This window comes from Desulfosporosinus sp. OT (assembly GCF_000224515.1).
Lineage (GTDB): Bacteria > Bacillota > Desulfitobacteriia > Desulfitobacteriales > Desulfitobacteriaceae > Desulfosporosinus.
Genome location: NZ_AGAF01000026.1, coordinates 1 through 57,671 on the forward strand (window position 1 = coordinate 1; position 57,671 = coordinate 57,671).

Annotated in this window: 40 protein-coding genes, 2 pseudogenes and 1 riboswitch (1 of these 43 running past the window's edge); of the genes and pseudogenes, 7 read left to right on the plus strand and 35 right to left on the minus strand. The window is 41.8% G+C overall.

Annotation, left to right across the window (positions count from 1 at the left end; genetic code table 11):
* Positions 1-557 precede the first annotated feature (557 nt).
* The 4 genes from DOT_RS02115 to DOT_RS02130 all read left to right on the plus strand — a co-directional run bounded on the left by DOT_RS02115 (position 558) and on the right by DOT_RS02130 (position 6,317).
* A complete protein-coding gene (locus tag DOT_RS02115; RefSeq protein WP_009613549.1) occupies positions 558-1,220 on the plus strand; it encodes a response regulator transcription factor in 663 nt (220 codons plus the stop codon).
* 91 nt (positions 1,221-1,311) lie between these two features.
* Positions 1,312-2,919 (plus strand): hypothetical protein, encoded by a 1,608-nt coding sequence (locus tag DOT_RS27635; protein ID WP_050809804.1) that lies wholly within the window; start codon positions 1,312-1,314, stop codon positions 2,917-2,919.
* Between the two features lie 123 nt (positions 2,920-3,042).
* On the plus strand, positions 3,043-3,648 hold the full coding sequence (locus DOT_RS02125; protein WP_009613553.1) for a TetR/AcrR family transcriptional regulator: 606 nt from the start codon (positions 3,043-3,045) through the stop codon (positions 3,646-3,648).
* A gap of 35 nt (positions 3,649-3,683) precedes the next feature.
* Positions 3,684-6,317 (plus strand): PEP/pyruvate-binding domain-containing protein, encoded by a 2,634-nt coding sequence (locus DOT_RS02130; protein ID WP_009613555.1) that lies wholly within the window; start codon positions 3,684-3,686, stop codon positions 6,315-6,317.
* A gap of 1,248 nt (positions 6,318-7,565) precedes the next feature.
* Here DOT_RS02130 and DOT_RS02135 read toward each other — a convergent pair.
* The 15 genes from DOT_RS02135 to DOT_RS02205 all read right to left on the minus strand — a co-directional run bounded on the left by DOT_RS02135 (position 7,566) and on the right by DOT_RS02205 (position 24,384).
* On the minus strand, positions 7,566-8,765 hold the full coding sequence (locus DOT_RS02135) for an ABC transporter permease (RefSeq protein ID WP_009613559.1): 1,200 nt from the start codon (positions 8,763-8,765) through the stop codon (positions 7,566-7,568).
* Positions 8,766-8,770: 5 nt separating this feature from the next.
* Positions 8,771-9,928 (minus strand): ABC transporter permease, encoded by a 1,158-nt coding sequence (locus DOT_RS02140; RefSeq protein ID WP_040411000.1) that lies wholly within the window; start codon positions 9,926-9,928, stop codon positions 8,771-8,773.
* Positions 9,921-10,628, minus strand: coding sequence for an ABC transporter ATP-binding protein (locus DOT_RS02145; RefSeq protein ID WP_009613562.1), 708 nt, complete (start codon positions 10,626-10,628; stop codon positions 9,921-9,923). Before DOT_RS02145 ends, DOT_RS02140 begins: the two co-directional genes overlap by 8 nt.
* Before the next feature lie 2 nt (positions 10,629-10,630).
* Entirely contained in the window at positions 10,631-11,698 is a 1,068-nt protein-coding gene (locus DOT_RS02150; protein ID WP_009613564.1) for an HlyD family efflux transporter periplasmic adaptor subunit, read from the minus strand.
* A gap of 3 nt (positions 11,699-11,701) precedes the next feature.
* Entirely contained in the window at positions 11,702-12,364 is a 663-nt protein-coding gene (locus DOT_RS02155; protein ID WP_009613566.1) for a TetR/AcrR family transcriptional regulator, read from the minus strand.
* A 1,328-nt stretch (positions 12,365-13,692) separates the two neighbouring features.
* Entirely contained in the window at positions 13,693-14,925 is a 1,233-nt protein-coding gene (locus DOT_RS02160; RefSeq protein WP_009613574.1) for an aldo/keto reductase, read from the minus strand.
* A gap of 58 nt (positions 14,926-14,983) precedes the next feature.
* Positions 14,984-15,592 carry a CDP-alcohol phosphatidyltransferase family protein gene (locus DOT_RS02165; RefSeq protein ID WP_009613576.1) on the minus strand — a complete coding sequence of 203 codons (609 nt, stop codon included), beginning with the start codon at positions 15,590-15,592 and terminating at the stop codon, positions 14,984-14,986.
* Positions 15,589-16,842: a hypothetical protein gene (locus tag DOT_RS02170; protein WP_139024096.1), complete on the minus strand. Its 1,254-nt coding sequence runs from the start codon at positions 16,840-16,842 to the stop codon at positions 15,589-15,591. Before DOT_RS02170 ends, DOT_RS02165 begins: the two co-directional genes overlap by 4 nt.
* A gap of 19 nt (positions 16,843-16,861) precedes the next feature.
* The gene (locus DOT_RS02175) at positions 16,862-17,710 is read right to left on the minus strand and encodes a phosphatidate cytidylyltransferase (protein WP_009613580.1); all 849 of its coding nucleotides are present in this window, start codon (positions 17,708-17,710) and stop codon (positions 16,862-16,864) included.
* 19 nt (positions 17,711-17,729) lie between these two features.
* A complete protein-coding gene (locus DOT_RS02180) occupies positions 17,730-18,842 on the minus strand; it encodes an acyl-CoA dehydratase activase-related protein (protein WP_009613582.1) in 1,113 nt (370 codons plus the stop codon).
* On the minus strand, positions 18,832-19,818 hold the full coding sequence (locus DOT_RS02185; RefSeq protein ID WP_009613584.1) for an acyl-CoA dehydratase activase-related protein: 987 nt from the start codon (positions 19,816-19,818) through the stop codon (positions 18,832-18,834). Before DOT_RS02185 ends, DOT_RS02180 begins: the two co-directional genes overlap by 11 nt.
* Positions 19,799-20,761 carry an acyl-CoA dehydratase activase gene (locus DOT_RS02190; protein WP_009613586.1) on the minus strand — a complete coding sequence of 321 codons (963 nt, stop codon included), beginning with the start codon at positions 20,759-20,761 and terminating at the stop codon, positions 19,799-19,801. Before DOT_RS02190 ends, DOT_RS02185 begins: the two co-directional genes overlap by 20 nt.
* Positions 20,762-20,788: 27 nt before the next feature.
* Positions 20,789-21,478, minus strand: coding sequence for a lysophospholipid acyltransferase family protein (locus DOT_RS02195; RefSeq protein WP_009613588.1), 690 nt, complete (start codon positions 21,476-21,478; stop codon positions 20,789-20,791).
* A gap of 83 nt (positions 21,479-21,561) precedes the next feature.
* Positions 21,562-21,792, minus strand: coding sequence for a DUF2442 domain-containing protein (locus DOT_RS02200; protein WP_009613591.1), 231 nt, complete (start codon positions 21,790-21,792; stop codon positions 21,562-21,564).
* 105 nt (positions 21,793-21,897) lie between these two features.
* A complete protein-coding gene (locus tag DOT_RS02205; protein WP_009613593.1) occupies positions 21,898-24,384 on the minus strand; it encodes a LuxR C-terminal-related transcriptional regulator in 2,487 nt (828 codons plus the stop codon).
* Between the two features lie 311 nt (positions 24,385-24,695).
* Between DOT_RS02205 and DOT_RS28235 the strand changes: the two genes are divergently transcribed.
* Complete coding sequence (locus tag DOT_RS28235) at positions 24,696-24,857, plus strand: DUF255 domain-containing protein (RefSeq protein ID WP_009613595.1); 162 nt, start codon at positions 24,696-24,698, stop codon at positions 24,855-24,857.
* A gap of 371 nt (positions 24,858-25,228) precedes the next feature.
* On the opposite strand, the gene DOT_RS02215 is transcribed toward DOT_RS28235, so the two are convergent.
* The 4 genes and pseudogenes from DOT_RS02215 to DOT_RS02230 all read right to left on the minus strand — a co-directional run bounded on the left by DOT_RS02215 (position 25,229) and on the right by DOT_RS02230 (position 29,493).
* A complete protein-coding gene (locus tag DOT_RS02215) occupies positions 25,229-26,302 on the minus strand; it encodes a uroporphyrinogen decarboxylase family protein (RefSeq protein WP_009613597.1) in 1,074 nt (357 codons plus the stop codon).
* Between the two features lie 592 nt (positions 26,303-26,894).
* Complete coding sequence (locus DOT_RS02220; protein ID WP_009613599.1) at positions 26,895-27,716, minus strand: MetQ/NlpA family ABC transporter substrate-binding protein; 822 nt, start codon at positions 27,714-27,716, stop codon at positions 26,895-26,897.
* 155 nt (positions 27,717-27,871) lie between these two features.
* Positions 27,872-28,504, minus strand: coding sequence for a methionine ABC transporter permease (locus tag DOT_RS02225; protein ID WP_040411020.1), 633 nt, complete (start codon positions 28,502-28,504; stop codon positions 27,872-27,874).
* A gap of 27 nt (positions 28,505-28,531) precedes the next feature.
* Positions 28,532-29,493 (minus strand): annotated as a pseudogene (locus tag DOT_RS02230) (methionine ABC transporter ATP-binding protein).
* A gap of 942 nt (positions 29,494-30,435) precedes the next feature.
* On the opposite strand from DOT_RS02230, the gene DOT_RS02235 reads away from it, so the two are divergent.
* The gene (locus DOT_RS02235) at positions 30,436-31,398 is read left to right on the plus strand and encodes a DUF4405 domain-containing protein (RefSeq protein WP_009613609.1); all 963 of its coding nucleotides are present in this window, start codon (positions 30,436-30,438) and stop codon (positions 31,396-31,398) included.
* 354 nt (positions 31,399-31,752) lie between these two features.
* A pseudogene (locus DOT_RS02240) lies at positions 31,753-33,912 on the plus strand (thioredoxin domain-containing protein).
* Positions 33,913-33,993: 81 nt separating this feature from the next.
* Here the strand turns inward: DOT_RS02240 and DOT_RS02245 are convergent.
* The 16 genes from DOT_RS02245 to DOT_RS02320 all read right to left on the minus strand — a co-directional run.
* Entirely contained in the window at positions 33,994-35,061 is a 1,068-nt protein-coding gene (locus tag DOT_RS02245; RefSeq protein WP_009613613.1) for an HD-GYP domain-containing protein, read from the minus strand.
* Positions 35,062-35,282: 221 nt separating this feature from the next.
* A complete protein-coding gene (locus tag DOT_RS02250) occupies positions 35,283-36,638 on the minus strand; it encodes a sodium-dependent transporter (protein ID WP_242833748.1) in 1,356 nt (451 codons plus the stop codon).
* Positions 36,639-36,694: 56 nt separating this feature from the next.
* Positions 36,695-38,026: a 5'-deoxyadenosine deaminase gene (locus DOT_RS02255; protein ID WP_009613615.1), complete on the minus strand. Its 1,332-nt coding sequence runs from the start codon at positions 38,024-38,026 to the stop codon at positions 36,695-36,697.
* A gap of 86 nt (positions 38,027-38,112) precedes the next feature.
* A riboswitch (purine riboswitch) is annotated at positions 38,113-38,213 on the minus strand.
* A gap of 105 nt (positions 38,214-38,318) precedes the next feature.
* Entirely contained in the window at positions 38,319-39,164 is an 846-nt protein-coding gene (gene yqeB / locus DOT_RS02260; RefSeq protein WP_009613616.1) for a selenium-dependent molybdenum cofactor biosynthesis protein YqeB, read from the minus strand.
* Between the two features lie 279 nt (positions 39,165-39,443).
* Complete coding sequence (locus DOT_RS02265; protein WP_009613617.1) at positions 39,444-40,127, minus strand: NTP transferase domain-containing protein; 684 nt, start codon at positions 40,125-40,127, stop codon at positions 39,444-39,446.
* On the minus strand, positions 40,109-40,963 hold the full coding sequence (locus DOT_RS02270; RefSeq protein ID WP_009613625.1) for a hypothetical protein: 855 nt from the start codon (positions 40,961-40,963) through the stop codon (positions 40,109-40,111). The genes DOT_RS02265 and DOT_RS02270 overlap by 19 nt, the downstream gene beginning before the upstream one ends.
* Before the next feature lie 75 nt (positions 40,964-41,038).
* Positions 41,039-43,591, minus strand: coding sequence for a selenium-dependent xanthine dehydrogenase (gene xdh, locus DOT_RS02275; protein WP_009613627.1), 2,553 nt, complete (start codon positions 43,589-43,591; stop codon positions 41,039-41,041).
* Positions 43,584-44,987: a dihydropyrimidinase gene (hydA, locus tag DOT_RS02280; RefSeq protein WP_009613629.1), complete on the minus strand. Its 1,404-nt coding sequence runs from the start codon at positions 44,985-44,987 to the stop codon at positions 43,584-43,586. Before hydA ends, xdh begins: the two co-directional genes overlap by 8 nt.
* Before the next feature lie 260 nt (positions 44,988-45,247).
* On the minus strand, positions 45,248-46,183 hold the full coding sequence (gene arcC / locus DOT_RS02285; protein WP_009613631.1) for a carbamate kinase: 936 nt from the start codon (positions 46,181-46,183) through the stop codon (positions 45,248-45,250).
* Positions 46,184-46,223: 40 nt separating this feature from the next.
* Complete coding sequence (gene ygeW, locus DOT_RS02290; protein WP_009613633.1) at positions 46,224-47,417, minus strand: knotted carbamoyltransferase YgeW; 1,194 nt, start codon at positions 47,415-47,417, stop codon at positions 46,224-46,226.
* Positions 47,418-47,620: 203 nt separating this feature from the next.
* Positions 47,621-48,874 (minus strand): YgeY family selenium metabolism-linked hydrolase, encoded by a 1,254-nt coding sequence (locus DOT_RS02295; protein ID WP_009613635.1) that lies wholly within the window; start codon positions 48,872-48,874, stop codon positions 47,621-47,623.
* 306 nt (positions 48,875-49,180) lie between these two features.
* Positions 49,181-50,926, minus strand: coding sequence for a sigma-54-dependent Fis family transcriptional regulator (locus DOT_RS02300; protein ID WP_009613637.1), 1,746 nt, complete (start codon positions 50,924-50,926; stop codon positions 49,181-49,183).
* A 376-nt stretch (positions 50,927-51,302) separates the two neighbouring features.
* The gene (gene dpaL / locus DOT_RS02305; RefSeq protein WP_009613638.1) at positions 51,303-52,526 is read right to left on the minus strand and encodes a diaminopropionate ammonia-lyase; all 1,224 of its coding nucleotides are present in this window, start codon (positions 52,524-52,526) and stop codon (positions 51,303-51,305) included.
* A 313-nt stretch (positions 52,527-52,839) separates the two neighbouring features.
* A complete protein-coding gene (locus DOT_RS02310) occupies positions 52,840-53,790 on the minus strand; it encodes a 2-dehydropantoate 2-reductase (protein WP_009613639.1) in 951 nt (316 codons plus the stop codon).
* Between the two features lie 504 nt (positions 53,791-54,294).
* The gene (locus DOT_RS02315) at positions 54,295-56,358 is read right to left on the minus strand and encodes an HD domain-containing phosphohydrolase (protein ID WP_009613644.1); all 2,064 of its coding nucleotides are present in this window, start codon (positions 56,356-56,358) and stop codon (positions 54,295-54,297) included.
* A 477-nt stretch (positions 56,359-56,835) separates the two neighbouring features.
* Positions 56,836-57,671, minus strand: the 3' portion of a protein-coding gene (locus DOT_RS02320) for a pyridoxal-phosphate dependent enzyme (protein ID WP_040411005.1). The gene runs 652 nt beyond the window's last position; the window shows 836 of its 1,488 coding nt (coding positions 653-1,488); the start codon falls outside the window, past its right edge; the stop codon is at positions 56,836-56,838.

The following is a 57,671-nucleotide window of genomic DNA, read 5'->3' on the forward strand; positions in this document are numbered from 1 at the left end:
GACTTTCAATAGACTGCTTAACAATAGCTAACGGCACACACAATATATAATACAATTGGAATCTAGAATTGCCTTATATCCCCATAGTTGAAACTAGGGGCTTTACGGCAACAAGTGGTAAGAAGTCAACTGTCATTACCCTAAAGGGATAGTGGCTTGTGACTAACCAGTAGTACGAACGATTAATTAAATCTCCTACCTTTTCAGCACCTTTTCAGGCGTGTTGTCACATTGCAGGATGGCTGACAGCATCCTAACTATTCAAGGAACTTGCTTAACTAGCTCTGCGTGAACGTACTCTATTCCGAACAGGCAGTTTTGATTGTTAAGGTAGTTCGTTACTCAATACTTTTTACCGAGAACAGGTTTGTGTTCTCGAACTCCCTAAGTATTCTTAATTCAAAGACAAGACCCTAGAGAGTGCCTTGCGGACGTTGAAAACATCCCAACAGTTATCTCTCTACGTCTATATTATACTATAAGATGTTACAAACGAAAGGAGGTTGGCGATTCCTCCATTAGCCTGAAGGCGTAGTGGTTTCCTCGCCAAACGCATTATGAAGAAGATCAAAATTCTGATTGTTGATGATCAGCCCATTGTCTGCGAAGGCTTAAACACTATTTTTCAGTTTGAAGAGGATTTTGAAGTTGTGGGTGTTTGTCACAATGGACAAGAGGCGTTAGATTTTTGTGAGCGAAATATTACCGATATTGTATTAATGGATGCGCGTATGCCTGTGATGAACGGTATCCAGGCTACGGAAAAAATCACCTTGCTCTTTCCGGATACCAAAGTGCTAATTCTAACAACTTTTAATGAGGAGATGCTGATTTTCGAAGGACTACAAAACGGTGCCAGAGGTTTTTTGCTAAAAGATATCCACCCCGAGGAACTGTATAAGATCATTCGAGTGGTTCATGACGGCGGAGTCTGCCTACATCCTGATGTGACCCAAAAAGTTCTTGCCAGGATATCAGACCAAGATAAGAAGGCTACCGTGGATAATCCACCTGAAAGAAATCATTCTCGACTGACCAACCGGGAGGAGGAAGTCCTAAGATTAATCGGCAAGGGTTTTTCCAATATTGAAATATCTTCTGCGCTGTTTATTGTCCAAGGGACAGTAAAGAACCATGTAAGCAGTCTGTTGGCCAAACTCGGGGCTAGGGACAGAACCCAACTGGCGATACTTGCTCAAAAAACCTATGACTTAAGATAGAGAAAAACCATGTCTGGGGTATGATGTGTAATGACTCCCTCATCTTTTATTATAAAGGTGAGGGAGTTTATTATTATTTTTGGAGGTTGAAATGCATCATACAAAAACAATTCTCGGCGTTTTAGTGTTTACTCTATTTTTGGTCATTTTTGGATTTGTTACTGTATTTCATGTCCAGAATCAAATAACCGATTTGTTTCGAATGAACAAAGAACTTCAGGAAGAGGGCTATTATATGGCCGAATTTGAGTTCAAGATGATGGGAATGGCATACTGGCTGGATCACGGCCATTACTACACAGCATTATCACGGCTCAATCAACTGCACCAGCAGTTAAAAACAAGGACAGGATTAATCAAAGTGCCGAAGTTTACCAATAAGGAAGAAGAATTAGATTTTTACTTAAGTCTTCAAAACTCCAAAACAGGAGCCTTTATGAATAATTCTTATCCATATTGCACTTATAACGAACCTACGGAAAATGTATTATCTCATCTTGGTGCGCTAGCCGAAGAAACAGGACAGCCATTACGATTGAAGTATCCTTTGAAATACTTGGACGAAATTAATACGCCTGAAAAGTTGAAAGCGTTTCTTGAGGATGTATCCAATGTCGGTTGGATTGGTTCCAAGTTTCCACAAACCACTTTTGTATTCGCCAGAAGCTTATTGAGTTATTACAACGGAGAAGGTTTTATTGGCGAACACAATCTATATAATTTCTCTCTCCAGTGGAAACAAGCTTTGCTTCAATGGTTTTATGCGAATCAAGACCCGCAAACGGGGTTTTGGGGACCAAAATCAAGAACAAGTGGCCAATTGTTAAAAAGGGATTTAACCAACACGGCCTCCATTATTAAAACATTCATTGACAGCAGTGGCCATGACATTCATGAATCGTTTCCTTTACGATATAAGAAAGAGATGTTCAAAACTGCTCTTGAGGTTATATCCGAACCCCTACCTGCTGAGGGTGATTTGGATGAATGGCATGAATGGTCGTTAAAAATGGGAAAAGGCACAATCATGCTGACAAGATATTTATGGAAAGACGCTTTGGAGGACGATAGAGCTAGGGCGAAAGCATTGATTGAGAATTATGTCAAAACCATCTTTGAAAAATATTACGTTTCAGATGAAGGAGCATTCAGCTATTACCCTAATGCAGAGCACGCTACTTTGGACGGTACGGGCGGAAGAATTAATGAGTTTGTCAGCATTGGCTTCTTTTCGGCAGAAAAGCAAAGATATTTGTGGGGAAATCCTGAAGAAAGTATCATTGATCTTGGTGTGCGCAACATTTCAACACTGACACAAAACGATCTTGCGTTGATCACTAATCATCCTGAAGTAAATTCACTTCGTTTTTATGATACTAGTCTTGATTTTGGCGATCTGACATCCGGAGTTTTCGCTGTTGCCTATCCCCAAAAAACTCCCGTTCGGGATATAATGGATTTTACGCCCAAAGTGCAACATTGGCTTAACACCACTTCGCAAAACATGGGAAATTGGGTCTCTAAAGAGGAAACTGTGCAAAGCGTGAACACCTTAGATGTTGAAGAAGGTGTTATTTATGAAAATGGAATTCCATTGAAAACTGCCAATGAGCTTCTGCAAAAGAATCACCGAATTATTGTGCTTGGTTTTGATGTTTTACAAGTTCCCAGATATAAGATTATTATCAATCACTCTTAAATTGGTTCTGTCTCCCCAGACAAGAACAATCAGGTATTTACTGAATGGTAAAAAAGTGCTATTATTCAAGCATAGAATTATATTCTATGCTTGAATAATGCTTCTAAGGAGGTGCGCACTACTATGCCCTATCGAACACCAAAATGGGTTCAAGAAAAAAAAGATGCCAAACGAGCTCAGATATTAGAGGTTGCCCTGCATCTGTTTGCGGAAAAAGGTTTTCCAAATACTTCTATTCAGGACATCTGCGAAGCAGCAAAAGTATCCGTTGGATCTATATATTTTTACTTTGCTAATAAGGAAAGTATTTATGAAGCGGTATATCAGATGATAAACGAAGAATACGAAAACAAGATGGTAAACGCCCTACGAGGTCTTTCGGATATCAGAGACATTATACGAAAATTAATTGAAGTAACTGTTAGACATTCTTTACCGGATGTCTCCAGATCTCAATTTTTCATAATGAATCGTTCGCTAAGTGATTTAAAATCCAAAAGAGATACTTCGCTAAAAGCTTCAGTTCCCTTTGTGCAAGACTTGCTCGATAAGGCCCTAATTAAAGGTGAGATTGCCCCTATTAATACAAAAATGGCAGCAGTGAGCTTTATCTATGGTACTTATCAGGTACTCCGATATTGGAACATGTATGAAAATGCCATTTCAGGCGATGAAATGATTGAATTTCTCTATAATTATCACGTGCCTGGACTTGGCTTGGTTAAGTGAACAAATGGTGATATATCCAAGAAGGGGGTAGACGGGTGTTTATTAAGAGCTTTTCGGAAATTTCACTTAAGGATACTCCAACCGTAGGAGGAAAAGGATCTAATTTAGGAGAGATGACTCAGGTAGGTCTACCCATTCCGCCTGGTTTCTGCATCACGTCTAAAGCATACCAATACTTTATTAATAGCACAGAGATCAATAACCTCATTGAACAACTCCAAAACCTTTCGCCAAATGACTTAGCCAATGTCAGTGTTATTTCCAAACAGCTTACAGAACTTATCCAAAAAAGAGAGATACCCCAGGATTTGAAAGCCGCAATAAATGATGCTTTTATTCGCTACATGTCCCAAGATCAATATGTCTCGGTTAGATCATCTGCGACCGCCGAGGATTTACCCGAGTCTTCCTTTGCCGGTCAACAGGAGTCTTTCTTATTTGTACCCAAGAATCACTTGTTTACCTACATAAAAAGATGTTGGGCCTCATTGTGGATTGAGAGAGCTATTCATTACCGCAAAAACCACGGATACGATAATCGCCAAATTTCTTTGGCAATCGTTATTCAAAAGTTGATTCCTTCAGAGATATCAGGCGTTGCCTTTAGTATTAATCCGCTTAACCAGCGAGACACGGAAATTATTATTGAATCAGTGTGGGGTTTAGGTGAAGGAATTGTCTCCGGACAAGTATCTCCAGACCGTTATATTATAGATAAGATCGAAGAGGTGATCCACGAGAAGGACTTGGCCGATAAAATCCATAGGGTTATTTATAATGTAGCAGGCGAAGGAACAAATCTAGTCCCGACACCGGAACAGCTACGAACCTTATATTCACTGACCGACCAACAAGTGCTCGAACTTACGCGCTTGGTTAAACAGATTGAAAGGCATTATCAATCACCACAAGATATTGAATGGGCCTATGCCGATAATCAATTCTATATTCTTCAGTCTCGCCCCATTACAACGCTAAACAAAACGCCGGACCCACTTAAAACAGAACCTGAACTATTTAGCTTTGACCCGGAAATTGAATGGACAAATTTAGGGGGTCTTAAAGAACGTTACCATAATCCCCTGTCCACATTCGGTTGGTCAATTCTTGAATCTTGTCAGAACGAGGGCATTTATTACTCTATAAAAATGGTTAGTAAGAATAAACAATTATCTACGCAAAAGTTCGTAACTAACATTTATGGTTATCTTTATATGAATTTTTCAATTCTCAAGGGAATACAGCCACTCTCAATGCTTAAACCATATTTGGATGAAGACAAAACCGGCGAATTACGGCCCAAACGAAGTAAAATTACGGATTTATACATAACTTTTAACTCTTACACAGCTGGAATAAAAATGATACGGTCTTTAGATAAGGTGTTTTATAATACTCTTCCTAATTATCTGGCTGAACTAAATAAACTAAACCGATGCACTCTGGAGACTCTCAGCGAAAAAGAATTGTTATCATTTATCAAACAAAACTTGGAGTTGGCCAAATCCTACTTTAGATATCAAACAGCCAGCTTAACAGTTGCCGAAGGGCTATACAATATGCTTACAGGATTTTTGACAAAATCGTTTAAAGCTGATCTGTCATTATGCTCGAAATTGGTTTCGGGACTCCCCAACAATCTTACAATAGAAACCAATAATGATGTCTGGCAACTCGCTAAGCTTGTAAGGGAGTCCAAAGAGCTGGGCACGCTCCTTGAAAACTCCCCTTCTGAACTCTTTCTTCAAAAAGCAACTATTTTCCCCGCTGCCCAAACCTTTTTATCAAAGCTAGATGAGTTACTTGCCAAGCATGGTCATTTAAATATTGACATGGATATCGCCAATGATTTTTGGTGGGAAAACCCGGATATCGTCCTATCAATGGTGAAAGGTTTTTTAACGAATGATGACAACTTCGATCCGGCAAAAAGAGAAGCCCTCAAACAAAAAGAAAGAACGGACGCGGAGGGTTTCGTTCGTTCCCGCCTCAATCCTGTGCAAAGGGTATTTTTCAATAAACTGTTAGTCGCAACCCAATCCTATATGCTCCTAAGAGATAACCGTCATTATTATGTAACTATGCCTTTTTCTTCGATGAAAAAAGGCATCAAGCAACTGGCAATCAAACTTACTAAGAAGGATTACATTCAGGATGAGAGGGACATTTATTGTTTAACGCTTAATGAGATTGAACAATCAATCCAAGGTATTCTTAAGCAGGACCAACTAAGCGAGATAATTATTCGCAGAAAAGGGGCTAAAAGAATTAACCTAAACGAACTGCCACCATTCATAAAGGGATGGCCAAAATTAGAAGAGTCATACGTTCAGGTTGCTGGCACCAACAGCATGGAGCTAAAAGGTATGGGCAGTAGTCCGGGCACTGCTCAAGGACGGGTGAAGATTGTCCGTACACCGGCTGACTTCTCCAGCTTCCGACAGGGTGATATTTTGGTCGCTGCGAGCACTGATCCCGCATGGACTCCCCTCTTTGCCATTGCCAAAGCGGTTATCACGGAACATGGCGGCATGTTAAGTCATGGCGCAATCGTTGCTAGAGAATATAATATTCCTGCGGTGTTGAATGTGAAAAACGCAACAATTTTACTTAAAGAAGGACAAAATGTAACGGTAAATGGAAATAATGGGCTAATAATAATTCATTAAACCCTTAATATTTCAATACTTTGACATAATTTCCTTAGAAGAGTTTAAGAGAAGCAAAATGGCCTACCGAAAACGCAAATGCACGGTAGGCCGTAAATGATGAATCAATTGTTGCACTGCCTGCTTGTTTCGCCACCTTTAGCTGTTTTGGTTTTGGTATAATCTCTATTCACTTCACCCGAAGCAGATCCATTTTCGAAGGTGAATAAGCCATTTTATTAGTAAGCGTCAATTGCCACCCACATATCAAGCACCTCCTGAATATTAGACAATGCTCCTAAAACCAGGTTGTCAGATTGCTAGCTGAAGAAAACGATTATTTTGGCAAGATCGCATTGAAGCTTATCGTGCCAGTAACTAGTCATTACTTTTGGGCTATGGAGTCAGCATATGCTTTTAAGTCATATAACTGCCCGGAATTTTCGCCGCCAAATCCACCTACTTGTTGACTACTTGCATCGGTAGATTTTTCATTACTAACAGCTGTAGAAGCCGTATCAGTTGTTTTGGTCGTAGCGTTTGCTTAAGATTAATATAAGCTCTTTCTTTAAAAACTTCAGTTCCAATAACAACATTGTGTTGAATTCCTTAGTAAAATAAACCTATTAGTCATGTAAGGGCACCACAAAACGAGACTGAAAGCAAATCACTTTCAGCCTCGTTTGAATTAAAATACTTATCCCTGGATTTCTGGACATTAGAGATAGGCTCAGTAGTATTTTGCATGTCGCCTGTGATTTGGCACCCATTGAATACAGGCATTAGAGAAAAAACAGAAGATTAATGATTGCAAAAAAAATCCCCTCGTAGCGAGAGGAAAGAGAAGGAGGAAAGGAATGAGAAAAGTAAGCTATATGTCAACCGCTAAAGTAGCGAGTAATCGTCTATTCTTATCTTGGATAAATTCCCAAACTCAATCGTCAATCCTTGTCGACATGTGCTCCATAATTAAACAATAACAAGACTGCCATTATGGTTATATAGAGAATTACCCATACCATTTGTGTTCCACCTTCCAATTTAGATTAATCTTGTTTTTTTAGACAATATCATTATGCAATAGTAGTCTGAATTTATATTGAAAATCAACTGAATGTTTACTGAAAACATAAGGAATGCCCAAAAAACCCTCCCATCAATTAAGGCAGGGGGGCTTTCGATAGCTCTATAAAAGTATTGTTCATGCGCCGGAGCGTTCAGGAGCATTATTTATATACCTGTCCTCGACTTGCCCTGCAAATTAGCGATTTAAAAGTTCTTATTGGGATAATCAAGAGCGCTATTGACGACCGGTCCAATTTGAGCCGGTGGTTTCCTACGCTTAGAGAAAGTCAAGGCGAAGAAAGTCGTTGCCGCTGCCATGAGGATCAAAACCATAATTTTATCAGCTATATATTCAAAACCCAGGTTCTTTACGGTGAGCAAGCGGAACGCTTCGGCCATCCAGGTATAAGGCATCGTTCGAAGCAGGGTATTAATCACTGCCGGGATATGAGTACTCGGCCAGGAATAGCCCGAAGCCACAAAAATCGGAACCGAAATCAACATGAAATAACGGGTTACCAACAAAGAATTCGGAAAATATACCGAAACGATAAACCCTACCGAAACAATAATAAGGTCAAAAAGCAAACCCAGCAAAAGGATTAAACCTACCGAACCTTCGATCTTAACGTTCACAAAACGTGCAGCAATCCACAATAATAAACCGAAGTTAAAGAAATTAGCGATAAAATAAGGCAAAGCTTTACCTATGAAGATCTTCCACTGAGGGACCGCCGCACAAAGAAACTGAAGCCAGGAATTCTCTTCCTTCTCCCGAGTCACTGTCAGACCGACTCCCAAAAGCCCAATCTGCTGAAGGGTCATAAGAACTAAACCTATATAAATGAAGGTAGCGTAGCTGAAGGTTGGATTATACCATACCTGCATGCTATAGGAAACCGTATCCATGACGTTGACAATTTCTTGCTTCGTCATTCCCAGTCCACTTAAGTAAGCAGCCGTATGTTCAGCGCTGAAGGTATTGAGCACTTGCTGAAAATATTTGCGCGTATTGAAGCCATAAATCAGATTTGAGCCATCATAGACGGTCAAAATCTGAGTCAGCTGATGCTGCGCCAATTTCTGAGAATAGTCTGCCGGAATGACAACACCCGCTCGAACCAGGCCATTTTTCATACCGGCTTCCAAGTCAGCGTAGGTACTTACTTGCGGGATCACCTGGAAATTTGGGGTGTTCTCAAAAGCTGAAACCACAGCACGACTTTCCTGAGAATGATCGAGATCAACAATCCCGAGCGGCACATGCTGCAGAATAGCTGAAACATAAACCAAGCCAAACATCGAGGCATAAAGGAGCGGGACAATAAATAGTATCGCCAAAAGAACCCGCTCCCGAAAAATACGCATGATTTCATAATGTGCAATGTTTAAGATTTGCTTCACATCAATCACCCCTTATGCGGAAAATCGCTGACCATCAAACGCAAGGCAGCCACACTATAGAAAAGAACAGCCATGAGACTCAAGGCCAAAAAATAGTGACTCACAAATCCCCAACCCGGGTTTTTAAAGGTCAGAAAACTTACACCCTGAAAAAACCAAGTCTGGGGCAAAATCCAGACAACATGCTGAAGCCACTGGGGCATGGCTTGAAGCGGCCAAGTGAAACCGGACAGCAAAAACGAAGGCAGAGCTATAATCATTCCGTAACGTGAAGCATTGACGGCATTGGGGGAAAGACTTGACATCATCGTACCTAAACCATGCAAAGCAAGGATAAAAATTAAGGTAAACAAAAGAAAACTCGACCAGCCGCAGGCCAGAGGAAGTTTAAAGACCACAAAAGCGAGAAAATAGACGGGTAAGACAGTCAGCAGCAAAATGCCAATATGCACAAAAGATTTACAGAAAAAAAGCTTAAACAATGATATCCCCGAAGTCCTAATCTGATACCAGCTGCGCCGCCCATTCTCACCAATTATCGTCATACAGGAAGCCAGAGTACAGCACTGCTGCCATACGTTCAACGCAAAGGCTAAGACCAGGAAATAAGCGTAATTGGCCGTGGGATTAAACCAGGCTTCTTCAGGAAAGGCAACGGACTGATAGGCTTCTTGAGCCTGATTTGGTTGAATTCCCTTAGCAATTAAGGTTCGAATACCGACCTGAGCCCCCAAAGTTCGAGTAACTGTCAGCACAGCACTGGAAGCGTTGGTCGCATAAATTATGTTCATACCATCAATCAATACCGCAACCTTAGTCTGACGCTGCAAAGCAATATCTTTGCCATAGTTCTCGGGAATTACCACCCCAACAATTACTTCACCTCGTTTAATCGACTCCTCCAACTGACTAAAGGTATCGAAATAGGCAACGACCTGCAAGTTTTGGCTGTTTTTTAAATCCGTAGTCACTTGGCGGCTGGCACTGCTTTTATCTAAGTCCACAATGGCCGTTGAAATATTTCCAATCCGCTGAGAACTATAAACGCCGGCCATAAGCAAAAGCCCCAACAATGGCCCGACGAGCAAAATATTGCGCAGACTTTTGTCCCGCCACATGTAAAATAATTCACGCTGCATAATAACCCAACACTGTCTAATCATCATAGCGACCACTCTGCTCTGCGTAATATTTTACCTGCCTGTTCCATTCCGCCTGAGCACCTTCCGGATCATAAATGGTCATCTCTCCACCCTCCAGCCAGGCTACTTTACTAAACGATTGTGAAAAGACAAAATTGCTAAAGGTGCTGACACAAGTTCCGCCTGCAGCTAAAAATTGCTCTAGCTCCTGCAATATAAGATTACGGGAAAAGAGATCAATATCCTTAATAATTTCATCAAGAATTAACAACTTTGGCTGATTGAGCAGAGCACAAGCCAAAGAAACTCGCTGCAAAACACCGATATCTAGAGAAGTTACCGGCTTCGTCAAAAACTCCTGAAGTTGGAAACTCTCAATCATCTCACGCACAGCGGCCCGAGAGGCTTTTTTTAAAGCGGCAATAAAGTCGAGATTTTCCACCACCGTCATGTCCCGGAACAAACTACTCTCTTGAGTCACAAGCCCCAGACTCCGCTTGAACTTTTCTGTTTTTTTTATATTAAACCCCAAGATTGCAACCTGACCCGATTTAAAGCGATCGATTCCCGCTAAAATATGCACTAAGGACGTCTTCCCTGCTCCCCGAGTACCAAATATGCCAAAGCATTCTCCAGGCTGAACTTCAAAAGAGATTCCCTGAAAAAGCAGTTTGTGGCCTATTTTCTGCGCAAGATTAGTAACCCTAATTACAGGCTCCATAGTTACTTAGCCCCCTCTAGGATTTTGACTTGGGCAGTCATCCCTGTCTTAAGCACTAAATCTTGATTAGGTATATCAATCTTGACCTGGAAGCTCCGAATATCATGTTCATACTGTTCATTGATCGCTTTCTTGACGGCAAATTCACCGGCCCCATTAATTAAGACGACCTTACCCTTAAATACCTTGCCAGGAAAAGCATCCACGGTAATTTCCGCTTCTTGATTCAGCTGAACACGTCCGATCTTTGCTTCGCTGATGTAAACGTTCACATACGGGTGTGTCAAATCCGTAATCTCATAGACCGGAGTACCGGCATTCAACATTTCACCTGCCTCAAGGTACTTCTGAGTAATGAACCCGGACATCGGAGAAAGCAAATGGGTATTACTAAGATAAGCATTGGCTTTTTGGACAGCCCCATCGGCTTGTTTAACTGTTCCTTGAGCTGCCTGTGACTGAGCCTCGGCAATGGTCACGTTCGCCCGAGCCGATGTAGCCTGTTCAAGAGCAGCCTGAGCTTCCTGAAGCTTGCTCTGCGCCAAATTATAAGCATTCGTGGCATCATCCAACGTCTTTTGCGGTGCAGCACCACTCTTAACTAATTCCGTGGCACGGTCAAAGGACATCTTGGCATCTTTAACCCCTATTTCCGCCTGGGCAACTTTGGCTTGAGTCTGAGCTATCGTACTTTCCACCTGCTGACTCGTCAAAGGAACCGCATCAGCCGCTCGCAGGGCATTCCCTATCGCTGCATTAAACGCTCCCTGAGCAGATACAAGATCAGAGCTTATTTCCTGATCTTCCAAAGAGGCTATTTCCTGACCGGCTTGCACTTGGCTCCCCTCGTCAACAAGCGTCTTCTCTAATTTGCCGGGAACCTTGAAAGAAGCCATCACATTCGTAGCTTCAATAGTCCCCGTTGCCGAAAGACCTTGCTCCACATCGGATAAAGCTACCTCATGCCGATAGAAGTAGCGGTTAAAAATAAACAGACTGGCGATAATAATTCCCATAAAAACGATAAAAGTCCCTATTTTCTTTACGTTAATCTTGGCTAGGGCATCCATTCTCTATTCCTCCTTATGACAAACGATACCATTAAAAATAAGTGCCAGAATATGCTGCAATCGTGCTTCAAGCATCTTCTCAGAAAGCAGATCTTCCTGCCAAAGAGGCTGAACAATTTCACGCCGATTAAAGTAGGCCAGACATAAAGCCTGAACACTAAGAATGACCTGTCGGAAATCCATGTCCGGCCGAATGTACTTGCGCTTAATCCCATCCTTAATAATGTCGCCGAATTCTAACTCTACTAAATCAAAAAATTGAGGAATCACCTTGCCTGCATAACGACCTCTATTGAGTGCTTCCCAACTGATAAGCCGGACAAAAGAGTCATTCTCTGCTAAAAAGTAAAAGTACGTCCTGATTGCCCTAGTCACATTCTCTTTGGGATCATACCCTAAATTAAAAGCGTTTTTGCCTAACGCATAGATTTTGTGGTAATTGTAACGCAAAACTTCCACATAGAGGTCTTCTTTGCTGCCATAATAATGATAGAGCATCCTTTTATTGATACCCGCATCCTCAGCAATCTCATCAATCCGTGAACCATCCAGTCCTTTCTCGGCAAAGATCTTCGTCGCAGAATTTAGAATCCGCGCGCGGCTTTCTTCGGAGCGTTGTTCCCGACCATCCCCCTTTTTAGGCATCGATTTTTCGGTATTACTCATTGGATACCTCCCACTCTGAAGTATGTAACTAGTTAGTTACTTTGTTTTGATTATATTCTAATGCATTCGACCTTAGTACGCAAGAGATACTTTTCAGGAGTTTCAAGGGGATAAGGTATTGTTGCAGGGTTTCTGGTCAAATACCGAGCTCATTTATTAATCTCTTGAATGTATCGTAAGCCGGCTTTGGCGAATAATCATCCCGCATAATCCCATATTGATGGAAAAGATCTTCTTTGGAACTATCTGCATCCCGGAGGCCAAAGAGCTCATAGTGGGAAATATTTAGAGCCAGTCGCAAATTGTAAATCGTTCGTATCACTATCTCAAGAACGTTCACTTGATGCCCGTAGGGTCTTTCTATAGGAAGAGGAAATTAGGTATAATTTTTCAAGGGATTTTAGAAATTAATTTAATAGCACCGCTCCAGTGGTTACCAGATAGCGAATGCTATTATGCAAAAGATTTCTCAACAGTTGTTCTATTGCCAATTGGTTACAGTCTACCCGTAAGTCTCTCTCCAAGTCATAATTAGCGTGACTTGATTTTGCTCTGCTAATTCCCCGTATTCACTATTTACACTTTGCAGTAAGGGTCCCAAGGGAATTGCTTGTTCTATCTCCATTTTCAATCCACTGTAATTATTTATGTGAGCGCAGTTTCAGCTTACATCATTCCTATAAAAGCATTTAATAGTATTGAAGAAAAAAACAGCTTCATTAACTTAGCAAAGACCTATGTCTAAAAAAATAGTAAAAAGAATTTTATTGTAAGGCTTAGCAAGACGCATCTATCACATAGAATGGGTTTTCCAGCACATGCTTTGGGGCGTCAATTTATATTTTTGTCAGGGTAATAAATATTGAGCTTTTCCAGGTTCGTTAAACTCCGAACTATAGAAATTGGTAACTGCGTAGGTACAGAAAGGTATTACCGGATGATGGAGTTTGATCCTAAATATGTACCCAAATGCAACATTGTGAGTGTTTGAAGCCTGAATCAAAAAATGCTTTCCTGAACAAAAGACCTTTAGGCATCAGCATGGAATATGTAGCTACTTGCTCCATCATCGGATATTTCATATGGAGGATCAATTAGAATAAAAATAACGAATATGATCATTTCATTAAATACTAGGTATTTGGGTTGGTGAACATGAAAGTGCAAAACTCTGGCTCGGGGTATATAAGATCGACAGAGAAAAAGCCAGTGATAAAAATCATTTACTGCTCGTATTCGTTGTTGTCTCACCTTTTCCGTTGGGATTTCCCCTAAGTTTGGTCTTGATTCCTAGCCACAGGATGAGTCCTACTATGATACAGGAAATTTTAAAAATCAACAGAAGAACCCTTCCTCTTCTTCAAGAAAGTAAATCCCCTGATACCCCATCGAACAAGCCAAATCAACTGCTTCATGGCCGGGTACTGCATCGTCCTTACAACGTCCTTCAAGTACCTCCTAATCTCTAGATGCTGCGGGCAAACTTTTTCACACTTCCCACATCCGATACATAGCGAGGCATAGGCAGGTACACCGCCGACTAAACCACTTGTCATGAGAAAATAATGAATTTTGGTCCGTTTGGTATGAAAAAGATGCTTATCATTATAAATACCCAGACAGTTGGGAATATCGACGCCTGCCGGGCAGGGCATACAGTATCTGCAGCCTGTGCAGCCTATCTTTAGCAGTTTTTGATAAACCTCCTTAACCCTGTCCACGATAGCCAATTCTTCCTTTGGCAAAGAGTTTGAATAAGCCCCCCCTGCTATTTGGATATTTTCACTGATATGTGCTTCTTCGTTCATCCCTGACAAGAGCATCGTTACCTCAGGATGGTCCCAAACCCAGCGCAGTGCCCATTCAGCAGGTGTCCTTTGTGTTTTGGCCCTATGCCAGATATTTTCGACCTCTGCAGGTATCCTGCCCACTAATCTTCCCCCCCGAAGCGGTTCCATGACCACGACTCCCAGGCCTTTTGAAGCCGCGTACTTAAGGCCTTCAGTCCCTGCCTGATAATATTCGTCAAGATAATTGTACTGGATTTGGCACATGTCCCAGTCATAGTCATCGACAATCAGCTTGAAATTTTCCCTGTCACCGTGAAATGAAAAACCTGTATGAATAATCTTGCCGTCCCTCTTAGCCTTCTGCAGAAAATCCAGAATACCAAGGCTTTTCATCGTTTCCCAGGAAGCAAAATCCGTAAGCATATGCAGGAGATAATAGTCAATCCGATCTGTCTTAAGTCTTTTCAACTGAGTTTCCAGAACCTCTTCCATCCCTCTCCTGGACTGGATCATATAAGTTGGCAGCTTGGTGGCGATTTTTACTTTATTCCTTATCTCCTTTGCAAGAACTTCACCCAGAAAGCTTTCACTTTTCCCGCCATGATAGACATACGCCGTATCCAAATAATTAACGCCACTGTCTATCGCCTGAAGCAGCTGCCTCTCAGTTCGCTGGACATCGATTCTCCCGTTAATTTCCTGAAAACGCATGCAGCCAAAACCAAGAATTGAAACCTTGTCACCTGTTTTACCCATTTCTCTATAAAGCATACTTTTTTTCCTGTCCTCCCATCACCCTTTGCATCGTCCGCTTGACACGAATGTTTTGCTAAAATACCCATAAACTAATGACTGCTGCCGGAATCAACAGATATAAGGACTTGACGAGCAGTCCATTTTTATTGCACTTCAAAGGGGCAACCATCAAAACGGAAAAGGCGATAAAAAATAGTAACATAACAGCGTGAAAATGCAGTGGATCGAATAGTTCCAGCAAGGAAACGATCATCAAAAAGCAGCTCGCTGCAAGGGTAGTAGGAATGCCTGAAAAGAACTTTTGCCCGTTAATTTCTTCCATCCCATCCAGATTGAAATGGGCCAGCCTGCTTACACCCGAAAGGATATAGGCGATCAGAATCAGAACCGACACTACAGAGTTCAACCCCATGAAATATGCGATAATCACTGGCACGATGCAAAAATTGAAAAAATCCGCCAAACTGTCTAGTTCTTTACCAAAGTCTGTTTCCATCCCGAATTTCCGGGCGGCAATCCCATCAAGTCGGTCCAGTAATAGGGTGAATGCGTAGAGGGTTAAGGCAATCTTAAGCTCTTGCTTGAATATTAGCGTCAAGGTGATAAAGCCAATAGCCAGAGAGCATCCGGTCATGGCATTGGGGATATTCAGATACTTCAGATACACGAATTTTTTATTCAAAGGCCAACCGCTCCTTTTTCTTTGAAAGATTTATTTTTGACGGTAATTAGATACAAAGTCAACAAGGACAGAACAAAAATACCTAATATCATACCTAGCATTAACTTACTGAAATCCAGTGCTTGAGTTTTTACTAACAGCGATACCTGAAGCGTTAGTAGGTAGCCCGCCAACGAGGCATAGTTGGGCAGGTTGTTGTAAACCGAGATTAATCCCGTATTTTCAAAAGCGCTGCTGGCATAATTTCGGGTACAGAAAAGGAATATACCGTAGGAAATCCCGGCAAAGGAACACAAGCAGAGAAGAACGGAAAAGGAGCTGGAAATCTTCAGGTAAAAGACCAGCGTCATCAATATCAACACCAAAATAGCAATACCGTTTGGTCTAGCAGAAAATTCCTGATAGGCCTTAGTGTTGTTTTTCATCTTGATTTGAGGCTTTGCTAAAACACCGAACATTAATACAGTGATCACAGCAAAGGCACTGATCACTCCAATAATAGCTCCGCCTTTTGCTGCTGGGTTGCTAAAGTGATAGTAGTCTTTCAGAATATAGATCATCATGGAAATCAGCATGGTTACTGCAGTTAAGATTAATGCCGAATAGGCAACAAATAACTGATGATAAAGATTAAGCTTTCCTTTCGGAAACGACCGGACGTTCTCTCTATAATTAGGACTGATTTTTGTTACATCTGTAATAATAAAAATTGTACTCAATGTGGCAATCACCCATATTAAGACAATACTCTGTGTTATGTTGGTAGTGAAGAATGAAAAATAAAGCGGTGCAACCATGATACCCAGCAGTTGAAAAAAAAGATTGGACTGGACATGGATTTTCAACTGTTCCCTGTCTGACCCTGCTACAAAAAGGCGGTCAATACAGTTATAGAATAAATTCGAAATAAATTTCATCAGTATAAAGCAGGCAAAATAGAGACTTAAACTTTTCACCCAAAAAAGTCCGGAAAAAGTTGCTGCCATCGTAAAAATACAGCAAATAGTCAGCAGGTTTCTTCGGCGCGCAGAAGCGATCATAAAGAAATAGAACTTATTGTTCTGGGAGGTAAGAATTCCCGCTATGGAAGCCAAAGTTCCCAACAGAAAAAATAAGCTCAGGAAGGTATTCTTATGTTCCGGGTAATTGGACATAAAATAAACTTGAGGTAACACACTTAATGTCGCTGTCCAAATAAACGAAGTAAAGAAGTAGATGGTATTTCTTTTGTACATTAATGCACTCTTCACGTTGTAAGCAGGCCTCCCTCTATTTCATGCAGTATAAAAACATGAACAACAGCGGTGAGACTGTTAAAGAGCTGTCAAATCTGTCAAGAATACCGCCATGACCTGGCAGTAAGTTGCTGAAGTCCTTTATTTTCACACTTCGTTTAATCTTGGAAAACAATAAATCTCCGGCATTCCCAAATATAAAAATGGAAGTGAGCAGAATGAAGTTCTGTAATAGTGAAGTTCCGGCTAAAACAGGGATGATGGTATGGAACAAAATGAGGCCTGCAAGTAACCCTCCCAAGCCTCCAATATAACCTTCAAGCGTTTTCTTGGGGCTCAGAATTTTAAATATCCGGATTTTACCGAATCTTCTACCGACGAAATATCCTGTCACATCGTTGAAGGCCAGCATAGCGATAAGGAAAAAGATTGCGTCAGGATTCAATGAGTATAAGGCTACCAAGCTTGCGGCGGAAATGGCAAGGGACATTACACCCCAAAAATACACGTAGAAAGGATTTCTGATCATGTTCAGCGTTCCCGCGAAGGTCAAACCCACCAACAGAAGAAATGCTGGAATGAAATAGATCAGATACGACTCAAAATAGAGCATTAACAAGTAGCATCCTGCTACGATCACGGCAAAGGGTATCGGGTACTTTAACTTGTAGCTCTTCGCCAATTCATCGATGCTTAGGAGGAGGATAAGGGACACCAAGACGAAAATGGCATAATCGCCCAGGATGTAAGCAAGAGAAAAAACATTTAAAATACCAAAAAATGAGGCCACTCGTAAGACTGTCTCCCTGCTTTTCTTCACATAGGCCATTGCGAAAACGATGATGATCACACCTAAAAAAAAGAGATAGACCCGAAGAATCATTTTTATATACCCCCAGAAATTAGTTCTTATAATCAACAGCAGTAGAAGGGTATTTTTTTCGTTTGATCATATCCGTAAATGCTTCCAACCTGGTTTGAAAACCTGCCTGGCCCGTATGCTCATCCATACAGATACTTAAAATGGGAATCCCCCAATCCGAGCTGACCTTAGGCGCGATTGAACCCGCAACGACTTCCGGCATGCAGGAAAAAGGATAGAGGTGGATAACCCCATCGTATCCCTTTTGCTTAAAGACAATCGCTTCACCGATGGATTCTCGGGCGTGCCCGCCAATTGGCCTCGTGATATACTTTTTGGCTAATTTATAGACTTTGTTATTATGAGTTGGCAGATAGTTGTCCAGGAATCTTTTTTGCTTCAAAGACCCGACAAAGAATTCGGAAAATCTTAAGGAATGCTTAAGAAAAACACCGTTATTCCCGAGAAATTCCTCCATATTCAGCGTGGAAAATTGATCAATCAGCAGAAAAAACTCCCCGACCAAACCAAGTTTGATGACATTTCTCTTCGTGTCAATGGAGATGGAATCAAAGCCCTTGATAATTTCTTGCTTGAGCGCTTTCAACCTGGAAGACTCGGAGGTTTGCTCTAATTCTCGGAGAAATCTCTGTTTCATTCTGGTGCAATCGCCTTTGTTGATTTCATAGGGTCGAAGTTCCAACGACCTTTCTCTGATCAACTCAAAGATGATCAGTTTTTGCCAGAAGTCCCTGATGGTCTTCATAAATTGGCGAAGCGTCAGCGTCGGATGATGTTTTCTGACATTCACCCAAAATTCTTTTTTGACTTTGACTGCTAATAATTCCACCTGATAGCCATTGTCGGCTAAAATTTTCTGATACATTTCGCTATAATAGGCCAGTCTGCAAATTCCGGTTTTTCCGCCGATCATCCCAACCACATTGGCCCCCTTTTCAATCCCTTCGATTAAATTGCCCAAGGTGATCTTAAAGGGCAGGCAAGCCTGGGCCGGAGAATATTTGATCCCGATATCTAGGGTTTTCTGGCTGGTCGGTGGAGGTACTACAACTTCATAGCCTAGGTTAGATAACAAGTCCTTAAACACAACATAATACTCTCCGGCATGAGGAAAGGTAATTTTAACCTGCATTTCTGTTTTTCCCCTCTTTTCGAATCATCATATCTGAAAATGCTTCAATTCTGGTCATCAAACCAGCTTCTCCTGAATGTTCATCCAACGTCAGGCTTAAATATGGTTTTTGGTCACAAATATGATCTTTGAAAATTTCTTCAAGAAAAGCATCAATGCCGCAACCAAAAAACGTGATAAAGATGATACCCTGGATGTTCTTGTCCTGCAGCATGCTTTGAACCGCATATAGAATGTTCCGGCCAAAATCCCAATGTGGCTTTCTCCTGTTAAAATAAACCGGGCAATTTGTTTGCGCCCCTGATCTTGGATATTGTTCGGAAGTAACGAGATCAAACCCGTATTCCCGCAGTCGATTCAAGATCCCCATATTGAGAAGGGGATCTTGCAGAGCATATGGATGCCCAACAACTCCAATCAAACCATTATTCCCCTGATTCTGGCCATCGCCAACAACCTTTTCTGCTGCAGGGATTTCCGGAGATAATCCTTTTCTATTTTGATCAAAATAGGTTACCGCCCTGAAAATTCTGAAGGGATTCCAACTCAATTGCCTTGCCAATAAGAGCATATTAAACCTAGTAAAATTCGATCTTCCCAGGTCAATCTCTGCCGTTATCAAGTTAAACTCCTGACGAATGGTATTTTTGATCAGCTGAGGCAAGCCGATTACTTTTGGACAACAATACGTCCCCTCCTCCAAACTGGTATACTGAGGAATAAATATTGTGGTCGTTTTTTTCAATAAAGCGATGACATGCCCGTAATATACTTTTACCGGAAAGCATTGGTCACTCCCCACAAACTGATTCCCCGCTTCAAAGGTTTCTACCGAAGAGTCCTCAGAATATTCAACCCGATAGCCAAGAATCTCGAAAAACGCTTCCCAGGAGAAATTGTCCAAATAGTAACTTAACCCCCGAGGAATACCGATGACTTTAGAAGCCAACAATTGATTATTTTTGCCATTTCCCACATCTGTCTCCCCACTTTGCTACAATCTCACCCGCAACAGTTACTTCCGTAAGTTCACAGGCGTTGGAACAATCCCGGCAGTCCACTCTTTTTAGTCGATGGTTTTTCTGCATAATATCGAACCCTTTGAAAATGGTTGGTTTATTTGTTTCGTGAATTGCTTCTTTCGCTAAAATACCACTTCCCAAGGCACCCATGACATTAAAATGCTCGGGAATGACAAGCTGAACCCCCAATTCCTTTTCAAAGGCATTTTTAATCCCTTTATTGAAGGCTACTCCACCCTGGAAAAGTATCGGCTCTTGAATACTTTTACCTTTCGCTACATTGTTTAGATAATTCCTTGCTAAGGCCTCGCAAAGCCCAGCAACAATTTGCTCTTTCGTTGCCCCCTCCTGTTGTTTATGTACCATATCCGTTTCCGCAAATACCGTACATCGCCCCGCAATGCGGACGGGCTCATCCGCTCTTAAGGCAAACTCGCCAAACTCTTCAATCGGAATGTTTAAACGGAAAGCTTGCTGATCCAGAAATGAACCCGTTCCAGCGGCACAGATCGTATTCATGGCAAAATCTACGACAACACCCTCTCGAAGAATAATCATTTTTGAATCCTGTCCACCAATTTCAATCACTGTTTTCACGTTTGGACAAACATCAATTGCCGCTACAGCGTGGGCAGTAATTTCATTTTTGATGGAGTCTGCACCGATAATATTGCCAATTAATACCCGCGCGCTTCCGGTTACGCCCACTCCCAGAATATCCTCTGAGCTGTAACCCTTGTCTTTTAGAATTTTAAAACCATCCTTTAGACTCTCCAAAGGCTGTCCGTTCGTTCTTATGTATAATGCCTCAGAGAGTTTTTTATTGTCCTTACTGTCCATTAAAACGATGTTCGTACTCACAGAGCCCACATCCACTCCGATGTAATATTGGTTCAAATCACTGTCCTCCCCAGATGATTAGAGCTAATAGTTATATTCCTGATTGGTCAACTGACCGATCTGCGTCATGATTAAGCGCGTAATGCTCTCGATTTCATTTTCTGCTAGTTTTTTTCCATAGTATTGATCAAGATAGATCGGCTCCCCGATGTCAATCACTAACTTATTGATTCTGGGTAACTTTTTACCCTTGGGCAGAATATTGTAAAATCCGTTTAATCCCACTGGAACAACCGGAACCTTATTCATTAGCGCCAGACGCGTTATCCCCGGCTGCCCTTTAATCAACCTTCCATCCTCTGAACGTGTTCCTTCCGGAAATATCCCCAAGATATTCCCTTCTTTTAAGATTTTCCTCACTTGAACAAAAAACGCTTTGTTCACCTTTTCCTGGTCGACACAAATAACATTGGCATACTCCATGAAATGTTTAAATAGGCGGTGCTCAAATAGTCTTTTCTTGCCAATGAAGACGATTCTTTTCTTCTTTTTTTTGTTAAAGAAGGGATAAATGATAAACCAGTCCAGATAGCTTACATGGTTAAAAGCCATGATACAAGGCTCATTCGGCAAATTATCATAGTTTCTCAATTCCGATTTACATAACAAAAGAAAAGGCCGAATAAAACACCATACAAAATATTCGCATAAAAACCATTTTGTTTTCCTAATTATATTACTCATTTTGTCTCCAATCATTTCTGCGTGCAGCATTCGGGTTTCAACCCACTTACATCCTCAATATCCACTTTTACGAATACTTAATTGGATAACAAATATCCATTCTCCCTTATGAATTATTTTCGTGCCAGCTGAAAAACCTCGCTGAGCGACATTTCTACTTCATCTCCCCATAAGACCAAGCTGCCGTCAGTGGTAACCTTCTGAAAAAATTCCCTGTCTGCCAGCATTTTGAATCGCACTGTACCAAGCCTGTTTTTCATATTCAAGCTTACACTGCTGCCATTATCCAGCATGACCTCCATCATGTAGTCCTCTTTTGGAATGACCGCTTTGATTCGTACCACTTTCTCACCTCCTCAAAAACTAAAAAACCACCATACAAGTCATTGTATAGTGGTTTTTTTTTAGTTACACCACCCACCGGGTGGTCTTCCGTCGCTTTTCGAAAATTACAAGGAGGTAAAATGCTGCTCCAACAATGCCCTGTTATTGATCGATAACTTGCCGTAAACGCTCTTTAAGGCCGTTTTCACCGTATTAGCCGTGATGAACAACCGTTCTCCGATTTCCTTGTTGGTCAGCCCCTTTACGGCGAGCTGCACAATCTCCATTTCCCGCTCTGTCAGCGCAGGCCTGTTCTCCTGAAAGTGTTCCCTCATGATTTGCAGTATAGAAGTCTGGTAACTATTCGAAATGTCCAATATCCTTCCAATATCTTCACGAAAACTACCTTTCCTATCTAGTTCCTCCAACAGAGGCTTAATGAAATCACAGTTTTCCACAAAAGGCAAATAAACCTCGTCCACTACAGCAAGATCCATCGCTTTCTTGAGCGCCTCGAGTGCATCAGTACGCCGGAAAATCTTCTCATTGGCTGCTGAAATATAGATGTATGCGTAAATCTGTCCCAGCAAGTTTGGAAAAACCGATGCCTCACCGAGAAATTCCTCCGAAGCGCCCAAAATCTTTAGATATTCGCCATCAACCAGAAGAACCCTCCCATAAACGATATTCAGTAATACCTTGACGGGAAAATACAGCCTGCTTGAATCCAAATCCCTCTCCTTAATCCATAAGGGAATACGTTCAACCCGCTTCAGACAGGCATGAACAAATGCATCGCAAAGCTCTATGGTGTGCATCAGGTTATACCATCTTTTTCGGTTCAGTTCTTCATGCATTTTCTGGAGAATATAAAGCGTATTGGAATAATCCCCTTTGATAATGGCCAGTCTCGCCTGAAGAAACATTGCACAAAACACAATATCTCCCTGACTATAGCGATTAGCAGCATACAAAGCCTTTTGCACCTCAATCTCTGCGCTCTCAAAATCTCCGCAGTTAAAATGCCGCTCCGCCCCCATCACAAATTCACTACCTGTTCCATGCCCGTTTGTAAGCCGGCTATATACTGGCATGGCTTCCTTCAGGGTTTTCACATCGTCACTCAGCGTTCCCCGTTCCCTGTAAAACATATAAAGGACTGATGGTGAGCCAAAGGTCCAACTGCTTTTGGTATCCATAAACTTAGCCGGGTGGTTTAATAATTCTGCAGCTCTTTTTATGTGTTCGTACATTTTTTGTAGGTTGTTGTATTCTGTGAAAGATAAAAGCAGTTCAAACTCGCCCATCAAGTCGTCAAGGCTCTCTGCCTCAAGATGTTCATTGCCCTGGACTGTTTCGGCATACCCTCCGCATACCTGTTGGAAACGTTCCATTTCATTAAACGAAAAAAGACAAAGCGCATAGATCAGTACTGCCGTTGGATGCCTGTAAAACACCACCTTCGGGCAGTCTTCAAAGTATCGGACGAAGGCCTCGCGCTGTTCGTTGTGAATACTGTGGCCCTGGTCCGCTTCCACCGCTAAAAGCAGGCTTTCAAATTCTTCTGCCCTATAGAAATTTTCCATCGCCTCTACATAGTCGCCATTTCCCATAGAAAACTCTGCCATCCTTCGGTACAGTTGCCTCTTAAAGCCAGTTTCTCTGCCTTCAAGCAAGTGCCGCAGATATCTGGTGAATATTTTGTGCATATGATAGGTTTTTAACCCTTCGTCATATTTGATAAAAGCGTTATTGGCAATAACCTCTGACAGAAGCGTTTCTGAATTTTCATTGTTGCTTACATATACCGCCTGCTCAAGGCTGAAGCTGTCCAGGAGGCAGAGCGACTGCAGAAGCTCCTTAATTTCTTCCGGGAAATGCCGATATATTGTATTTTCAAGCAGCTTATTAATATCCTGTAAGGTTTCCAGAATTCCATTTTCTATATAGTTAAGCATAATAAGGTAGAGGGCACTAATCCATCCCTCTGTAAGCGCATACAGCCTTTCTGCTTCATTCTTTTTTAAGAAAATACCACAAAGACGGTAATACGCTTTGATATCTTTATCAGAAAACTCGAAAACTTCTTTTTCGATATGCAGCAGATATCCCTTCAATATCAATTCCTCTGTTCTTTGTAACCCAGTATGACGGGCAGTAAGAACCAGATGCAAGTCCGTAATTTCGTTCATCACAAGAAATTCTATGAAGCCGTTTAGCTCAGGACATTCCACAATATGATAATCATCAATGACCAGCACCGCTTTGTTTTTAAGCTCCATATCCTCAATGAGGTTCAGAGCTTCCTGCCTGGATGTGCTGTCACTGGGAAAGCCCAGTGCTGCAAGGCTTAGTGATCGGTTGTAATCCACCTCACCCAGTTGTCGACAAAACACGTTCCATAAACTGCTTAAGGAACTGTCATGAACTCTCAGCCACATTAAATTTACATTGTCACTGCGCAGCAGCTCCCTCACAGCAGTTGTTTTTCCATAGCCCATGGGGGCTTCGACAATTGTAAGCGGATAGTTGATTGCTTCCTTTATGGCATCCGTTATCCGCTTGGGGAAATAGAGATTTCTTGTTATGTTCTTTTTAGGTTTTTGGATCATTGATTCCCCAACTTTCAGTTTCTAACAAATCAAGCTTATATCCGCTAAAATCCTCTATAAATTACCAGCCTGTTTATGGTCTAAATATTCTACATATTTCTTTTTTCTCCTCCAAAAGATAGTAAAAACAAGTTCCTGTCATATCATAAACTTTTTCCCCACTGCCCGTAATGCTGACGATTTCAGCGGGGTACCCTTGCCGTCCATTTTGTTATTTAATAAAACATTGCAATAGGGGAATAATTCGTTGCGTCGTTCCCGATACTAATTTATGAGTGTAAAAATATAAAAAAACAAGGTGATGATGCCCTATGACGACTACAAATATACCCAATAGATTAGCCGAGGAAAAAAGTCCGTATTTGCTTCAACACGCTAACAATCCCGTGAACTGGTTTCCTTGGGGTGAAGACGCTTTCAATACTGCAAAGGCAGAGAACAAGCCGATTTTCCTTTCTATTGGGTATTCGTAGTTGGTGCAAGTAACCGACTTGCCACTGGTGGCACTCTAATTACTAGAATAAAATTAGAAGAAACGAACGGGTTCAGCGTAGAAATGCTGATCCAGTTCGTTTCTTATTTATATTCCATTCCTTATCATAGACCCTCGTATCAACTCAACCAGGCTTGGCTTTAAGCTTCAGAAACATATGAAGAAATGATAGCCAATGCCCTGTTACATTGGCGAAAAAGTTGATTGCCAATCTCAACTGATCGTGCTAATACCGATTTTGATGATAGCTGGCAATTTCTTCACTATTCACTAAATTATCACCCTAACAAACATTAATTGGCTTTGAAACAGATTCGTTATTAATGTTAATTATTCACAACAAGCTAAATCTTAAATAAATCTTTCCGGATCTAATGGATATTTAGCATAATACCTGGCAGATCTCATGTATGCATAAATGTTATCAATTGGAGTTTTAACCGGTAAGTCACAGCCAGTCGTTAATGTATATCCCCTTGGGCTATCCCAAGCTTTCCTGAAACATTCCTTTATTGCAAAATCGATAGTTTTTTCATCACCAAGATATACCACTTCAACTAGTGGGACATTTCCTGCCAAAGAAACCAAATGGCCTATTTTTTCTTTAGCAACTGCCATGTCTACTAAATTATCAAGTCCAATAGCATCTACCCCCGTTTTGGGCATGCTTTCCAATAGTTTTGTTGTATTTCCACAAACATGATAACCAAAACAAATATCTTTATATGATTTGCAAGCATCAACTATTTTCTTGGTATATGGCAAAACAAAAGTATCATATCGTGATTTGTTAATTACCGAACCAGATGCCATGGGATCAGCTAAACCTATCTGGAGATTAGCATCAAGAAAGATTTTAGCAATATTGATAATCGCGTCAGAACAGAATTCCAATAGCCTATGGACATTTTCCGGATTTGTTAAAAAACCCTTTAATAGCGTTGCTGTTCCGACTAAACTGGAAGCTGCTGTTAATGGCCCGGGGAGACTGGTTCCAACACTGATCTCATCTCCTAATTCATCTTTGATAATTTCATGTGCTTCAACTACCATTTGGGCAATCTTGTCTTTCTTGAAGCTGACTTTTTCTAAATCCAGTACAGATAAATCATTTAAATCTTTGACAGGGTGGACCAAAATTGATGGTGCCCCTTCATTCGGTTCACTCATTTCGGCACCCATAGAGATTGCTAAAGCATGTAAGCTATATATTAAGTTCAAATCATCAAAGCCAAATAATTCATAAGCTTTCATTTGATTGTTTGCTCTGTTTTTTGCGTTAGAATAAGCTTCTTTATAAGACATATTTATAAGTTGTCCAGCTGGGCCAAGACAAATGAGACTTACAGGCATTCTGTCCACATCCTTGCCCTGAGCGAGCGCTATTGACCTTTCCTTTGGGGTCATTAAGTCATCTTTATGCATAATGATCCTTCCTCTCCAGAAAAAGTTAAATATTAAGTGGTTACAGGATAATAGTCCCAATTCCAAATTGAGTTCAATGAATTTCCTCTAATATTCGTTTATAAGAATTGAAAAACGCTCGGTTCATGTATAAGTGAACTCGTTTTTAGCTAAAGCTGAACATTGGGCAACTTCGGTGGGGATTCTACTTCGAAGTGGAAATCGGAACACCCACTTATAGAAGTTCATTGCAAAAGTTGCAAAAGCAAAATTCGCTTTGATAGCAGTGAAAAATCTGTGTAATTGCATTTCTGGCTTCCGTTTGAGAAAAAAGGGATACCCACAATTTCCATAAAGAGGGAAATTGTGGTGGTACGTCCTTTTGATACCTCCTGGAGCCCTTGCAGCCCAAGGGTTTGAGTTTTTTAACTATCCAACTCCAGTCTGATAAAAAGCACAAGACATATCCATCCCAAGTAAATATAACTTGCAATGGATAAGTCTTGTTTGAAATCAAGATAACGCTTTTGATGCATCTGTAAAAGACATATTATCATCTGTCTAATTTAACCGCTGCAATTTTCAAATTGTTTATCATAAAAGAAATCAAGAACTAAAATAATGGAACCATAACCCCTTTATAGTGCTCTTCTAAGAATTTTTTAACTTCAGCACTTTTCATAGCTTCATCAATTTTTTTAGCCGTTTCTGAATTTTCATTACCTTTTGTAGTTACAACAACCATAGTATTTACTTTATCAACTTTGCTGATAAGTGCTTGATCCATGGTATTTCCGGCTTTTACCCACTTTTCGCTACACACACATCCTATATCTAAATCTTTCATTGCATTAACAATACTTGCCTCATCCATTTCGATAATATTTAAATGTTTTGGATTGCTTACAATATCCAAAAGCGTAGGAAGTTCAACACCATCCTTCAGTTTAATGAGACCTAAATCCTGTAACATATGCAAACTTGTACTTCGATTAGTTGGATCGTTTTGAATTCCAACCTTCATTCCATCTTTTACATCATTGATACTTTTTAAATTTATAGAGAAAATACCATAGGAAAGATTATAAAGTCCCGTTCCAATATATGCTAACTTATTACCATTATTTTCGTTATATGCTTTCAAATACGGTATATGTTGGAAAAAATTATAATCAATAGTTCCATCCTCCACAGCTTTATTAGGAGTAATATAATCATTAAACTCTGTAAGTTTAACAGTGTAGCCTTCAGCTTTCAATTTTTCAGCTGCAACGTTAAATACTTCAGTCGCAGTATTACCAGAATTAACTCCAAACTTAATAGTTTTGTTAGTATCTGTACTTGCCGTAGTTTCAGAACTGCCACATCCCACTAATGCAAACATAAAAATGATAGTCACTAAACACCAAACAAATATTGAACTCTTTCTTTTCATAACCATTTCCCCTCACTCTTTTAATGTAATTTAATATGGATATTATTATGTATAAAGCATCAATCTTTACTAATAAAACATACTCCTCCCTACTTTATTGTAAAATATTGATGTCTCAATCATAAAAACACAGAAAATTATACCTTGATATAGACTTATTTTTTCAATTTTTTATATGACAATGTTCCAAACATTTGTACTAACTGCACCACAATAATTAAAACAATAACAGTAGAATACATAATGGTATCATTAAAGTTTTGATAACCATAAGTAATAGCAACGGCACCTAATCCTCCTGCACCAACAACTCCGGCCATAGCTGTACACCCTATAACTGATATGATGGATAATGTTAAACTAGAGACAATTACAGGAAGAGCTTCGACTATCAACACTTTAAAAATTATTTGAGTTCTTGAAGCACCAAACGATTGAGCGGCTTCTACTAAACTAGGATTCACTTCGTCTAAATTAGTTTCAATTAATCTTGCCAAAAAGGGAGCCATAGCAACTGTAAGCGGAACAATAGCAGCTTTCATACCAATTGACGTACCAACAATAGCTCTTGTTACTGGTATAATTGCTACGATAAGAATAATAAATGGAAAGGATCTGATTACATTTATTAGTGCATCTAATAATTTATATATTATTTTATTTGGTTTTAACCCATTTTCTTTTGTTAATGTAAGTATTATTCCTAATAAAAAACCAATAATTGTTGAAAATATAGTTGTAACTATAACCATGAATAATGTTTGTCCCAAACTTGGCATTAATACCATTCTTAATAATTCAATTGCGTCCAATATTTACACTCCCATATATTCTATTTGATTTCCAATCAAATATTTTTCTAGCTTTGGACTAGCTTCTTTTGTAACATTAATGATAAATGAAGATATGATAACATTTCTATAAAAATCCGTATTACTGGATATCAAAGAGAACACAATGTTTCCTTTTGTAGCTAAATTGTAGATTAAATCAGTATCCTTATTGCTTTCTCTGCTAATTATTTTATAATTTAGTCCTTCTTTAGGTAATGGTACATCCGAAGTTGTACCAATTAAATCCTTCAATGCTGGTGGTTTATCTAGGAAAATGTCTACAACTTTTCCTTTTTCTGTAAGTATCCCATCTTTCAAAAATGCCATCTTAGTGCATACATTTTTCACTATCTCCATTTGGTGGGTAACAATTACTATTGTAATTCCTAAATCCTTATTGATTTGATCTAATAGTTGCAATATTGAACTTGTTATATTGGGATCTAGTGCTGAAGTTGCTTCATCACACAATAATATAGAAGGTTCCATGGTAAGAGAACGAGCAATAGCAACTCTTTGTTTTTGCCCGCCGGATAATTCTTTAGGCATTGCATTTGCTTTTTCAGTCAAATTGACTAACTCTAATAAGTCCATAACCTTAATATCTATTTCTTTTTACTATAACCCCAACATTCCATGGGCAAAGCGATATTTTCATATACACTTTTTCTTTCTATAAGTGAGAATTGTTGAAAAATCATCCCAATATTTTTACGAAAGCCTCTTAACTCTTGATAGTTCAAATTTCTTACTTCTGTACCATTCACCATGAGACTTCCACTATTATATTTTTCTAAGCCGTTCATACATCTTAATAAAGTAGATTTTCCGGCACCGCTAACTCCAACTAATCCAAAAATGTCACCATTTTCTATTTCAACACTAATATCACTGAGGACTTTAGTTTTTCCATAATATTTTTCCAAATTCTTTATACTAATCATATTTTCACTCCAAAATTACAAATCTTAATCTGCTTATAAAAAGTTAGTCTGGTGGTAATACATTTTGGCACTTATATTTTTAAATATTTGTGGCAACAGATTACCTTTCTATATCCCCAAGTTGCTCTAAAGGAGCATGATGTTAAATAAAGAGTGAATAATTTAACAGGATTTGAGAAGTGAGATTTATGTTGCTTATCTTTGCATTCATAATATTTTAATATAGTGAAAAAATTATTATTATTTTAACATACCATATATGATTATGTAAATATATTAGTTTATGGTTATGTTGTTAATGATCTGTGATATTGTCACCATAGAAGAGTTCTGAGAAAATGTCACTATGAAAGAGGAGCATTTTTATGGAGTGACAAAGAGATTCTAAAAGTATCAGTAATCCAAAAACTATAATATTTATCACCAATCTGACATACTGTCCTCTGCAAAATTGTTTACAAATACACATAATTCAATTGGCTTTCCAACAATACCCTTTTCTATCAAACATCGGTCTTCTATTGACCTAAAATCTTGCATAGACTTTCAGGTTTTGATCCTTTTCCACATGATTGCTCAATAGATAAACCTAACTTTGTCTCGTTAGGTTCTTTCCCAAAAAAACCAGTTCATATAATTTAGAATAGTCTTTTACAAAAAAGAACCCACGACGGGGTTCGATTGATTACGGCGAATTGGCGCCATCCTGCGGCTATCGCTGGATTTGGCTTATTATCTAACGCCTAAGCGGGTTGCGACGCCGGAAGGTCGGTTAATGTCGTCAAGGTCGCCACCAACGCTTCCCTGAACGGCTGGCAAGGTTTCGATTGAAAAATGAATTTTTGGCTAATGCAGCCAATGTATTTGATAACAAAAAGGACAAGGTATTGTACGCGCATATAAAAATCGAAAAATATGTTAGCATTGAGAGGAGTAGATAAAATGAATAGTAAAACCTCACTAAAGATAACCCTTGATTTCGTCATGACAGTTGTATTTTTTCTATTAGTAGATGCTCATGATACGGGACTTGTCTTCCATGAAATAGCAGGACTTTCTATCTTTGCCCTTTTTATGACCCATATCCTATTAAACTGGTCGTGGGTTAAAACCTTCACCAAAAACTTGTTTAGCACAAAATATAAGATAAAGCCAAGGTTGATGTACGTTTTAAATTTAGGATTGTTCCTGGGTATTAGCACCATAACCATCAGTGGGATTCTTATTTCCCAAGTGATTTTCCCTTCCGGATCAAATGAAAATTCGACTCTCCTCTTAACTGTGCATAAAGTGGTTTCATATTCCTGCCTAGGACTTATAGCAATGCATATTTTGTTACATAGGAAATATATTTTGGTTTCTATGCGCAATATGGTTGCTCATGGTGAAATGAAAACAACACTAGCTTTGGTAACAGGATTAGTTATAGGCGTATTATTTACTAAAAGCATACTAGGATCTGATAAGATGTTAACCTATGCTACTACACCTCCGACGATTTCATCGCGGAATTCGATTAAACCCCAAACAAAAGATGATCAAACTGACACAACACTCCAAGACACACAAGAAAATGGTCAAACGGTGAGTCTGTCAGATTTCCTTGGAAGCATGTTTTGTACAGGCTGTAGTAAACACTGTTCTTTATTAAACCCAAGATGTGCCAAGAGCGAGGCACAGTTGCAGGTTGCTAAAACTGAATATCAAAACCTATATGGTCAAACTGCATCTAACACAACAATAGTAGACACGCAAGGGGATAGCCAGAACACCAACATAACACCAAAAGACATGGAATTTAATGACCAAAGAGAAAATGATTATTTCTTCAGAGATGAAAAGCTAAATAAGGACGCTCGGCACAGTAAAAGAGGTTCTCATGGATCAGCTTTCCGGCACATGTAAATCTCCTAGGCCTATCGCAAGAAGAACAACGGATATTATGCCAGTAATGCTTTAGTGGTGCTGTTGACTACATTACTGTACCACTGGTAGGCGAGCACCACTCCGCCGCTGGCGGATTTTGGCAAAAGAGACATCGTTTAAGGACGCTCACCAAACCGGCATAGTTTTTCTATGGGAGTAAGCAGGCAGAGCACTCCTGCCTGCGCCTTTGAGGATTTGAGGCTGGAGTGTTCTGCCTATGTTTTAATAGTGTGAATAGCTTATAACTAATATGGAAATTATGTTACATTAGAAGTAGAGTAATTAGCTCCCTGTATTTCGAATTAAATTGAGAAAATAAGGTGGTGATTGCCCATGACTACAAATAAACAAATACCCAATAGATTAGCTAACGAAAAGTCACCCTACTTACTTCAACACGCTAACAATCCTGTAAATTGGTTTCCTTGGGGCGAAGAGGCTTTTCAAATAGCAAAAACAGAGAATAAACCTGTTTTCTTATCTATTGGGTATTCCTAATTGGTATTATTTTCCACTTGTCACTGGTGCCACGTCATGGAACGAGAATCCTTCGAAAACGACGAAGTTGCAGGCATCCTGAATCGCTACTTTATCTCTATTAAAGTTGACCGTGAAGAACGACCTGATGTAGACCATTTGTATATGGCTTTCTGTCAAACGCTAACTGGATCGGGTGGGTGGCCGCTCACCATAATAATGACGCCTGATAAGAAACCGTTTTTTGCCGGAACATATTTTCCGAAAACTGAACGCTACGGCCGCCCCGGGTTAATGGAACTCGCCGAACAAGTTGGCACACTCTGGAAGACCAATGAAGGTAAATTGCGGGAGTCGAGCGATGAGATCGTTGCCGCCGTTCATTCTCAACGCACTGTTCCAAGTAAATCATCGCCTCTTCCTTCGGCTGTCACCAACGATCCATCCTTAAAAGATGGCAATGGCCCTACTTCTTCCGAAGACTTTCAAACATGGAGTGAACAGCTTATTGATAAAGCTTACCAAGTCTTTGCACAAAGTTTTGACGCGCGTTACGGTGGTTTTGGCAGAGCTCCGAAATTCCCCACCCCCCATACCATAAGCTTCCTCCTCCGCTATGCTCAAGACCATCCTCAGAGCAAAGCCTTAGAAATGGTTCGCAAAACACTTGACGGGATGGCCCAAGGGGGGATCTATGATCACGTCGGGTTCGGATTTGCACGGTATAGTACCGATGAAAAGTGGTTAGTACCTCACTTTGAAAAGATGCTCTACGATAACGCTTTGCTCGCCTCAACTTACCTAGAAAGCTATCAAGCGAATCACCAACCAGACGATGCTCAAAAAGCCAAAGAAATCTTCACCTATGTCCTGCGGGACATGACCTCTCCCGAAGGGGGTTTTTACTCCGCAGAAGATGCCGACGCTGAGGGAGTAGAAGGTAAATTTCATGTTTGGACTCGCGCAGAAATAGAAACCTTGCTGGGCAAAGACACGGCAGCAATGTATTGTGCTGTTTATGACATTACCCCTGAGGGCAACTTTGAAGGAAAAAATATTCCCAATCTTTTACTAGGAAATTTAGAAAAGATTGCTCGCAACAACTCGTTGGCTGCGGCCGAAGTTCTGCAAATCCTGGAAAAAGCACGTCAAACTTTATTCACAGCACGTGAGAAACGAATACATCCCCATAAGGATGACAAGATTTTGACAGCCTGGAATGGGTTAATGATCGCTGCCTTTGCGAAAGGTGCCCAAGTTCTTGGGATTCCTGCCTATCTGGAGGCAGCCGAAAATGCTGCAGATTTTGTCCTAACTCACCTTAAACGTAATGACGGACGTCTCTTGGCTCGCTACCGTGAAGGACATTCTGCCTACCTAGGGTACTTGGATGATTATGCATTTTTCATTGGGGGCCTCCTAGAACTTTACTCGGTGAGTGGCAAACCCCATTACCTCCAAGTAGCCCTTCAACTTCAAGAGGAACAGGAACGGCTCTTCTTAGACGAAGAAGACGGAGGTTACTATCTAACCGGTTCAGATGGCGAAGAACTTCTTTTCCGACCTAAAGAGAGTTATGACGGAGCCATTCCAGCCGGTAACTCGATCACCGCGCTCAACCTTTTTAAACTTGCGCGTCTCACTGGAGACGAACGATGGGAAAGAAAAGCCGAACAACAACTTCTCGTCTTTCGCTCAGTCCTCGAAGAACATCCCTCAGGATATACCGCATTTCTCCAAGCCTTGCAGTTTGCCGTTCATCCCAGTCAGGAATTAATTCTAGCAGGTGCGCTTAACGCAACAGAACTGCCCGAAATGCGTCAGATTTTCTTTTCGGCGTTTCGACCCTATGCTTCTGTGCTTTACCAAGAAGGAAGTCTTCCAGAAACCGTCCCCTGGATTCAAGATTACCCCATAGACCCTAGTCATATTACCGCCTATCTATGCCAGAACTTCACCTGTCAACGTCCAGTCCAACAAATTGAGGAATTCAAAGCACTCTTCAAAAACTCATAGAGGTCCAAACGAATAGGCCTGTCAAATGACAGGCCTATTCGTTTGGACCTCTATTTCTTACCTTTTGACTATTCGTTTGGACTAGCGATTATCTACTGCAATAATCATAATGGAGGGATACTCTGCTAGATTGTAATCAATTGGAGCAGTTAGCACTTTTTCATTCTCGTAAAACACCCTCACAAAGGGGCGATTCGGAAAAGCTAGGTTTTGTTTTATAACATTCCCTCTTTGCCCATTGCTTAGAAGAACACCCGAACCGGAAGGATAAACGGCAATATTTTTTTTAAAAACCTCTAAAATCTGAGGATCAAAGTGCGTATTTCCTTGAGATACGATATACTCATAGGCCTCATTAGGTTCAATGGCATTGCGGTAAACTCGTTTACTCGTTAAGGCTTCATACACATCAGCTACGGCTGCCAGTCTTCCATACTCATGTATACTACTTCCTTTGAGCCCTCTTGGATAGCCGCTCCCATCCCATTTTTCTTGGTGTTGATAGGCAACATGGGCGGAAAGTAGACTAAGATCATTGTTCTTACGCAAAATTTCAAATCCATATGTCGTATGCCGCTTGATTTCCTCGAATTCTGCTCCCGTTAACGGACTTCTCTTATTGAGAACCTCCTCAGGAATCTTGATTTTTCCAATGTCGTGCATGAGAACACCCATGCCCAGTTCGATCAGCTTCTGCTCGGTATACCCCGATGCCATACCTAAAATGAGCGATATAATCGTTGTGTTCACAGAATGATGAAAGGTGTAATCATCATACCCTTGAATTTCCGTTAGGTTACCCAAAATGTCCGAACTAGATAGAAGGTCGTTAATCATTTGTTGAACAGTACTACGGATATTATCTATAGGTAAGGAATCCTTTGAATCCCGCTCAATGTACTTGCTAATAAGCTCGATGGACTTATAGGCCACCTCACGAGTTTGAGCGGTAATTGCAATATGGACTTCGACATCATCCAGTCGATCGTCCTGAATAAACAACACATCATAACCCAAGGTCTTTAACCGTTCGATATAGGAAGCCGTCAAGTGAACCCCTGCCCGCAATAAGACCGTCCCGGAAGAGTTGAGCACCGGACGCGCTAAAATTGATCCTTCCTCAACATAACGTATGTTCACCAAACGCATGAATTCTCACCCTACTATTCATTTAGTGTCTTTTTTTGACCAAACTATTTAGTTCGTCAAAACACAAGGAAAAACCTCTTAAGAAAAAGATTTTCTTAAAATTTTCCCTTTAGTCCTACTAAAGTCCTGTATTTATCCTTCACACTCACTTGAGAACTTCTAACTGTTGTACAGTCCCTCTTGCGATCTGTTGTTTCGATTTAGAACCCTTTAATATAGAATCATTTTAAACCTGTGAACAGAACGACGGCAATCGCAATCGGCACAATATATTTAACCAAGAACAAATAGACACGCGCTAAACCGTCATTTGCTAACTGACCTTGATTTGACAATTCTTGTTTTACTTTAACATATCCCCACTGCCAACCAACAAATAAAGCAATGAAAATGCCCCCCAGAGGAAGTAGGACATTGGAAGTCGCGAAATCGTAGAAATCAAAAAAAGTCTTGCCAAACACAGTGACTGTGGCAAAGATGCTATTAGAGAGTGTCGCTGTTGAGCCCAGCAAACCGATCCCTAGAATCGTTAATAAAGTTGCTTTACGTCTCGTCCATTGATACTGCTCAGTTAAAAAAGCGATGGGAACTTCCAACAAGGAGAGCATCGCCCCCGTTGCAGCAATTGCGGTAAGTACGAAGAATAAGACCATAAAAACTCTGCCAAAAGGCATCGAATTAAAGACCGCCGGAATGATCACGAAGAGCAGTTTGGGACCTTGATCTGGTGTAAAACCGAAGGCAAACACAGCAGGAAAAACAGCAATACCTGCCATTAACGAAACCAACGTATCCGCTAGGGCGACTTTAATGGCCATCTTGGGTAAGTTCTCGTTCTTATCGACATAACTACCGTAGGTAATCATTGTCCCCATGCCTACGCTGAGTTTAAAAAAGGCTAAACCTAACGCAGCTAAAATCACACTAACCGTAATCTTGGAAAAATCGGGTTTAAATAAGAACGAAAGCCCCGCGCCTGCACCCGAGAGTGTCAAAGACCGGATATCGATAATCACGAGAAGTAAAAAGAGTAAGGGCATTAGAAGCTTAGTGACCCGTTCAATACCTTTAGTCACGCCGGCCATAATAATAGATCCGGTCACGAGTAAAACAAACACTTGCCAAAACAAGGGTTCACCCACCCCTGACACTAGTTTATTAAATACCAAGGTTGTATCTTCCGGTTTCGCAGTAAGAAGCGCACCACCAGCAGCTTTGAATATATAGGCATAAACCCAGCCAGCAACCGACGTGTAAAAAGCCATAATAAGAAAGGCACTTAAAACACCGGCGCCACCAACTAAAAACCAAGGACGACGGGGTTGTAATGCTTTAAACGCTCCGACGGCATTCGCTTTTGTATGACGGCCAATCAGATGCTCTGATAACATTACGGGCAAACCTACAAGCGCCACGCATATTAAATAAACCAGTATAAAGGCAGCTCCCCCATTAGCACCAGTGACATACGGGAATTTCCATATATTTCCTAATCCAACAGCAGAACCAAGTACTGCAGCAATAACACCAATGCTGCTCGAGAAACCCTCTCGTTTGTGTTGCGTCTCTTTCTTCAAAACCATTACCCTCCATATCTAGTCTAGTCTTTCCCGTATTATTCTTATATCATGTATTAATTTTGCCCTATGCGTGCCATGATTCGATGGAGACTCTGCGTTGAACTTACCTTAAGCCGCGGAACATCAATCGTCAGAAGCTGCCGATCCTTCATCACTATTTGTCCATCCACCATGGTAAGACGCACATCGGAAGAAACTGCTTGATAAACCAGCTGCGAATAGACATCCACATGCTCGTTGGGCCAAGTATGTAAACCCTGTAGACTAACGACAGCTAGATCCGCTTTTTTCCCTACTTCCAAACTCCCCAGATCCTGCTCATGCCCTATTGCTCGAGCACCGCCAAGCGTAGCTAGTTCAAAGACCTCACGTGCAGGCATAACCGTTGGTCCATGCAAGGGTTTCTGTATCAGAGCAGCGTGACGCATCTCTCGAAATGCATCTAAATTATTACCGCAAGGCGCCCCATCCGCACTCAAAGAAATCTCTGCACCCCGTTTCATAAGTTCTGGAATCGGCGCAATCCCCGAAGCCAGTTTCAGATTCGAAGATGGGCAGTGTGAGATTCGTGTCTTGGTCTGGATGAGGATCTCTTTTTCTGCTTCATCTAACCAAATGCAGTGAGCGAGAATAAGTTTGGGGCCCGTTAAGCCGACCCTATCTAAATAGATGATATTGCGCATGCCCCGTGTACTCTCCACAACCTGGATTTCTGACCGGTTTTCTGAAGCATGGGTGTGTACAAAGGCATTTTTCACGCGCGCATACTGCGAAACTTCCTTTAAGAGCGTATCCGTACAGGAGATGACGAAACGAGGCGTAAAAGCTACTTCAAGGCGTCCATTCCCTTTACCATGATATTTCTCATACAAATCAACACTTTCTTGCAGGGAAGCTTCTGTCGATTCACGTAAAGAAGCTGGAATATCCTTATTGCAATCATCCATCATCACCTTCCCCGACAAGGCTCTCAAACCACTGGCAAGGATAGCCTCAAAAGCGTGTTCCGTATGATGGACGGTCTCCATATCCACGATCGTCGTTGTCCCTCCAAGAAACAACTCCCCAATACCAAGTAACGCAGAATCATATATGGATTCAGGATCATGTCCACCTTCCAGCGGCCACACTTTCAATTTGAGCCAATCTAAAAGTTCCAAATCATCGGCCTGTCCTCGAAACAATGTCTGACAAAGATGAATGTGAGTTTGAATCAAACCGGGAATAAGCAAATCCCCCTGCAGATCGATCACTTGATCGACAGGTTGCTCAATAACCCCTCCTACCGCCATAATTTGAGATCCATCCACTAGTAAATCGCCCTCAATAATCTCACGTGCTGCATTCATGGTTACGATCTTGGCATTCTTCAAGAGAATACGCATTTAAATCCCACCCTTTCCCTATTTGCGTAAGGCCCTAACGCCTACAGGTTTTTTGCACACTAAAAAACAACCTCATTACAACACTCTATAAACCATCCTTGGCTCATAGAGAAGCAATTTACGGTTGCCTCGTAGAAACCCTTGATCCCATTCTCAAGGTTATATGAGTTATCTAATCATTTGTTCAGATTTTCCTAGTCTCTATATATATCTATTCTCGATCCACTTGAATTCTCCTACCTGGCAAATAAAAATATTTAATTTATTATAGTTTGCTAAATGCCTATCTCAATTATTCATGGTTGCACAAGGGACTAAGTATTCCGGATTCGAGAATACCTTGCAATACAGCGCCACCAAGTGCCCGAGCCTTCTCGGTAATCGTCCAACAGTATTCCTCCTGCCCACGGGGATCAACATCCCCAATTTTAACATGCTCAGCGACTGGAGTATCTGTCCGCAATAAACCTCTTAGAACGCCATTGCATAAGGAAAGGATCTCCTCCTGTCGAACCCCATCATCTATCTCGCCTAAGCTATCACCTTCGGAAACCTGTTCCCCTATGGCCCGCTTCGCTCTGAAAATTCCAGCTTTAGGTGAATAAAGGACGCGTTTACTTGATATACCTGCCACTTCTCCCGGAATACCAGTGTTTGGTTGAGCCGCTCCCTGATGAATCAACCGTCCTAGATTATGTCCACGGTTTGTTTCCACGACAACATCAACGTCGACTCCTGCTGTGAAACCCGGCCCCAAACCAAACGTTCTCCGAGCCATACTCCGTTTTGTCCCTAGGTTACGTTTGGCCATGATCGCATCCACCAAAACCAATGGGTTTAGCAAGGACAGACACTCTAACTGAGGATCGACCAAAACCGGTATTTCCCCAGCTCGCCAAGCTGCTTCACATTCCTTATGATCCTCGAGACGGCTTGCCTGAACCCCTTCAACTTGCCAACGTCCTTCCGATACAGCAGTTCCAAAACAAACTGGCCACCGAACCATGAGGGGCACAGCAACTTCGGTCATCACAACTCGAAACCCCGTTTTCGCTAGCACCCACCCCACTCCGGAGGCTTGTTCCCCAGCTCCGCGAACTAAAACCACCGGTCCATTCATGACGAGTTTGTTTTTCATAATGGCTTGGCAGGAAACCCCTACGCCTTCAGGCTAGGGGGAGAAATGCCTTACGCATACCCTAACCTGCCATCCTCCTTTCTGTTAATAGACTTTTTCTTCTCTCAATTAATTGAAAGATTTGCAACTGATACTGCCTGTTCCGCACCACACAGAACTGTTTAATGCTAGACCATAGAGCCGTAGATTAGACAAACGTCAACGGGTATGATGGCTTATATAACATAGCAAGTTAATGCTTAGTCTTGTCAACATTAGCTTATAGTTTCCTACAAGCCACTATCCCTTTAGGATAGTGGTTGTTGACTCGCTCGATTCTCCCTTACTAATTTGTACCCGCAAAGCATCGTATTGCTCTGGAGTATCAACATCTTGATAAAAACTAGCCTCCACTGGATACTTCCGCCAGCGGTCCGGATAGCGGTATAAGACTTCTCTCCCACCTTGTTCACCTCGCAGTTCCAAAAGTTCAGGAACAAACCGTCGGTGAAAAAACACAGGTGAAACCGCTTTATCTCCCACAATCGGTACCAGAAAATCCGGAAGATTCTGCAACACCTCCTGCAGGCAACCTGCAAGCCTGGGTACGGTAATCCCCACCTGGTCTCCGGGCAAAAATCCGATACTCTGGACTTCACTGTTTAAGTCTTGTAAACCATAGCGAATTGTCTCAGCAAGCGGTTTAGGGGTTGGCACTTGTATCCAAACCCCACCGAATGAATCAAACATTCGAATACGATCTTCAGTGAGATAGGCCTCGATAGCATGTCTGGCAACAACGTAAATCTCAGTGTCCACTGAGTGAGAGGATGCTGTCAACGAACGATGCTTTTGAAGGGTGATTGCCTCTAGGAGAGTCTGAAGAGTATGACCTAACACCGTAGTTTCCTTCCAAGGCAAAACAAGTTTATCTTGGCCCATTCTCGTCGCTTGCCCCGCAGCCATTACCACAAATCGAACCACTGTAGTTTCCCCTCCTTGGCATCCCCCGCGGCTAACCGCAAATGTTTGGGCTGATATTCCAGCTTATTGACTTCCCGTTGAATGTCTCCCCACCTACGGTTTAAGTCAAGCAAAAGCTTTTCAAGATCCAGCGAAACCTTCGTGTTCAGGAAAATCACCCAAGACATATGCGCATATTGGGCAGCAAAAACGGGGGACCTCAAGAAATAACGCCAAGCCTGCTCTGCGTTCCAAACGTGGCCAAGAAGATCCAGACAACTCTCAGGTCTATGAACTTGCTCCGCTTGGAGGACTCTCCCCCACAAACCACCATCCAGCACTAGCACAACGCAATCCGATCGCCGAGGAATTTGAGGTTCATGGGGTTGCCAGCATTTCAACTTGAGACGTCTGGCTCCATCCCCCTCGATTACCCAAAAACGCTTACCGCTGGGCAAAGCACCGTGAAGTGTCTCGCCCAGAACCCCAACCTGAACTCCACTTTTTTCGAACATACAGACATCTTCTAATATAGCATCATCTACGGCTTTGAGAGGAGGACCAACCCACTTTCCACTTTCCCCCATAACGTCCACATACCAAAAACAAGCTCCTTCTTGTTCATAAGGCGGTGGATTCGGGTTCTTCCAGCAGTACATCAGTTCTTCAGGAAAGACTTTCGTCGTGGTGGTGGCAACAACCCGATGCCCTGCCTTTTCAATCTCCTGGGTTATTGATTGTAGGCAGGTCGTCTTCCCTCCAGCCCCAATGAACGTGACAACTTGCTCGTGCCTTGTCATGGCCCACAAACTGCCACGCTCCCAACTTTTCGGTAACCATGTTCCTGTACCTGCCATTTTCCTCTCCTACAACTGTTTCTGACTAGTATACTAGAGTGTTAGCTAAAGTCCAAATTCAAGCCTCTATAGAACTTACTTCTTATAGGGCGTTTCCCGTACAGGAAGAGAACATCTTAGTTTGCCATCATACCTGTAATAGGCTAAAGCTACAGCAGGTGCGGTAGGAATGGAAGAGATCTCACCCACCCCTTTGGCCCCATAGGCTATTGATGAGGAATTCTTTTCGATAATGATTGACTCGATCTCGGGCACTTCTGTCGATCGGAAAAGGCCCAGTGTGCCAAATTTAGCGGTTGGCACACCTTTCTGAAGGGGAAAATCCTCACGCAGGGCATACCCTAATCCCATGGTAACCCCTCCTTCAATTTGCCCTTCAATAGCCTTCGGGTTGATGGCCTTGCCAACATCGTGCGCTGCCACAACCTTTTCAATTTTCCCCTCGACATTCAATAAGACAACTTGACAGGCATAACTGTACGCCACATGACTGATTGGATTTGGTTTGTCCGAATCCATTGGGTCAGTTTTCCCAAGGTATTCGCCGCTGAATTCGCTCCCTTCCAACTCTTCCAAAGGAGTCTTATACAAGGCTTGTTGCAGTTTGAGAGCAGCCTGTCGTGCTGCCTCACCTGTAAACATAGTCTGACGCGAAGCGGTTGTCGTACCGGAATTAGGCGTCCTTGATGTATCCGGAGCACCAACTTCGATCAGATGCAAAGGCAATCCCGTAGCCTCATGAACGATTTGGGTAGCAATTGTGGCAAAGCCCTGCCCAATACAAGCAGCACTGGTGAGGACCACCACTTTTCCTTGGTCAATTTTAAGTTTAACCCGACCAGTATCGGGAAGACCTACCCCAATTCCTGTGTTCTTCATGCAACAAGCAATCCCTGCCGCATGAGGGTGAGATTCATACACTTCCCGAACCGCCAGGAGCGTTTCTTTAATTGCTGTCCCCTCATCCGTAATCTGGCCAGTCGCATTAACCATGCCTGGTTCCAGCGCATTACGATAACGAATCTCCCACGGTGAAATTCCCACCTTTTCTGCTAAGAGATCCAAATTGATTTCTGCTGCAAAACATGACTGCGTTACTCCAAAGCCTCGGAACGCACCTGCAGGAGGATTATTCGTATAAACACAAAGGCCTGTGATATCGACATTTGGTATCTGATAAGGACCGCTGGCATGGGTACATGCCCGCTGCAAGACCGCTGTACCTAGTGAGGCATAAGCTCCCGTATCTGCTACAATGTTGGCCACCATTGCAGTCAATTTCCCTTCTTCATCACACCCGGTCGTGATATCTAACTCCATGGCATGCCGCTTAGGATGAACTAAGATACTCTCTTTGCGGGTGAAGGTCAGTTTCACCGGTTTTTGGGTTTTCATGGCTAGCAAAGCCGCATGATGCTGGACCGTTAAATCCTCTTTACCACCAAATCCACCGCCGACCAGTTTACTGATCACGCGGACTTTTTCTGCTGGAAGCCCGAGCATAGCCATAATTCCATGTTGGTCATCATAAATGCCTTGGTCCCCGACATAGATCGTGATTCCACCATCTGCCTGAGGAATAGCTAACGCACTTTCCGGTTCCATAAAGGCATGTTCTGTCGGTGGCGTCGAGTAATGCTGGGTGATAACATGCGCCGATTTAGCCAATGCTTCCTGGGTATTCCCTCGGTTGATTTTTGTCATACTCAACAGATTCCCTTTTGGATGTATGTTATGAGCTTGCTCCGCAAGAGCATCGGTTGGACTGAGTATTGGTTCAAGCTCTTCATATTCAACTTTAATAAGCGCTAAAGCTTCACGCGCTTGTTTTTTGGTTTGCGCCGCCACTAAAACAAGGGCATCGCCGATGTAACGCGTTTCTTGTCCGATAGCAATTAAGGTCGACCAATCCTGGAAAATATGCCCGTGATCAGGGTCACCCGGAACGTCTGCCGCTGTCATGACGGCTTCTACGCCAGGATAGCCACTTGCCGCGGATATGTCAATATTCTTCACAAGCGCCCGAGGATATTTAGTCCTCAACACGGCTGCATGGAGCATTTGATCAACATACATATCATCGACATATTGCCCAGTTCCCAATACTTTCTCGCGAGCATCCACTCGATGAATACTAGTCCCAATCCCTGCCCCAGATTGGGGATTGACCTGGAGCTCTCCTCGTAATACTTTGGCTGCTAGCATAATCCCTTCTTCAATCTTCACATACCCAGTGCAGCGACAAATGTTCCCCCGAATGCTCTGTTTTATTTCTTGGGACGTGGGGTTCGGCACCTTATCGAGCAACGCCTTAGCGCTAATGACCATACCCGGTATGCAAAAGCCGCATTGCACAGCTCCGGCTTGGGCAAAGGCCCAAACATAAGCTTCCCGCTCTCGCTCAGATAACCCTTCCACGGTCAAAAGCTTTTTCCCCGCGACCTTACCAACAGTCAATAAACAGGCTCGCATTGCCTTGCCGTCTATTAATAACATGCACGCGCCACAAGTTCCTTCTCCACACCCATTTTTGAGTGACGTTATCTGGGCCTCATCACGCAAGAAATCCAGAAGGTTCATATCCTCTTGTACAGAGTACACTGTATTGTTAATATCAATTTTAAACATTTCCCCCAACCTTTCTCTCAAGAAATGGCTTGCGGGATAAATATATCCCTGTGGGTCCTGCCTCCTGAAGTTGACCGTCTTTCACAACGTGTTTACCACGTAGGAAGACGTGTTGGACTTGGCCCTTCTGCTCGAGGCCTTCATAGGGAGTATAGTCAACCTGTTGATGAAGAGTTTTGGCGGTAATAATCGATGAAACTCGGGGATCCCAGACTACGAGGTCTGCGTCACTGCCAGGGGCGATGGTTCCCTTACGCGGAAACAAGCCGAATAATTTTGCTGCCTTCGTCGAAGTCAGACCTACAAATTCGTTGATCGTTAATTTTCCGGTCATAACGCCATAGGTATAAAGCAATCCCATACGCGTCTCTACTCCAGGCGCACCACTGGGGATCTTACTGAAATCGCCTAACCCTAAGTCCTTTTGTCCTTTATAATTAAAAGCACAATGGTCCGTCGCTACGGTATCCAGGACCCCCGTTTGTAAACCAGACCACAACCCCTCCTGATGTTCTTTGGAGCGCAAAGGCGGCGAAATCACGTACTTAGCACCGTTAAATCCTTCTGAACGATAATAACTGTCATCGAGGAGGAGGTATTGTGGGCACGTTTCCGCATAAACATTTAACCCTTTGCGTTTCGCTTTCTCTACGGCCTCCAGTGCACCACGACAGGTGAGATGGACTACATAGAGAGGCGCATCAGCAATCTGAGCAAGGGTAATCACTCGGTTGGTTGCCTCTTCTTCAACTTCAGGGGGTCTGGTCAGAGGGTGATAATACGGAGCAGTCTGCCCCTGCGCACGCGCTTCTCGCACCAAGTAATCGACGACATCTCCGTTCTCACAATGAACACAAACCAGAGCCCCACACTCTTTTGCCTGGCGCAAAGCCTGCAATAAAGCGCCATCATCCACCTGCAGGACATTTTTATAGGCCATATATAGTTTAAACGAAGGAACACCCTCTTGATGAACTAAATCGGTCATTTCTTGGGCAACTTGCTCATTCCAATCAGTTATGGCCATATGAAAACCAAAGTCTACATAACATTTGCCATCCGCCTTAGTATGCCAATTTTCTAAGCCCCTCTTCAGGGTTTCCCCTTTAAACTGAGTGGCAAAATCCAGGATGGTTGTTGTCCCCCCCAGCACCGCTGCTTTCGAACCAGATAAGAAATCATCCGAGGTTGAAAACGTTCCCATCGGGAGATCAAAGTGAGTGTGCGGATCAACTCCTCCCGGAAATAAAAAGCAGCCATCCACACAGATTACCTGATCACCAGGTTGCTTGATCTCATAGCCAATAGCTACAATTCTCTCGCCTTCAATGCGGACGTCTGCTTGATAAAGATCGGCAGCCGTAACAATCGTTCCACCGTTTAACACAATACCCATCTTCATTTCTCCCGTCATCTGGCCCATGCTTATGACCTCTAATTTCTGAATAGGCGCAGAGTGCTTCCCATTAGGGAAGCGTCTCTGCGCTCATTCTTATTCAAAAAGCTACTTAAACCATGATCGCTCTTCTCATTCTAGCGTGAATATCATACGTACTAGAGTCCTGCAGGAAACTTACTGAAGATGAAGCTCTAAGTTAATCCAGTGCACGGTTAATGTTTCAAGGTTCCTCAGAATAAGTTTTAACATTAGTTAACTTATTTCTTAATAAACGTACCTGTAATACCGTTAATTCCGTCTTTTGCTTTTTCAAGAAGCGTAATAAGAGCTGTGCGATTATCTCCAGAAGATGCAAAATCAACCGCTGCCTGAACCTTTGGTAACATAGATCCCGGTGCAAAATGACCTTGCTTAATATATTCTTTTGCTTCGTCTGTTGTAATGCTGTCAAGCCATTTTTCGTCAGGTTTTCCGAAATTAATTGCCACTTTTTCTACTGCAGTCAAGATGATTAGGAAGTCAGCATCAACTTCCTGCGCCAAGACACTGCAGGCAAAATCCTTGTCTATGACAGCACTTACGCCTTTTAGATGGTGTCCTTGTCTGATAACAGGGATACCTCCACCTCCGCAGGTAATGACGATCTCACCGGAATTCAATAAATTTTTGATTGTTTTAATTTCAATGATTTCTTTAGGAAGCGGGGAGGCTACAACCCTGCGATAACCTCTTCCCGCGTCCTCGATTACTTGAAAGCCTTTTTCCTTCGCAAACTTAAGTTCTTCTTCGTTCATGAAATGGCCAATCGGTTTTGTAGGATTTAGAAACTTAGGATCATCCTCATCCACCCGAACCTGAGTGATTACTGTGGTAACAGATTTTTCTATGCCACGGTCCAGCAGTTCTTCCTTCAAAGCATTCTGCAAATCATAGCCTATATAGGCCTGGCTCATTGCGACGCAGACTGACAGGGGTGTGAAAGTTGGATGCATTGGATTTGAACGCCCATAGACATCCATAGCCTCATGAATCATTCCAACCTGTGGCCCGTTCCCGTGGGAGATCACTACGTCGTGTCCTTCTTCGATCAAATCAGCAATAGCTTTGGAAGTACTTTTGACTGCGATCATCTGCTCAGGCAGATTGTTACCCAGTGCATTTCCGCCTAAGGCTATAACAACTCTTTTTTTCATGATGCTAATTCAGTCCTTTTAATTAGTCTTAGGCGAACGCTTAGTCAAACTTTCTTTGCTTGGCAGCTTTCTCCAAGGCGCTTAAAGTAGCCTGTGGATTTTTAAATTTGCTTAAGAATATCATAGCGGCAATAACATAAGGCTTATAGCTTGCTTGCTTGTAGAGTGGAATACGATATCGATCAAATACGCTGGCATCGACTTCGCCTTCATCACAGCTTACACCCGTGATATCCGCTGGCAGACAATGCATATAGGTGGCTTTGCCAGCCTTTGTCAACTTCATCATTTCTTCTGTGCAAGCCCAATCTTTATGCTCTGCATTCTGGGCCAGTAATTCCTTTTCAAGGGCCTTGATCCCATCCGAATCGCCGTTCCCATATAATTCAGTGCGTTTTTCCATCGCTACAAATGGAGCCCAGCTCTTTGGATAAACGATGTCGGCATCTCTGAATGCTTCTTCCATGCTGTTTGTTTTTGTGAAAGATCCTCCTGATTTTGCAGCATTTGCCTTGGCGACTTCTTCTACATCTGACATGATCTCATATCCTTCAGGATGTGCAAGGACTACATCCATTCCCATACGAGTCATTAAACCGACTATACCTTGAGGCACAGAAAGCGGCTTTCCGTAGGAAGGTGAGTAAGCCCATGACATGGCAATTTTCTTTCCTTTCAGGTTCTCTACACCACCAAATTCATGAATGATATGCAGCATGTCGGCCATCGACTGAGTAGGGTGATCTATATCGCACTGTAGGTTTACTAGGGTAGGTCTTTGCTCCAAAATTCCATCCTTATTTCCTTGCTGTACAGCCTTGGAAACTTCACGCATGTAAGCATTTCCCTTGCCGATATACATATCATCACGAATACCAATAATATCTGCCATAAAGGAGATCATATTTGCAGTTTCACGAACTGTTTCGCCATGAGCTATTTGGGATTTCCCTTCATCCAAGTCCTGAACCTCTAGTCCAAGAAGATTACAGGCCGATGTGAAGCTAAAACGGGTACGAGTAGAGTTGTCACGGAATAAAGAAACCCCAAGTCCGCTTTCAAAAACCTTAGTAGAGATATTGTTTTCTCTCATAAAGCGAAGAGCGTCAGCAATAGTGAATAAAGCTTCTAACTCATCATCTGATTTTTCCCAAGTCAGCAAAAAGTCATTGTTGTACATATCTTTAAAATTCAGATTGTCTAATTTTTTAAGGTAATCATTCAAGGTTTTCATAAAAATCTCCTTATTCTATGATTATTTTTGATAGTTTGAAGTATGCAACAGCTGAGCGGCGCACATGCGACGGAACAGGATTTTCCTAGTGCCACATGCGCCAAGGATGGGCATAGCATGCGGCCAGAAAGCATAAGGGTTTTGACGTTTTAGCTTCAGTGCTGACCAGAGTAGCAACGGAACCTATGCGATGGGCGTAATCACTACTCGCCTATTTTTACGAGATTTTCTGTTGCCTTGGGCATCAACTCAGCATACTTCTGAACATAAAGACTCGGAATCATCGCATACATGGCCGCACAATCGACCAGTTCTTTTTTCCAGGTCCGCTCATTCGGAGCGTGGGCTTGATCTTCATGACCAGGACCAAAACCAATGCAAGGGATACCGTATCGACCCATAATTGAAACCCCGTTTGTGGAGAACGTCCACTTGTCAACCACTGGATCTTTACCGAATAATCCTTTGTAAGAATCTTCTAAGGTAGAACTTACAGGATGACCCTCCTCGATGAGCCAAGTAGGGAAATAGCATTCTGTCGGATAAACCAAATTCGTATATGAAGGTCGTTCATACATATACATCGTAACTTCTGCTCCTGAAGATTTTACCGAAGGAAGGTTTTTAATCTGTTGAACAGCATATTCCCAGGATTCGCCCGCAGTTAGACGACGATCAACCGAAATCCAGCAACTATCGGCAACTGCACAACGAGATGGAGAGGTGTGGAAGATTTCAGAAACGGTCAAGCTCCCTTTACCAAGGAACGGGTGATCTAAGAGATTTTCGTGGAGTGCACGCAGTTCTGAGATAATCGGAGCCATTTTGTAAATCGCATTGTCACCGCGCTCTGGCGCCGAGCCATGACAACTAACTCCCTTGGTCATAACCTTAATTTCCATCCGACCGCGGTGTCCTCGATAAATTTTCCCGTCGGTCGGTTCGGTAATTACTACGAACTCTGGTACAACTTTGTCTTCATTAATAATGTACTGCCAACATAAGCCATCACAATCTTCTTCCTGTACAGAACCAACGACAACCAGAGTATAGTCATCTTCTAAACCGAGATCCTTGATGATCTTTCCAGCGTAAACCATGGAAGCCATTCCGCCGGTCTGGTCAGAGGTACCGCGCCCAATAATGATTTCTTCATCTTCATACCCCAGATAAGGATCATACTTCCAAAGGCTTGGGTCGCCGACGCCAACCGTGTCAATGTGCGCATCCATCGCGATCAAATGTTTGCCATGACCAATATAACCTAAGATGTTGCCCATTGGGTCAATATCCACTTTGTCGAATCCTACTTTTTCCATCTCTTCTTTGATACGCAGGACGACTTTCTTTTCATCGCAGCTCTCGCCAGGAATGGCGATAAGGTCCCGTAAAAACCGACTTATTTCCGGCTCATATTTTTTGGCCAGGTCAAGAACTTTTGCAAAATTAGTATCCAAAATAAAATTCCCCTTTCGCTCCTCTTGGTCGATCGATGATATAACCTGAATCATGCTTTAGTGTGATCTTTCTGGTTCTATTTAATGCAAGAACAATGCCAATCGCCTAGGTAACAAAAAGTCATTCTGGAGGCTCATTTAAGTTGCCGATCTCCCGTAAATCCATCCTCTATTCTTACGCTCAGTCTCAAATTGAGATAATAATTTAACGAAACTAGACAAATCATCTCTCTAGAACGGCACCGATTCGACACACTTTGCATTTCGTCTCATTTTGAGACCGAAATCCAGTTTTGATACATCGTTTCAGCCAATTTGATACTCCTTAATCTTCCGATAGAGGGTTGCTCTGCTAATTCCCAGTAATTTTGCCGCATCGTCCTTATGCCCCTGACTATCAACCAGACTTAAGGCCTTCAGGATCGCTTCCCGCTCTAACTTCTTTAAATTAAGGGATGAGTTTTGAGACTCGGGTTTGAGCAGAGTTTTAAACCGTTGCGGTAAAGTGTCGGAGGTAATGTTTCCTCCCGCCACCATTGTAACGCAATATTCAACGACATTACCTAATTCGCGGACATTACCTGGCCACGAATAGTTAGCTAGGATATCTATCGTTTCCTGAGTAATGCCACTAACCGACCTATCAGTTACTGTAGCATAATAATCCAAATAGAATTGAACTAAAATTGGCACATCCTCAAGACGTTCACGAAGTGGCGGGATCGTTAAAGGAATTACACTTAAACGATAATAGAGATCTTCTCTAAACTCGCCCGTTTTTACCATTTCATCTAAGTCCCTGTGCGTTGCTGCGATTATGCGAACGTCCAGAGGAATAGAGCGCGTCCCCCCAATGCGTTCAACTCTTCTTTCTTGTAAAACTCTGAGGATTTTGACCTGCAAGTGCAGGGGCATGTCTCCGATCTCATCTAAAAAAATCGTACCATTGTGCGCTAACTCAAATTTCCCCAGTTTGCCACCCCGTCTGGCACCCGTGAACGATCCTTCTTCATAGCCAAATAGTTCACTTTCCAGAAGATTTTCAGGAATGGCTCCGCAATTTATGGCAATAAAGGCATGTCCTTTTCGCTTACTGCTCTGATGAATCGCCCGCGCTAACAGCTCTTTGCCTGTGCCGCTCTCGCCTTGTATCAGGAGCGTTGCCTTACTCGGAGCCACGTGTAAAGCCAACGCTTTCAAGGTGTTCATTTTAGGAGACTCGCCAATGATCTGTGAGAAATGGGTTTCGATCTCACTGACAGTTGCCTCTTTGACCAGTTTCTTAATTTGCTTGATATCTTTTACCGAGATTACTGCGCCTTCAATGACCCCGTTATTTTTGATAGGGACAACATCACAGTAAAGTTGGGTGGCCACCCTTTTCCCTCGAATCGGACCAGAAAAAGGATCCCCCCGTTCCACTGCGAACCATAGCCTTTTATCATCCAACAGTTGATACAAAACCTGATCTTGGTTTTCGTCAATATCCAGTAATTTAGCAGCTAAGGTATTATAATGCGTTACGTGCTGCTGATCATTGATCAGTAAAATCCCATCGTGCAAGAGATTCAACACCGTGAGCAATTGGCTCGTCATCAATTCTCGTTCATAATTATGCTGATTTTCAATAACCTTTCCGACAAGGAGTTCTGCCATCTTTTCCAGAAAGAGCAGCAAAGATTGCTTGTTATCCATTAGGCGTTTCGTTTGCTTTTCATTGAAGCTTACTAAGCCAATCGCCCCTATAATATGTTCTTCTACGCGTATTGGAATAGCTACTTCCGCATACTCCTGACAATTCCCCCGGCTTGGACAAGGCTGACAGAGATCATTAAATCCAGGATCGTCAATAATAACTGCTGCTCCAGTCTCCATCACATGCCGATAAACAAAACCATCATCCATCGGAGAACCGCATTGGCTCTTATATTTTCCCGTCCCTGCAACCCGTATAAGATCGGGATCGGCAATTTCAACCTCAATCTTTAGAGCTGCAGCAATGGCATCTGCAGTCTGTTGTACAGTGCTCTTAATATCACTAAGACGATACATGCTTTACCTCATATTTTAGTTTGCTTTTAAACTATATTATATACAATTTTTCGGCATTTCGCTTATTCCAATATCACCAAAGATCTAAATTCCTTTCAGACAAAAAAAGAAGCACCTTATCTCCAAAGAGATTCGGTGCGCCGACCATGGATGGTCAAGTGTCCCTGTAGCCCACGAAAACACTGTTTTCGCACGGATTACCCTTCTTGCAGACACGGGCTTCGCACGTATTAACCTTCTTGCAGGATGGTGAGAAGGGACCATCGCCATGACGATAAGCGGACGAGCTTATCGCCACACTGCAACCTATTACGCATACTCCTGCAGTGTGGATTGGCTAGATGCCGTGATGGTCGAGTGTCCCTGTAACCATCAATTACTTACCAGTTGACGGTAATTCTCCATCCCACACGATGCTGCGATATTTATAGGGATCTGTATTTCCTTCTGTGTTGAAGATTAAAATTTGTGAGTTTTCATCCAGACCTAACACTTCCCTAGCTCCTTTAAACTCTTCAGCTTGCAAAATAGAACTGAGTAATCCTGCGGTCACCGCGCCGGATTCACCGGATATGACTTTTGGATCACCTAGCAGCGGATTAGCCAAAATACGCATTCCCCGCGCCGCTACCCAATCAGGACAGGAAACAAACAGATCGCTGTAATCACGCAATATATTCCAACCAATCAAATTGGGTTCTCCACAGGCCAATCCTGCCATAACAGTTGCCATGTCTCCGCCAACTACTCGGGGTTTACCATCCCCTGCCAAGGCTGATTTATATAAACAATCCGCTTGATTGGCTTCCACGATCACTGTTTTAGGACAATTTTCTTTAAACAAGGACGCAAAATAACCTTGCACAGATCCTGCCAACGCTCCAACCCCTGCCTGAATAAAAATATGAGTCGGTTTCTGGACACCAAAGCTATTTAACTGTTCTAAGGCCTCGGCCGACATTGTTCCATAGCCTTGCATAATCCAACTTGGGATCTCCTCGTACCCTTCCCAAGAGGTATCTTGGACAACCACCCAACCCTTCTTCTCAGCTTCGACAGCTGTCATGCGCACCGCATCGTCATAATTCAAATCCGTGATCTCAGCCTCGGCACCTTCTTCTCTGATTTTCTCAAGCCGATACTGAGAAGACCCCTTAGGCATATAAACAACTGATTTTTGGCGCAACTGTCTAGCGGTCCATGCTATACCCCGACCATGATTCCCGTCGGTAGTCGTGGCAAAGGTAATATCCCCCAATTCTTCCTTGACCTCTGGGGAGGTGAGTACCTCAAATGGCAATTCACTAATATCTTTGTTAAGTCTTTGGGCCAGGTATCGGCCGATCGCATAGGAACCACCTAAAGCCTTGAAGGCATTTAAGCCAAAACGAAACGACTCATCTTTGACATAGATTCCACTTACACCTAAGTTCTTAGCAAGTCTTTTAAGTTCGCGTAAAGGGGTAGGCAGATAATCAGGGAACGTCCGATGAAAATTCATAGCCTTATCTATTTCCGACTTATTGAAAAGTTCGGTTGAAGCACCCGTTCCATTTTCCTTATGCATATTGTTTTGTATCCATTTAATTTTTTCATTCATAACCAAGATCTCTCCTCTTTTTATTGCTTAATGATATGTTTTTTCAATACGACATCAAAAAAACAATTTGTTGTTTTGCGCTGATGTCTACTTTATAATGCAATTATTATGCCAACTTTGAATCGATTGGTCAGCTAAGCTCAAATCCGCGACCCAGACCCCTAAAAAATAATAACTAAGGGATTCTCACATTGATTGTGAGAATCCCTTGAATTATTTAACTATACTTTTGGTTATAAGTTATTATCCGGTTATTAAGCTAGTAATTACATCAGATAGCTTTAATATCCGTACTTAGCGGAAACTATAACTATTAATAAAAGCATTCCCTTGTCTTGATGATATTATAAATCATATCATTGTATGGTACGTCTATATTAAGCTTTCTACCTAATTTAATGATTACATGAGTGAGACTATCTATTTCTGTTTTATTTTTTCTCTCTATATCTTGAAGCGTAGAAGATCTGTGGTCATAAGTCGAGGGAATTAGTTTTTCATAAAATTCCTTTTTGTAGCTTTCGGCATTTTCCCAATAGGAACTATAGCCTGCTGCTATCATTACTTGAAATATCTCATCAATGATTTTATTCATGATGTATGTTGAATAACTAGTTTCAGTTAGTTTCCCATAGTTTACATTAAAAATTGCACCCATTGGATTTAATGTACAATTGTAAAGCATTTTAGCCCAGAGAGCCTTGCCAATTTCTTCAGTAACCTCGCAAGGTATTCCTCCATCATTAATTCCTTTGGCAAGAGGAAGGATACAATCAAGACTATTTCCATACAAACTTCCGATCAGCATGGGTGCTGCATGTACTGTGACTTCACTTATGTTTAATTCCGGACGGGTAAATCCAGTAATAACACGTGCGGAGTAAATCTGTTGTTTATCAAAAAATTTCAGGAAGACCTCATCATTGCCAAAACCATTTTGGAATAAAACAATCTTGCCAGAAGCCTTTAAAATATGTTTATTATGCCCTAATTCTTCAGCTATTTCTGCAGAAATCGTCGTCTTCGTGCAGACAAGAATGAAGTCATAATGTCCTTCTTCTATAGCCTGAAGCTTTTCATAGATCCTTACTTTTCCTGCAGGAATTACAACGCTTGGAAATAATCCTTTTCTCACAATTCCGTTTTTCTCTACGGCCTCTTTAGTTTTTCCTTTGGCGAAAAGTTCTAAGTCCCAGCCCACATCACTTAAGGAAGCGCCGATCGCAAGCCCTACTGCTCCTGAACCGATTAGAAGTGCTTTCATACTATCTACCACTCTTTTCAAAAAAATATTATGCGTTCTATACAAACATATCCTTAAATTAAATGAATGTAAACAAGCCTCCCCCGTTTCACCTACTTAATTTCTTTACCAGACCTATCAATCCCTCCTTACTCTCGCTGCATACCCGCAGTGAAATACATCGGATGACTAGGACCTGCAGGATAGACATATTGTATCAATAATTCTCATGCCTCTTTATCTCCCTGACGCGCTTGTTTCACTAATTCCGCGACCTGTTCCCAAGCTAATCTTCTCTTTCGCTCTTTGCTACACCCTATAGATGATGCATTTGCCACGAAAGTTCCTTTCAAAAAAAATAGTGATGTTATCATCTTGATAATATCACTAATACTTACCGAATATTATAAATAAATCTCCCTTTGCCGCTGTCCCTAAATCAAGCTGTACCACTTTGTCAATTTTCATCCACTAATTCCCTGAGCTTAGACAGAACTCCATCCCTTTTCATACGTAACACGAGACTTAATTAATCAACTTAACAAACTCATCAACAAGCATGGGATCAAACTGTATTCCTTTGAATCTGACAATTTCCGCCAGAGCAGTTTCTTTAGACAGGGCTTTTCTATAGGGTCGATTATTTGTCATAGCATCAAAAGTATCGACAATTGAAAGTATCCTGCTCTGTAACGGAATCTCCTCGCCCTTCAACTTGAAGGGATAACCATTACCATCCCACCACTCATGATGCTTAAGGATCCAATCCGAAATATGAGCGAGGTTAGGCGAGGATTCGGCAATATGGTAACCGATTTCGGTGTGCCGATTCATTTCGATTTTTTCATCTTCAGTAAGCCTTCCGGGTTTAAACAGTATTCTATCAGGTATTCCAACCTTCCCGATATCATGGAATTGAGCAAAGAGACGCATGTCCTCAATCTCATTTTTCGACATACCGATAGCTTCAGCCAACTTGCCCGATAATTCCTGCATCCTGTCGCCATGACCTTCGGTGATAAAATCGCGGACTTCCAGCATCTTGGTAATAATATCAATATTTTTGCTCTTCTCACTCTGCCGATGATGTAGTTTTTCACGGTACATCATATTATCCGCCATCTTCAACAATTCTCTTAAATCCTTTTGTTCACCATTCCCAACAGCATAACCCAGAGAAATGCTTAGGGGTATAATACTCTCATCAGAATTTATTTTATTAAGTAAATTCTCCATTTTAAGCCTTAGGTCTGACAGTTCATTAATAGCTGTATGTTTAATTAATACAGCAAACTCATCTCCACCAATCCTGGCAACGATAGCCTCTTGACCAAAACACTCACCTAAAATATTTGCTGCTTTTTTTAAATAGTCATCACCGACAGCATGACCGAGAGCATCGTTGACCAATTTCAATCCGTCAATATCGCAAATGACAATACCAATTCCTATAGTAGCTTCATTACGGTATTTATTCAATTTATGTTCAAAATAGGTTCTGTTATAAAGACCTGTTGAAGCATCATGGATACTCATGTTATAAAGTCTAATCTCGGATTCCTTACGGCGAGAAATATCTCTAACAACTGCCAGTACCTTATCCTCCCCACATAAAACAAGTCGCACTTCAAAAAAAGTCTCCTGGCATAATTTTTGAGAAGAGATCTCAAAGGTTTGGATTTCACCGGTCTCAAATAGTTTTTCTATGCCTTGTAAAACGCGCTCGGCATTATGCTCCCCAACATAGGCCAAATTCTTGATATTCTTACCTAAAAAACCTGCCTGCAAACGAGAGGGAATAATAGTATTTTCTAAATAATTATCTATTATACTTCCCTTACGATCCAATAAGAAAAACATATCAGGCATAACCTTTAAAAATGCGCTAAGTCTAGTTTCACTTTCTCTTAAGGCTTTTTCTGAATTTTTTCTATCAGTTATATCAACAAGTGTAATAATAACCTTAGACAACCTACCCGATTCATCGAACTCTGGTTCATTATCTCCCATGGTCCATCGAACACTACCGTTGTCAGGATTTCGGATCCCAATAATTTGTTCGCGTGAGGGTTTGTTTGTAGAAATCACTTTGATTAGCGGAAGTTCTTTCAGAGTTAATTTCTGACCATCCTCGTTTATGTAATGCTTAATAATCTCCTCAAGCGCTACTTTGGGAGGATGATCAATGAGGGATTGTTTCATGACAGATTGTTCTATGAGGGGTTCGTCCTGAAGGTTTATAGGGCTTGCCAATTCGAAAAACTTTCTATTGCTTACCAGCATCTCCCCTTCAGGAGAAAACACAGCTACACCCACATGCAGATTAACTAGAAGAGTTTCAATCTTTTCATCACTATCTTCAAGCTTATCAAATGTATCAGTAAGTTCAATGGTCTTGGTCTTTAGTTTCTTTTGAAGGCTTAAATATTGCACAAACAAAATTACAGCTACGGATGCGGTCAGCAACAAAGCACTAAGTAATGTGAACTCGTTAACATTATGGTTAACAATGGCTTTCTGCGAGAATACATAAAACAGGAATAGGGGTATCCAAAACAACTGAAATATATTTCGAATTGACTTAGTCATATTACCTCACCCCTCTAAATCTATAAAGAAATATGTTTCCTTTAATTCAAAATCCGTTGTTCACTTAACTACCTATTTGCTCGCACTTTATTCTAATATAATTCTACAATTTTCTATAAATTCCTTCAATTTTATATAAAAAACACGGTGCTAAACTTTCACGTCGACCCTCTTTTCATAATTCAAAGGATCTCCAGCACTTCCACCTCTGTCTTGAAGAGATCAGAACATAAAGAAAACCCGGCTTCGCCGAGCCTTAGCGAAGGCGAAACCGTTGGTTGCACTTATGCAACAGACGAAGACACTGTTTTCGCACGTCTTAGCCTTTTTGCAGTATGTACCGAAGTTATACTTTCTGATTAGTATAAAGAAAGGCAGCGGTTCATTTATGTGAACCGCTGCCTTTTTACAATATTTTCCCCGTTATTCTCCACTAAGCTTCAAGATTTCCCGATCATATTGGGAAAGGAAATCTGATTATAATTTTTCCGCAATACCTGTTTTTTCATTGAACTCTTCAATCAGTTTATCCAGTTCAGGCCCCATCTGATGCAGCTTGCCCCAGTAATTGTCATAATCGTACCACTGGGCATTCAGTTCATCCAGATCATACTCTTGTTGTTCAATCCAAGTGTAGTACTTGAGATTATGAATGCGTTTTTTGCTCTGGTAAGTCAACTCTTCCATACTGTCTGTTCTAACGCCCAGAACATTGCGATTATGATCAATGGCAGCATTCAGAGTACTGTAAGCTTGGCCTCGTTCTTCTTTCATCTCTTGCAGTCTCGACTGATACATTTCTGCAGAATCCGTTAGGACAGTAATGACAATATCATCTTCCGTTAACTCATAGTATTTAGCGAATTTGATGCAGGATAAGATGTTGGCAGCCCCGGAAATCCCCACCCATGAAAGCTTAGTAATGACCTCTTCAGAGATTCCTTGTTCTCTCAGATAGTCCTGTCCAGCGGGTTCATTAAAGAGACGGAACATACCTAGGCTATCATTATCATCGATGGCGATGACCATATCTGTATTTTTCACATTGTGAATCCAAGGGATATGTTTATCGCCGATTCCTTCAATTCTATGATCACCAAATCCATTGTTCAGTAAGGTTGGGCATTGTAAGGCTTCACCCACAGCAATTTTAGCTTTGGGGAATTGATCTTTCAAATAGTCAGCACTTCCGAGGGTACCAGCGGAACCTGAGGTTAAACATACCCCTGCCAGTCGGCCATTGGCACCAGCTTCGGCTTTAATAATATCATGCATCGCATTACCCGTGACTTCGTAATGCCACAAATGATTAC

Bases quoted from the DNA above. Each gene is read 5' to 3' on its own strand.
- DOT_RS02115 (WP_009613549.1), top strand. From the start codon at position 558: ATGAAGAAGATCAAAATTCTGATTGTTGATGATCAGCCCATTGTCTGC.
- DOT_RS27635 (WP_050809804.1), top strand. From the start codon at position 1,312: ATGCATCATACAAAAACAATTCTCGGCGTTTTAGTGTTTACTCTATTT.
- DOT_RS02125 (WP_009613553.1), top strand. From the start codon at position 3,043: ATGCCCTATCGAACACCAAAATGGGTTCAAGAAAAAAAAGATGCCAAA.
- DOT_RS02140 (WP_040411000.1), bottom strand. From the start codon at position 9,928: ATGATTAGACAGTGTTGGGTTATTATGCAGCGTGAATTATTTTACATG.
- DOT_RS02145 (WP_009613562.1), bottom strand. From the start codon at position 10,628: ATGGAGCCTGTAATTAGGGTTACTAATCTTGCGCAGAAAATAGGCCAC.
- DOT_RS02150 (WP_009613564.1), bottom strand. From the start codon at position 11,698: ATGGATGCCCTAGCCAAGATTAACGTAAAGAAAATAGGGACTTTTATC.
- DOT_RS02155 (WP_009613566.1), bottom strand. From the start codon at position 12,364: ATGAGTAATACCGAAAAATCGATGCCTAAAAAGGGGGATGGTCGGGAA.
- DOT_RS02160 (WP_009613574.1), bottom strand. From the start codon at position 14,925: ATGCTTTATAGAGAAATGGGTAAAACAGGTGACAAGGTTTCAATTCTT.
- DOT_RS02175 (WP_009613580.1), bottom strand. From the start codon at position 17,710: ATGATTCTTCGGGTCTATCTCTTTTTTTTAGGTGTGATCATCATCGTT.
- DOT_RS02180 (WP_009613582.1), bottom strand. From the start codon at position 18,842: ATGCAGGTTAAAATTACCTTTCCTCATGCCGGAGAGTATTATGTTGTG.
- DOT_RS02195 (WP_009613588.1), bottom strand. From the start codon at position 21,478: ATGCTGCACGCAGAAATGATTGGAGACAAAATGAGTAATATAATTAGG.
- DOT_RS02205 (WP_009613593.1), bottom strand. From the start codon at position 24,384: ATGATCCAAAAACCTAAAAAGAACATAACAAGAAATCTCTATTTCCCC.
- DOT_RS28235 (WP_009613595.1), top strand. From the start codon at position 24,696: ATGACGACTACAAATATACCCAATAGATTAGCCGAGGAAAAAAGTCCG.
- DOT_RS02215 (WP_009613597.1), bottom strand. From the start codon at position 26,302: ATGCATAAAGATGACTTAATGACCCCAAAGGAAAGGTCAATAGCGCTC.
- DOT_RS02220 (WP_009613599.1), bottom strand. From the start codon at position 27,716: ATGAAAAGAAAGAGTTCAATATTTGTTTGGTGTTTAGTGACTATCATT.
- DOT_RS02225 (WP_040411020.1), bottom strand. From the start codon at position 28,504: ATGGTATTAATGCCAAGTTTGGGACAAACATTATTCATGGTTATAGTT.
- DOT_RS02235 (WP_009613609.1), top strand. From the start codon at position 30,436: ATGAATAGTAAAACCTCACTAAAGATAACCCTTGATTTCGTCATGACA.
- DOT_RS02245 (WP_009613613.1), bottom strand. From the start codon at position 35,061: ATGCGTTTGGTGAACATACGTTATGTTGAGGAAGGATCAATTTTAGCG.
- DOT_RS02255 (WP_009613615.1), bottom strand. From the start codon at position 38,026: ATGCGTATTCTCTTGAAGAATGCCAAGATCGTAACCATGAATGCAGCA.
- yqeB (WP_009613616.1), bottom strand. From the start codon at position 39,164: ATGAAAAACAAACTCGTCATGAATGGACCGGTGGTTTTAGTTCGCGGA.
- DOT_RS02270 (WP_009613625.1), bottom strand. From the start codon at position 40,963: ATGGCAGGTACAGGAACATGGTTACCGAAAAGTTGGGAGCGTGGCAGT.
- xdh (WP_009613627.1), bottom strand. From the start codon at position 43,591: ATGTTTAAAATTGATATTAACAATACAGTGTACTCTGTACAAGAGGAT.
- hydA (WP_009613629.1), bottom strand. From the start codon at position 44,987: ATGGGTATTGTGTTAAACGGTGGAACGATTGTTACGGCTGCCGATCTT.
- arcC (WP_009613631.1), bottom strand. From the start codon at position 46,183: ATGAAAAAAAGAGTTGTTATAGCCTTAGGCGGAAATGCACTGGGTAAC.
- ygeW (WP_009613633.1), bottom strand. From the start codon at position 47,417: ATGAAAACCTTGAATGATTACCTTAAAAAATTAGACAATCTGAATTTT.
- DOT_RS02300 (WP_009613637.1), bottom strand. From the start codon at position 50,926: ATGTATCGTCTTAGTGATATTAAGAGCACTGTACAACAGACTGCAGAT.
- dpaL (WP_009613638.1), bottom strand. From the start codon at position 52,526: ATGAATGAAAAAATTAAATGGATACAAAACAATATGCATAAGGAAAAT.
- DOT_RS02310 (WP_009613639.1), bottom strand. From the start codon at position 53,790: ATGAAAGCACTTCTAATCGGTTCAGGAGCAGTAGGGCTTGCGATCGGC.
- DOT_RS02315 (WP_009613644.1), bottom strand. From the start codon at position 56,358: ATGACTAAGTCAATTCGAAATATATTTCAGTTGTTTTGGATACCCCTA.